At 67.2% G+C, this 56792-nt stretch carries 51 protein-coding genes and 3 pseudogenes (2 of these 54 cut by a window edge); 29 read left to right on the top strand and 25 right to left on the bottom strand.

The window, feature by feature from the left end:
• On the bottom strand, window positions 1-171 hold the 5' portion of the coding sequence (locus IEW07_RS12135) for a hypothetical protein (protein WP_188537590.1). The gene continues 357 nt to the left of window position 1, outside the view; only the first 171 of its 528 coding nucleotides appear in the window; its start codon is at window positions 169-171; its stop codon lies off the left edge, out of view.
• Window positions 172-519: 348 nt separating this feature from the next.
• Between IEW07_RS12135 and IEW07_RS12130 the strand changes: the two genes are divergently transcribed.
• From IEW07_RS12130 to IEW07_RS12115, 4 genes and pseudogenes are all read left to right on the top strand, one after another.
• Window positions 520-1110 (top strand): recombinase family protein, encoded by a 591-nt coding sequence (locus IEW07_RS12130; RefSeq protein ID WP_188537589.1) that lies wholly within the window; start codon window positions 520-522, stop codon window positions 1108-1110.
• Window positions 1111-1602: 492 nt separating this feature from the next.
• Window positions 1603-2565: a helix-turn-helix domain-containing protein gene (locus tag IEW07_RS12125; protein WP_229741815.1), complete on the top strand. Its 963-nt coding sequence runs from the start codon at window positions 1603-1605 to the stop codon at window positions 2563-2565.
• Between the two features lie 190 nt (window positions 2566-2755).
• A complete protein-coding gene (locus IEW07_RS12120) occupies window positions 2756-4615 on the top strand; it encodes an FAD-dependent oxidoreductase (protein WP_188537585.1) in 1860 nt (619 codons plus the stop codon).
• A gap of 414 nt (window positions 4616-5029) precedes the next feature.
• A pseudogene (locus IEW07_RS12115) lies at window positions 5030-5409 on the top strand (recombinase family protein); the annotation flags it as partial.
• 57 nt (window positions 5410-5466) lie between these two features.
• Here IEW07_RS12115 and IEW07_RS12110 read toward each other — a convergent pair.
• The 5 genes from IEW07_RS12110 to IEW07_RS12090 all read right to left on the bottom strand — a co-directional run bounded on the left by IEW07_RS12110 (window position 5467) and on the right by IEW07_RS12090 (window position 11033).
• Window positions 5467-6261: a tyrosine-protein phosphatase gene (locus IEW07_RS12110; RefSeq protein WP_188537583.1), complete on the bottom strand. Its 795-nt coding sequence runs from the start codon at window positions 6259-6261 to the stop codon at window positions 5467-5469.
• Window positions 6262-6490: 229 nt separating this feature from the next.
• Window positions 6491-7981, bottom strand: coding sequence for an aldehyde dehydrogenase family protein (locus tag IEW07_RS12105; RefSeq protein ID WP_188537581.1), 1491 nt, complete (start codon window positions 7979-7981; stop codon window positions 6491-6493).
• A gap of 145 nt (window positions 7982-8126) precedes the next feature.
• Window positions 8127-8639: a hypothetical protein gene (locus tag IEW07_RS12100; protein ID WP_188537579.1), complete on the bottom strand. Its 513-nt coding sequence runs from the start codon at window positions 8637-8639 to the stop codon at window positions 8127-8129.
• Window positions 8640-8643: 4 nt separating this feature from the next.
• Entirely contained in the window at window positions 8644-9765 is a 1122-nt protein-coding gene (locus tag IEW07_RS12095; RefSeq protein ID WP_188537577.1) for a phosphotransferase family protein, read from the bottom strand.
• Window positions 9766-9932: 167 nt separating this feature from the next.
• Window positions 9933-11033, bottom strand: a complete 1101-nt coding sequence (locus IEW07_RS12090) for an NAD(P)-dependent alcohol dehydrogenase (protein ID WP_188537575.1) — start codon at window positions 11031-11033, stop codon at window positions 9933-9935.
• A 1035-nt stretch (window positions 11034-12068) separates the two neighbouring features.
• On the opposite strand from IEW07_RS12090, the gene IEW07_RS12085 reads away from it, so the two are divergent.
• Window positions 12069-13124, top strand: coding sequence for an NAD(P)H-dependent flavin oxidoreductase (locus tag IEW07_RS12085; RefSeq protein ID WP_188537573.1), 1056 nt, complete (start codon window positions 12069-12071; stop codon window positions 13122-13124).
• A gap of 231 nt (window positions 13125-13355) precedes the next feature.
• Here IEW07_RS12085 and IEW07_RS12080 read toward each other — a convergent pair whose 3' ends face one another.
• Window positions 13356-14192, bottom strand: a complete 837-nt coding sequence (locus IEW07_RS12080) for a PaaI family thioesterase (protein WP_188537571.1) — start codon at window positions 14190-14192, stop codon at window positions 13356-13358.
• A gap of 161 nt (window positions 14193-14353) precedes the next feature.
• On the opposite strand from IEW07_RS12080, the gene IEW07_RS12075 reads away from it, so the two are divergent.
• Both IEW07_RS12075 and IEW07_RS12070 read left to right on the top strand, forming a co-directional pair.
• On the top strand, window positions 14354-15958 hold the full coding sequence (locus IEW07_RS12075) for an AMP-binding protein (RefSeq protein WP_188537569.1): 1605 nt from the start codon (window positions 14354-14356) through the stop codon (window positions 15956-15958).
• A gap of 55 nt (window positions 15959-16013) precedes the next feature.
• A complete protein-coding gene (locus IEW07_RS12070; RefSeq protein WP_188537568.1) occupies window positions 16014-17249 on the top strand; it encodes a cytochrome P450 in 1236 nt (411 codons plus the stop codon).
• Between the two features lie 89 nt (window positions 17250-17338).
• Here the strand turns inward: IEW07_RS12070 and IEW07_RS12065 are convergent, their stop codons facing one another.
• Window positions 17339-18202 carry a PaaX family transcriptional regulator gene (locus tag IEW07_RS12065; RefSeq protein ID WP_188537566.1) on the bottom strand — a complete coding sequence of 288 codons (864 nt, stop codon included), beginning with the start codon at window positions 18200-18202 and terminating at the stop codon, window positions 17339-17341.
• A 68-nt stretch (window positions 18203-18270) separates the two neighbouring features.
• Window positions 18271-19122, bottom strand: a complete 852-nt coding sequence (locus tag IEW07_RS12060) for an enoyl-CoA hydratase-related protein (protein WP_188537564.1) — start codon at window positions 19120-19122, stop codon at window positions 18271-18273.
• Between the two features lie 142 nt (window positions 19123-19264).
• On the opposite strand from IEW07_RS12060, the gene IEW07_RS12055 reads away from it, so the two are divergent.
• Window positions 19265-20695: an aldehyde dehydrogenase family protein gene (locus IEW07_RS12055; RefSeq protein ID WP_229741814.1), complete on the top strand. Its 1431-nt coding sequence runs from the start codon at window positions 19265-19267 to the stop codon at window positions 20693-20695.
• A gap of 268 nt (window positions 20696-20963) precedes the next feature.
• On the opposite strand, the gene IEW07_RS12050 is transcribed toward IEW07_RS12055, so the two are convergent.
• A complete protein-coding gene (locus IEW07_RS12050; RefSeq protein WP_188537562.1) occupies window positions 20964-22064 on the bottom strand; it encodes a Zn-dependent alcohol dehydrogenase in 1101 nt (366 codons plus the stop codon).
• A gap of 205 nt (window positions 22065-22269) precedes the next feature.
• Between IEW07_RS12050 and IEW07_RS12045 the strand changes: the two genes are divergently transcribed.
• Window positions 22270-23880, top strand: a complete 1611-nt coding sequence (locus IEW07_RS12045) for a class I adenylate-forming enzyme family protein (protein WP_188537560.1) — start codon at window positions 22270-22272, stop codon at window positions 23878-23880.
• Between the two features lie 162 nt (window positions 23881-24042).
• Here IEW07_RS12045 and IEW07_RS12040 read toward each other — a convergent pair whose 3' ends face one another.
• On the bottom strand, window positions 24043-25215 hold the full coding sequence (locus tag IEW07_RS12040) for a CaiB/BaiF CoA transferase family protein (RefSeq protein ID WP_188537558.1): 1173 nt from the start codon (window positions 25213-25215) through the stop codon (window positions 24043-24045).
• A 115-nt stretch (window positions 25216-25330) separates the two neighbouring features.
• Here IEW07_RS12040 and IEW07_RS12035 point away from each other — a divergent pair, with 115 nt between their 5' ends.
• The 6 genes and pseudogenes from IEW07_RS12035 to IEW07_RS21015 form a co-directional block, all read left to right on the top strand.
• Complete coding sequence (locus tag IEW07_RS12035; RefSeq protein WP_188537556.1) at window positions 25331-26188, top strand: enoyl-CoA hydratase/isomerase family protein; 858 nt, start codon at window positions 25331-25333, stop codon at window positions 26186-26188.
• Window positions 26189-26199: 11 nt separating this feature from the next.
• Entirely contained in the window at window positions 26200-26661 is a 462-nt protein-coding gene (locus IEW07_RS12030; RefSeq protein ID WP_188537554.1) for an acyl-CoA thioesterase, read from the top strand.
• Between the two features lie 890 nt (window positions 26662-27551).
• Window positions 27552-27827, top strand: a complete 276-nt coding sequence (locus IEW07_RS12025; RefSeq protein WP_188537552.1) for a helix-turn-helix domain-containing protein — start codon at window positions 27552-27554, stop codon at window positions 27825-27827.
• Between the two features lie 245 nt (window positions 27828-28072).
• Window positions 28073-28831, top strand: a complete 759-nt coding sequence (locus IEW07_RS12020) for a DUF4839 domain-containing protein (RefSeq protein ID WP_188537550.1) — start codon at window positions 28073-28075, stop codon at window positions 28829-28831.
• A gap of 499 nt (window positions 28832-29330) precedes the next feature.
• Window positions 29331-30080 carry a DUF6994 family protein gene (locus tag IEW07_RS12015; RefSeq protein WP_188537549.1) on the top strand — a complete coding sequence of 250 codons (750 nt, stop codon included), beginning with the start codon at window positions 29331-29333 and terminating at the stop codon, window positions 30078-30080.
• A 244-nt stretch (window positions 30081-30324) separates the two neighbouring features.
• Window positions 30325-30615, top strand: a pseudogene (locus tag IEW07_RS21015) (recombinase family protein); the annotation flags it as partial.
• 49 nt (window positions 30616-30664) lie between these two features.
• Here IEW07_RS21015 and IEW07_RS12010 read toward each other — a convergent pair.
• Both IEW07_RS12010 and IEW07_RS12005 read right to left on the bottom strand, forming a co-directional pair.
• Complete coding sequence (locus IEW07_RS12010) at window positions 30665-31078, bottom strand: hypothetical protein (RefSeq protein ID WP_188537547.1); 414 nt, start codon at window positions 31076-31078, stop codon at window positions 30665-30667.
• 81 nt (window positions 31079-31159) lie between these two features.
• A complete protein-coding gene (locus IEW07_RS12005) occupies window positions 31160-31720 on the bottom strand; it encodes a hypothetical protein (RefSeq protein WP_188537545.1) in 561 nt (186 codons plus the stop codon).
• 510 nt (window positions 31721-32230) lie between these two features.
• Between IEW07_RS12005 and IEW07_RS12000 the strand changes: the two genes are divergently transcribed.
• The 4 genes from IEW07_RS12000 to IEW07_RS11985 all read left to right on the top strand — a co-directional run bounded on the left by IEW07_RS12000 (window position 32231) and on the right by IEW07_RS11985 (window position 36751).
• Window positions 32231-32944, top strand: a complete 714-nt coding sequence (locus IEW07_RS12000; RefSeq protein WP_188537543.1) for a Pr6Pr family membrane protein — start codon at window positions 32231-32233, stop codon at window positions 32942-32944.
• A gap of 135 nt (window positions 32945-33079) precedes the next feature.
• A complete protein-coding gene (locus tag IEW07_RS11995; RefSeq protein WP_188537541.1) occupies window positions 33080-33451 on the top strand; it encodes a hypothetical protein in 372 nt (123 codons plus the stop codon).
• Window positions 33452-34052: 601 nt separating this feature from the next.
• Complete coding sequence (locus IEW07_RS11990; RefSeq protein WP_229741813.1) at window positions 34053-35177, top strand: low temperature requirement protein A; 1125 nt, start codon at window positions 34053-34055, stop codon at window positions 35175-35177.
• Window positions 35178-35413: 236 nt separating this feature from the next.
• Window positions 35414-36751, top strand: a complete 1338-nt coding sequence (locus IEW07_RS11985) for an ISL3 family transposase (RefSeq protein WP_188537537.1) — start codon at window positions 35414-35416, stop codon at window positions 36749-36751.
• Here IEW07_RS11985 and IEW07_RS11980 read toward each other — a convergent pair.
• Complete coding sequence (locus IEW07_RS11980; RefSeq protein ID WP_188537535.1) at window positions 36732-37601, bottom strand: helix-turn-helix domain-containing protein; 870 nt, start codon at window positions 37599-37601, stop codon at window positions 36732-36734. The two genes, IEW07_RS11985 and IEW07_RS11980, sit on opposite strands and share 20 nt — an antisense overlap.
• Window positions 37602-38159: 558 nt before the next feature.
• Between IEW07_RS11980 and IEW07_RS21755 the strand changes: the two genes are divergently transcribed.
• Window positions 38160-38342, top strand: coding sequence for a hypothetical protein (locus IEW07_RS21755; protein ID WP_188537534.1), 183 nt, complete (start codon window positions 38160-38162; stop codon window positions 38340-38342).
• Between the two features lie 487 nt (window positions 38343-38829).
• Window positions 38830-39465, top strand: a complete 636-nt coding sequence (locus IEW07_RS11970; protein ID WP_188537532.1) for a DUF1345 domain-containing protein — start codon at window positions 38830-38832, stop codon at window positions 39463-39465.
• A gap of 166 nt (window positions 39466-39631) precedes the next feature.
• On the opposite strand, the gene IEW07_RS11965 is transcribed toward IEW07_RS11970, so the two are convergent.
• Entirely contained in the window at window positions 39632-40612 is a 981-nt protein-coding gene (locus IEW07_RS11965; RefSeq protein WP_188537530.1) for a LysR family transcriptional regulator, read from the bottom strand.
• 214 nt (window positions 40613-40826) lie between these two features.
• On the opposite strand from IEW07_RS11965, the gene IEW07_RS11960 reads away from it, so the two are divergent.
• From IEW07_RS11960 to IEW07_RS11950, 3 genes are read left to right on the top strand one after another with little or no spacing between them, the layout of a single operon-like run.
• Entirely contained in the window at window positions 40827-41942 is a 1116-nt protein-coding gene (locus tag IEW07_RS11960) for a glutathione-independent formaldehyde dehydrogenase (protein ID WP_229741812.1), read from the top strand.
• A gap of 59 nt (window positions 41943-42001) precedes the next feature.
• Window positions 42002-43150, top strand: coding sequence for a zinc-dependent alcohol dehydrogenase (locus IEW07_RS11955; protein ID WP_188537526.1), 1149 nt, complete (start codon window positions 42002-42004; stop codon window positions 43148-43150).
• Between the two features lie 40 nt (window positions 43151-43190).
• On the top strand, window positions 43191-43805 hold the full coding sequence (locus tag IEW07_RS11950) for a hypothetical protein (protein ID WP_229741811.1): 615 nt from the start codon (window positions 43191-43193) through the stop codon (window positions 43803-43805).
• 107 nt (window positions 43806-43912) lie between these two features.
• Here IEW07_RS11950 and IEW07_RS21005 read toward each other — a convergent pair.
• The 8 genes and pseudogenes from IEW07_RS21005 to IEW07_RS11915 all read right to left on the bottom strand — a co-directional run.
• A pseudogene (locus IEW07_RS21005) lies at window positions 43913-44194 on the bottom strand (IS5/IS1182 family transposase); the annotation flags it as partial.
• A gap of 108 nt (window positions 44195-44302) precedes the next feature.
• Window positions 44303-45322, bottom strand: coding sequence for a sugar phosphate isomerase/epimerase family protein (locus IEW07_RS11945; protein ID WP_188537525.1), 1020 nt, complete (start codon window positions 45320-45322; stop codon window positions 44303-44305).
• Between the two features lie 13 nt (window positions 45323-45335).
• Complete coding sequence (locus IEW07_RS11940) at window positions 45336-46193, bottom strand: sugar phosphate isomerase/epimerase family protein (protein WP_188537523.1); 858 nt, start codon at window positions 46191-46193, stop codon at window positions 45336-45338.
• 41 nt (window positions 46194-46234) lie between these two features.
• On the bottom strand, window positions 46235-47266 hold the full coding sequence (locus IEW07_RS11935) for a zinc-binding dehydrogenase (RefSeq protein ID WP_188537521.1): 1032 nt from the start codon (window positions 47264-47266) through the stop codon (window positions 46235-46237).
• A gap of 56 nt (window positions 47267-47322) precedes the next feature.
• Window positions 47323-48180, bottom strand: coding sequence for a carbohydrate ABC transporter permease (locus tag IEW07_RS11930; protein ID WP_188537519.1), 858 nt, complete (start codon window positions 48178-48180; stop codon window positions 47323-47325).
• Between the two features lie 4 nt (window positions 48181-48184).
• A complete protein-coding gene (locus tag IEW07_RS11925; RefSeq protein WP_188537517.1) occupies window positions 48185-49000 on the bottom strand; it encodes a carbohydrate ABC transporter permease in 816 nt (271 codons plus the stop codon).
• 169 nt (window positions 49001-49169) lie between these two features.
• Window positions 49170-50474, bottom strand: a complete 1305-nt coding sequence (locus IEW07_RS11920; RefSeq protein WP_188537515.1) for an ABC transporter substrate-binding protein — start codon at window positions 50472-50474, stop codon at window positions 49170-49172.
• A gap of 144 nt (window positions 50475-50618) precedes the next feature.
• Entirely contained in the window at window positions 50619-51800 is a 1182-nt protein-coding gene (locus tag IEW07_RS11915; protein ID WP_188537513.1) for a Gfo/Idh/MocA family protein, read from the bottom strand.
• A gap of 244 nt (window positions 51801-52044) precedes the next feature.
• Between IEW07_RS11915 and IEW07_RS11910 the strand changes: the two genes are divergently transcribed.
• From IEW07_RS11910 to IEW07_RS11890, 5 genes are all read left to right on the top strand, one after another.
• Window positions 52045-53205, top strand: a complete 1161-nt coding sequence (locus IEW07_RS11910; RefSeq protein ID WP_229741818.1) for an ROK family protein — start codon at window positions 52045-52047, stop codon at window positions 53203-53205.
• 101 nt (window positions 53206-53306) lie between these two features.
• Window positions 53307-54452 carry an ABC transporter ATP-binding protein gene (locus IEW07_RS11905; RefSeq protein WP_188537511.1) on the top strand — a complete coding sequence of 382 codons (1146 nt, stop codon included), beginning with the start codon at window positions 53307-53309 and terminating at the stop codon, window positions 54450-54452.
• Window positions 54453-54639: 187 nt separating this feature from the next.
• Window positions 54640-54915 (top strand): transposase, encoded by a 276-nt coding sequence (locus tag IEW07_RS11900; protein WP_188537509.1) that lies wholly within the window; start codon window positions 54640-54642, stop codon window positions 54913-54915.
• Window positions 54916-54958: 43 nt separating this feature from the next.
• Window positions 54959-55300 carry an IS3 family transposase gene (locus IEW07_RS21750; RefSeq protein ID WP_188537507.1) on the top strand — a complete coding sequence of 114 codons (342 nt, stop codon included), beginning with the start codon at window positions 54959-54961 and terminating at the stop codon, window positions 55298-55300.
• A gap of 31 nt (window positions 55301-55331) precedes the next feature.
• Complete coding sequence (locus tag IEW07_RS11890) at window positions 55332-55499, top strand: DDE-type integrase/transposase/recombinase (protein WP_188537612.1); 168 nt, start codon at window positions 55332-55334, stop codon at window positions 55497-55499.
• A 9-nt stretch (window positions 55500-55508) separates the two neighbouring features.
• Here IEW07_RS11890 and IEW07_RS11885 read toward each other — a convergent pair whose 3' ends face one another.
• Window positions 55509-56516, bottom strand: a complete 1008-nt coding sequence (locus IEW07_RS11885) for a helix-turn-helix transcriptional regulator (RefSeq protein WP_188537505.1) — start codon at window positions 56514-56516, stop codon at window positions 55509-55511.
• A 54-nt stretch (window positions 56517-56570) separates the two neighbouring features.
• Window positions 56571-56792, bottom strand: the final stretch of a protein-coding gene (locus tag IEW07_RS11880) for an SDR family oxidoreductase (RefSeq protein WP_188537502.1). Its footprint extends 561 nt past the window's final position; only the last 222 of its 783 coding nucleotides appear in the window; its start codon lies beyond the right edge, outside the window — the gene reads right to left on this strand; it ends in the stop codon at window positions 56571-56573.

Raw genomic sequence — 56792 nt, 5'->3', positions numbered from 1 at the left:
ACGGTCGTAGAGCAACTCCACGGTCTCGGCGTTGCCGATGAGGTCGTGGGCGGCTTTGTTCAGCGAGATCACCCCGCGCTTCTGGATGGTCACGCTGGGCGCCTTCGCCAGCGGAGTCATTCTCTTGTCGAAGACCTCGAACCCCATGGTGCTCTCCTGCATCTTGACCATTGATAAATACTGACTTCTTACAATAGTCATAGATCTGTATGAGTACGTAAAGTTGGCAGGGTGTGGCCGTGGTGAGTGTTATTGGAGCTAATCCATGGTGCTTCTATCGCCCTGAACGTATTCATTGCAACGTCAGAGCCCGTATGCACCTTGAAGTCTCACAGGGGTGTGCCCGGCGAGCCCATGGAAATAGTTCGGTGTCTTTCAAGGCAGGGGATGCGAGACGTCTCACCGAAGTTTTTTGCGTCCGCAAGATTCCGCGGCACGGAGTGTCTCGTAGCTATGTGCTTTATCCATGTGCCTAGAATCGTGTACTGAACATTGGTTGTAAGACACATAGGGGTTGACGTGGGAAAGCTCATCGGATATGCACGGGTGTCGACGCGGCAGCAGGATGCCGATCGTCAAATGCATGACCTGCTCGGTACCGGTGTCCGACGCGATGATCTCTATGTTGACCATGGAGTGTCTGGAGCACGGGCTTCCCGTCCAGCCTTCGATAGGGCGGTGGCCGCCCTCGAGGATGGTGACACTCTGGTGATCACCACGCTGGACCGGTTGGGACGGTCGACGCAGAACATGCTGGCCTTCGCCGAGGCGCTGCGGGGAAGAGGTGCCGGTCTGAGGGTGCTGAACCTCGGTGGGGGAGATGTGGACACCGCCACCCCCATGGGGTCGATGGTGTTCACCGTCATGGCCGCCCTGGCCCAGATGGAGCTGGAGATCAAGCGGGAGCGGATCACCGACTCGGTGGCCAAGCGGAGGGCCGCCGGCAAGGACCTCGGTGGGCGGCGCCGGACCTTCACCGACTCTCAGATCCGCAACGCCCTCCGGCTGATCGAGGGAGGCGAGCCGGCGACCCAGATCGCCCGCGATCTGGGCATGTCTCGAGCCACCCTTTATCGGCGTATCCGGGAACTGCCCATATCAGCCACCTAATTTGCAGTGATACTGGATGGTCGCGGTGAGAGTCGCTCAAAAGTTCCCGAGGGCCGGTTCCATGGAACTGCTGACCCGTGGTTGAGGTAATTAAACGGCACCTGGGGTGGGATTATGGGTCATGGCAAGTCATCCTGTTGGTCCGCTGCTGTTGCGCGAAAGCGACCGAGAGGAGCTGATGCGCTCCGTTGCGTTCCGGGCCAGCGCGGCGAGGGCGGGTCGTGCTCCTGGCCCCTCGAGGTAGCTCCAGCATCGTGATCACGGAGAAGATGGGAACACCCGCAGGACGGTCATCGGCGGGACGGCCTGTTAGGGGTATGCGGGGATCGAGGCGCTGGTCGATTTCGACCGGTCGGACCGGCCAAGGAGGATCGATCACCGGGAGATCGTCGACACTACGTTGGGGCCCTTGCCCGCCTGTGACCACTGAGACCTGTTCGTATGACTTATCCAGGATCGGCACAATGCCGCTCTGGCACTGGGGGAGGTGCCGTGCTCGACCCTAGCGAGAGCCCGGACGCGCCCAAGGTGCTGAGGTTTTCCACGGCGCGCATTCCGGTGAGCCACCGGGTGGAGCACTGGGAGTCCCACAACGCCAAGGCGCTTATCGGCCTGGATATCCGCACCATCGAGAACACCCCGTTGGTGGCAGAGGAGGTCAACCTGCACTTCCCGGCGATGCGCTTCGCACGGGTCAAAGGCTCCTCGCAGGTGGTCGAGCGCTCCGAGCAGTTCATCGCCGAGCACCCCACCGGTGATGTCGCCATGTTCTTCGCCCTCGGCGGGGAGGCTTTTTTCTACCATCCCACCGGGATGATCCTGCTCAAGCCCGGGCAGGCCGTGCTCTACGACGCCGACCGGCCTTTCCTGCGCGGCTTCGCCGCCGGCCTCCGGGAGCTGGTGTTGACGATCCCGCGTGAGGAGTACATTCGGTTGTCTCACGGGGCGTCCTTGAAGGAGCCGGTGGTCTTCGAGTTCTCGTCTCCGACGGGGCTGGACCCGGCCGCGGCGGGCCTGGCTTCCTTGATCAATTCCGCGCTCGACCGGCGGGAGCTGGATCCGCAAAAGGTGGAGCAGGAAGCCTTCGCCCTCGTGGAACAGCTGCTTGCCCGGGCCCGGGGCGCAAGCTCCGCGTACCGGTTGGCTCGCGATGTGATCGAACGCCGCTTCAGCAGCCCGGGACTGTCCCGCGCGGAGGTCGCCAGCGCAGTGGGCGTCAGTGAGCGCCAGCTGACACGGCTGTTCGCCGCCCACGACGAGTCATTTGCCGAGCGATTGCTCGCCCACCGGCTCCAGGCCGCAGAGGCGTTGCTCGTCTCGAACACCGAGGCCGCCACACCAATCAGCGAAATCGCCGCCCGCTGCGGCTTCTCCTCCCAGGCGCACTTCTCCCGGGCATTCAAGGCCCATACGGGTGTGACTCCCTCCGAGCTGCGTAGGGCCGCCACCGCCTGAGTGATCCCGCAGTGTTAATGGCGTCGTCGGCCTCGGCGAGGGGCCAGGCGCCTCTCCTTTGATCCTGCGGGACCACGCCGTGACGCTGCGGGACAAGCCCTCGGAGCGGAGAGTGTGACGCGCAACACTTTGGGAAACACCCACCGAGCACCCATCAAGCGTCACCCGGTGCGCAACCCAGGAGGTTCCCATGCCTGCTCTCGATGACGGAATCAAGGCCACAGCCCGCCCCACGGGCCAGGTGGTCGAGACCGATGTGCTGATCGTCGGCTCCGGCCCGGCCGGCTCTTCGGCCGCGCTGTTCCTGTCCACCCACGGGATCCCGAACATCATGATCACCAAGTACCGGTGGACGGCCAACACCCCCCGGGCGCACATCACCAACCAACGCACCATGGAGGTGCTGCGCGACGCCGGGATCGAGGACCAGGTCCTGCGCGAGGCCTCCCCGCACGAGATGATGGGCGACACCGTCTACTGCGAGTCCGTGGCCGGCCGGGAGATCGGGCGCCGCCCCACCTGGGGCACCCGCCCGGACCGCCGCGCCGACTACGAGCTGGCTTCCCCCGCGATGCCGTGCGACATCCCGCAGACCATGCTCGAGCCGATCCTCGTGGAGAACGCCACCAAGCGCGGCACGCAGACCCAGTTCTCCACCGAGTACCTCTCCCATGTCCAGGACGAGGACGGGGTGAGCGTGCGTGTGCTCAACCGCCTTTCAGGCCACGAGTACACGATCCGCGCCAAGTACCTCATCGGCGCCGACGGGGCCCGCTCCAAGGTCGCCGCGGACATCGAGCTGCCCATGGAGGGCGAGATGGACATCGCCGGGTCCATGAACATCACCTTCAAGGCGGACCTGTCCCAGTACGTCGCCCACCGCCCCTCGATCCTCTACTGGGTCTTCCACCCCGGCTCCAACATCGGTGGCATCGGTGCCGGGCTGATCCGCATGGTCCGGCCCTGGAACGAGTGGCTGACCGTGTGGGGCTACGACATCAACGGTCCCGCTCCCGAGCTCGACGAAGAGGAAGCGGTCCGGATCGTGCGCAACCTCGTGGGCATCCCCGACCTGGAGGTCGAGATCACCGGATACTCCCTGTGGGGCAACAACGAGCAGTGGGCCACACACCTGCAGAAGGGCCGCGTGTTCTGCGCCGGGGACGCCATCCACAAGCACCCGCCGAGCCACGGGCTGGGCTCCAACACCTCCATCCAGGACGCCTACAACCTGGCGTGGAAGATCGCGGCCGTGCTCAAGTGGAACGCCGGGCCTGAGCTGCTGGAGACCTACTCGGCCGAGCGCGCCCCGATAGCCAAGCAGATCGTGAACCGCGCCAACCAGTCCTCCCGCGACTACACCCCGATCTTCGAGGCCCTCGGTGTGGCCGACGCGAAGGACGACGACGAGTTCACCGAGAAGCTGCAGTTGCGCTACGAGAACTCCCCCGAGGGCGCAGCCCGCCGTGAGCGGCTTCGAGACGCCTTGGACTTCAAGGACTACGAGTTCAACGCGCAGGGCACTGAGATCGGCCACTTCTACGCCTCAGATGCCACCGTGACCGACGGAGCGCAGCGCCCCGAGCCCACTCAGGACCCGATGCTGCACCACCAGAAGTCCACCTTCCCCGGCCTGCGCCTGCCGCACGCCTGGCTCGGTGACGAGAAGGAGAAGTTCTCCACCCACGACATCGCCAAGGGCACGCAGTTCACCCTGTTCACCGGGATCACCGGCCAGGCATGGGCCGACGCTGCGCAGACCGTGGCTGCTGAACTCGGCGTGGCGCTGGAGACCGTGGTCGTCGGTGATGGTTGCGCGGTCCAGGATCTCTACGGCGACTGGATGCGCCAACGCGAGGTCGAAGAGGACGGTGCGATCTTGGTCCGCCCGGACAAGCACATCGCGTGGCGGTCGATGTCGGTGCCCGAGGATCCCGAGCGGGAACTCGTGCGCGTACTGGGCCGGATCTTGGACCGCCCCGAGGTGTTCACCCCAGCCCCGGCCACCGCTGAGGAAGAACTCGGCGAACCGGCACCGGCCCACGCCTGACCAACTCCCGCGTCGAGGGGACCGCACTGCCCGGTCCCCTCGACGCGGGGTTCAATCAACGGTCCACACCCCCGTGCGGGCCGTGCCCCTCGCCGCATGAGACGCCACTGTCACTTATCCGTGCGGCAGTTCCCAGTAGTGGCGTCGCCCCCTCCCAAAGAGGTGCCGACGTCACTACTGTGCGCTCCCGTTACATAAGGCCCGGTTAGAGGCTTAAACCCACGGGACTTCTCACATCTGATGACCCCGTCTGTTCGATCTTGTGCTGATTCCGCGGTGCGGCGCGGCCCGCACGCTGTATCGAGGCGGGTTCCTGTTGTCCCGACTGAGATGGAAAAGGTCATCGCTGTGTCTGTGGCGTGTCGTGTTATTGCGCCACCACGACCCCAGCGAGTTGGTCCTCCAGGTCCGGAGGTGGGTCGGTCGACGCAGAACATGCTGGTCTTCGCCGAGGCGCTGTGCAGCAGGGGCACCGGGCTGCGCGTGCTGACCCTCGGTGGGGAGACGTGGACACCCACACCCCGATGCGCTTGATGGTCTTCACCGTGATGGCCGCTCTGGCGCAGATGGGCCTGGAGATCACACGGGAGCGGATCACCGATTCGGTGGCCAAGCGCCGGGCCGCCGGCAAAGACCTCGGCGGGCGACGCCCCACCTTTACCGACTCCCAGATCCGCAGCGCCCTCCGGCTCATCGAGGCGGAAGAGCCGGCGACCCAGGTGGCACGGGACCTGGGGATGTCCAGGGCCACTTTGTACCGCCGCATCCGAGAACTGCCCATGCCGAGCATCTGAGTCGGCGCTATTCCCTGATGTGGTGGCAGGAAGAGCGCCACCTCGGCGGATAAGGCGTCACTGTTGAATGAGCTTTTCCCGCAACCGGGTACTCAGCTGGTCGGTGAGTCCGGCGGCGCGCAGTACGGCGACCGCGCCGCCGTCATCCTCCAGTGCGGTGAGCATTCCGGCCATGGCTGCTGAGTGTGCGCCCATCATGGGGTGGCCGGCGAAGCGGTCCAGGATGTCGACCTCCGGGGTGGTGGCGTGTCCATGGCCGGCCAACCGGGCCATGACGGCCTCCATGTTGGTGTGGGTGAGCGCGTAGTCAGCGGTGATGGTCTCCGGGGTGGCGCCGAGGACGGATAGCACGGCAGCGGCGAGCACTCCGGTGCGGTCCTTGCCGGCGGCGCAGTGGAACAGCACGCCTCCCTCCGTCTCCGCCATGATCTCCAGCGCGGCAACCAGCCGCGAGGCTTGGGCACGGAATAGTCGGTCGTACCAGTCACCGACCTCTTCAGGGGTACTGATGGCCGCGAACAGTTGGGTGAGCGCGGCCGGGTCCCCGGTGTCCTTGGTGAGCGGCAGGTGGTGGTGAGCGATGCCCAGTTGCCGGGCCGGTCCGTGACCGGTGGACTGCAGTTCGCCGGGGGAACGCAGGTCGAGCACGGTTGTCAGGCCCAGTTCCACAAGTCCGGTGAGCTGGGAGGCGGGGGCGAGGGTGATGTCGTCGGAGCGCCAGAGCATGTGGCGGCGCACCGTGCCGCAGGCGACTGGCAGGTCGCCGAGATCGCGCAGGTTGGCCAGCGAGACCTCGGCCTGCTGCGCCGTGCTGGAGATAGGGGTCATGGCGGGGGCGAGGGCTTCGGTCATCGGTTCTGTTTCTTTCGGGTCAGTGCGCTTCTGTGGTCTCGGAGGGTTACCGGGACGGCGATGAAGGGCTCGAAGACTCCAAACCTCGGCCCAACGACGAATGGCAGCGTTGATGTGTTGGGGAGAGAAGAGGTCGGAAGTCGCGCCATAACGGGAAGGTGAACGGTCAGAGTCGAACGGACCGAGGGCCCCGCCATCGTGGTGCAGGACGGGGCCCTCTGGGGTGGGATCAGTTGCCGATGCGTGCTCGGACTTCGGCGATGGCCCCGGCGATGGCCTGGTCGATGCCTGCCTTGACCTGATCGGAGTCGAGGCCTGCACCGACCATGCCCGCTGAGATGCTGGCAGGAAGCTGCGAGGAGACGACCGGGCGGCGGTGGGTGAACTGATCGAATCCCGACTTTCCGTGGTAGGCGCCGGTTCCGGAGTTGCCCACGCCGCCGAAGGGGGTGCCCTTCCGGAACGCGTGGACGACACCGTCGTTGCGGGTTACGCCACCACTGGTGGTGAAGTGCAGGTAGCGCTGGAACTCCTTGCTGTCCTGGCCGTACCAGTACGTCCCCAGCGGTGACGGTCTGGTGCTGACGTAGTTGATGACTTCCTGGATGTCGTCGTAGAGATACACGGGAAGCACCGGGCCGAAGATCTCTTCTTCGGAGATGGTCGCCTCCGCGGGAACATCGAGCAGGATCGTCGGCGGGATCAACCGCTTCTCGCGAGAGGGCAGGGCAGCGGCTTCGGCGTCGTTGACCACCTGGATCTTGGTGGCTCCCTTGGCGGTGGCGTCGTCGATCAGCCCGATGATCCGGTCGTAGTTGCGGTCGTTGACGATCGAGACCGCCCCGGGATTGTCCAGGTAGTCGGGGAAGAGCGTGGTGAGTTCGTTCCGCAGTTTGGCGATGAACTCCTCGCCCTGTTCGCGTGCGACGAAGACGTAGTCAGGGCAGAGGCAGATCTGTCCGCTGTTCATCATTCGGGTGCCGGCGATGCGTTGGGCGGCCAGGTCCAGATCGGCGTCTCTGGCGACCACCACGGGGTTCTTGCCCCCGAGCTCGAGGGTCACGGGCACCAAGTTCTGTCCGGCTGCGGCGGCCACGACCTTCCCGATGGCCGGTGAGCCGGTGAAGATGATGTGGTCCAGCTGAAGGGTGGAGAAGGCCTTGGCGGTCTCCAGATCACCGACGATGACGACGAGCTCGTCCTCGGAGAAGTACTTCGCGACGGCTTCGGCGACCACCTGGCCGGTGCGGGCCTCGAGTTCGGGGAACTTGATCATGACCCGGTTGCCGGCTGCCAGAGCAGCCAGGGCCGGCTGGATGGTCAGGATGAGGGGGAAGTTCCAGGCTCCGATGACGCCGACCACCCCCAGGGGCTTCTGCTGGATGAACGCCGGCACCCCCGGGATGTCCTCCACGGAAACCGGCTTCATCCACTCCTCGAGATTCTCGCGCAGGTCCTTGGCATCATCGAGCCAGGCGAGCACCTCGAAGCTCTTCGTCAGGGCGGCCGGTCGTTGACCGTAGTCCGCGGCGAGAGCGGTGGCGATCTCGTCGGCTGACTCGAGGATGGCCAGGGTCAGCCGGTCGATCCGGTCCCGCCGCACCTCAGCGCTGGGCGGGCCCTCGTTCAGGAATGCCTGACGCTGAGCAGCGAGTAGGCGGTTGAGCTGATCGGGGCTGACGTGCTCGGCAGTGAGATCCTCGAGAATTTGATGAGTCACAGTGATACCGCTCCGTTCCTTCGATGTGGCCGGCCAGAAACGATGGGACTGCTGCAGGGAATCCCATGGTTGTCGGGGATGCTTCGGCCTTTGATGTGCTGTGTTGAACCGGCAGTGCCAGTTGGGCAGGAGTGTGGGCGCCTGGTCACCCGACGGTGAGAGCCTCACTGATGTGTCCCGGTTCCTGGGGAAAACCCGTGAGCCGGTACCAGGCGAGCTCCCTTTTGACCTGCCGTTGGCCGATGTCGCCGAGGAGCTGGCGGGCCCGGGCGGCACGGTCCGAGGTGGGATCTGCGGTGACTGCGGCATAGACGGCCTGAGTGGCCTCCTTGAGCCGCCGGTTCTGCTCGGCGAGTTCGCTCAGGTGGAGTTGAGCATCCTGGGGGTCAGGGCCTGGCTCGTCCAGGAGGGCCCGGGCATCGGTAATGCCCTCGACGTCCTCCGAGGAGAGGAGGCTGAGCAGCTGGCGGTACTCGAGGTTCTCGATGACCTGGTAGCGGTATTCGTGCTCATGGTTGTCGATGAGGAAATCGAGTGTTGCGGAGATCAGCAGTGCTTGTTCACGGGCGAAGCGGGCATCGGCGGGCAGCTCGGGAACGATGGTCTCGTTGAGCCTGACGCGCAGGGACTGCAGGTGCTGGGTGACGGTGGGGAACATGGATTTAGCCCTTCGCCAGGATGCGGTTGAGTTCGTTGCTGAAGAATCCGCCCAGCCCTGGGTAGATGTAGTTGTACATCACGTCCAGCTGGGTCATTCCGGCCTGTGCATTGCGGGGAGCGGTGCCGACCAGGGAGACGACGGACCAGTACAGGTTGTAGACGAGGTAGTAGTCCAGCCGCTGGCGGTCCACGGGAAGTCCCGAAGCCCGTTCGTAGTCCTTGATGAACGTCTCGGTGTCCACCAGGCCTGCATTGAGGAACGTGCCTGACTCGTTGCGCGAGCCCCAGGCGGGCAGCATGGCGTACGCCAAATCCGAGTGACGGTCGCCCAGATAAGACAGTTCCCAGTCGATCACGGCAGTGATCTGGCCGTTTTCTTCGTCGAACAGGAAATTGCCGTTGCGGTAGTCACCGTGCAAGAGGGAGACGTGGTCGACTTCCGGCCGGTTCTCCCACAGCCACTGCTGGGTCAGCACAATGGTGGGGTGGGGTTCGAGGGCATCTTCTTCCCATGCCCGGTCCCAGAAGGACAGGCGCCAGTCGATGGCGTCCGTCGTGTGTGGTCTGGGGATGTCGAAGCCGGTGAGGTCGGCCTGCGACCAGTCGTGGGAGTGCAGGCGCGCCAGATGATGAACGAACTGGGGCGCGAGCACGGGGGCCAGCCGCGGCCCGTAGACCGTGCCGAGGCCTGTGGCCAAGGGGACGGCGTCAGTAGGGGCCGCGACCCCCGGCGCCAGGGCGGAAATCAATGCTGGGGCCCCGAAATCGGCGGCATCGAGGGTCATCCAGTACGCCTCCGGCACCGGCAGGGCGTCTTGGGCGACCTTGAGCATGTGGAACTCACGCTCGATGTCGGTCTCGCAGCAGGCCCCCTTCGACTTGATCCGCAGCACCATGGATTCGGAGGACGGGCCACGGGTCAGGACGAACCTGAAGCACTCGTTGGCCCCGCCGCCTGACAGCTGTGCGACGTCGCCGACGGAGAACTCCCCGGAAAGGCGACGGGTCAGGAAGTCCTGGAGCCGCCCCTGGACTTCGGCGGTGGACAGGCCCGCAGTCTTCAACCCTCCCTCGGCGCGCCGGCGGAGGCGGGCATCGAGGATGGCCTCCAGGTTGCTCTCCATGCGATATCTCGCACGAAGGTCTGCGATTCTTTCTTCTACCGTGGGGCTTTGGATCCTCGGGGCTTGCTGATCGGTGGTGGCCGTCATTGCTCTTCCTAACTGTACTTAGAGCCAGTGCATGAAAAGAGGGAAAAATCAGCGGGGGGTCCTGGTGAGCGACGCGGGCGTCAGCGCATCTGGAGGACCGGCTTGATGGATCTGCCGGATTCGGCGTCGTCGGCAGCCCGGTTGATGTCTTTGAAGTCGTAGGAATTCACCAGGCGGTCGAACGGGAACAGCCCTCGGCGGTGCAGATCGATCAGCACAGGGATGAACTCGTCGGGCCGCGCGTCCCCTTCGGTCACTCCGACGATGGTGCGGCCTGTCATCAGTAGCTCGATCATGTCCACCGCGACATCGGTGCCTGCGGGGCCGAAACCGAGAATCGCGCAGGTACCGGTCGGGGCCAAGGAGCTGACGGCCTGGCGCACCACGCCGGTGACCGCCGTGGTGTCCACCGCGAAGTCGGCGCCGAGTCCGGTGATCCGCTGGATCTCGGCCACCACATCGGCGGTGGCTGCAGCGTCGATCGTGTGCGTGGCACCGAGCTCAGCAGCGAGCTCGAGCCGCTCCGCCACACGATCGACGGCAATGATGGTGGAGCAACCCACAACCTTGGCGGCCATCACCGCGGACAGCCCCACCGCTCCCACCCCGAAAACGACCAGGCTGGAACCTGCCGGCGGGCGCAACCGGTTCATGACGGTGCCTGCGCCGGTCTGGATGCCGCAGCCCAACGGGCCCACGATCGCCAGATCGACGTCATCGTCGACCTTCACGACGTTGCGCTCTGTGGCGATGGCGTGGGTGGCGAACGACGACTGGCTGAAGAACGCCCCGTTCAGCTCCCCTTCGGTGGACAGGGCGTTGGTGCCGTCGGGCCGCGCGCCTGAGGTGTTGCGCTGGACGAACTCCAAGCAGTAGGAAGGCTGTCCCCGCTGGCACAGGAGGCAGGTCCCGCACGAGGCAAAGGTCAGGACCACCTTGTCACCCGGCTTGACCTTGGTGACTCCCTCGCCCACCGCCTTGACGACGCCGGCGCCCTCGTGGCCCAGCACCAGGGGCAGCGGGATGGGCATCCACTGGTTGCGAACCCCGATGTCGGTGTGGCACATGCCAGAGGCATGGATCTCGACCAAGACTTCATCGGTGCGCGGGTCCTCCAGATGAACTTCTTCGAGGAGAAAAGGTTGTTCGGCCTCACGGACAACAGCAGCAGTGATACGCATATATCTGTCTCCTTCAAAAAGGGATACGGGCGGGAGCACGAGGGAACCAGTGCTGAGCGCGGTGATCCACCGGGGAACGGCAGCCCACATGCGGGTGGGTGGAGAAGGCAACGAGGCGGGAGGCGACCAGTAGGGCACCAACTGCTTCACCCTGGACGGGAAGCGCTGAGTCCAGGCCCTGCCCAGTGATGCCGCCACGTCGTAGGCCCTCCTCTGCGGCCGACGATCCGGTGTTATGCGCATCACACTAAGGTGCATCAGAGGGTTGGTCAACACTTATAGAAACTCAGTGTGCTAATTCGTAGAACGTTTGCTTTGTGATCGGTCCATGGATCGGCCAGGGAAGCGGAAGACTGCGCGTCACCACCTCGGGCCGCCCTCTGGCATTCGACCCGGATGCGCGGTGCTGAACGTCAATTCGTCGCGCGGTTCGTTGCAGATGCTCGGTGTGATGGTGTCTCTGTACGCCCGGAAGTGGCGGTAGGGCGTTGCGTCCTTCTGCCCCTCGAAGAGACAAGTGCCGCCTTGGGGAGTGGCTGCACCGATCAAGCTGGGAGGTCTGCCGCAGAACACGCTGACCCTTGTGACCCGGCCACCGAGAACAGGTATCGACCGGGGGTGGACCTGAGGCAGGGCAGGCGTGAGGGCCTTCACTCCGGCAGCTTTCGCCGTCATGTCCGCCCCGGTTCGAGTGGGGCTGAAGACGAGGCGCGAGAAGATCCACCGACTCGGCGACCAGGCGCCAGGATGCCGGCAAGGACCCACTCCGCCCGTCGGGTCCGTAATGCAATGCGCCTGACCGGGCCCAGGGGCTGGCCCCGAAAGGAAGCGGGGCCTCGCGGCGTCTGAGACTGCTCTCTGCTGCCGCATCCGCAGGCTTCCCGCGTCGGTGGGGTGTGGGCGGAGTGAGGGCCAGGGCCTCAGAATCCATGTTGTTCCGCTGGGCTGCCGCGGACAAACATTCTACTACTATGGATACTTGAACATCTTAATCGTAGATTGGATGAGTCCTCACGGCGCTACCTAGGAGCTTCCATGAACCCGCTCGAGAACCGCTACACCCGTCTGGTCGGGATCGATCACCCCATCGTCCAGGAGGGGCTCGGTCCCTTCCGTACCCCCAAGCTTGCAGCGGCGGTCTCCAATGCTGGGGGATTGGGGACGGTGTCCATGCCGGGCTTCCCCGACGATCTGGCCGACGGGGCCAAGCTGCTGCGTGAGCACCTGGAGGAGTGCGCCTCGTTGACGGACCGCCACTTCGCCGTGAACATCCCGGTGGGCGTCGACGGCACCGGGGAGATCCTGGGCTTCACCGACGTCTACATCCGCGCGGTCATCGAGGCGCGGAAGGCCGAGCCCGAGCTCGAGAAGCGGATCACGGTGATGACCACCTCGGCCGGCTTCTTCGGCCCCTATGGCCGAATGATCCAGGACGCCGGAATGATCCATCAGCACAAGGTCGGTTCCACCCGGCAGGCGGTCAAGGCGGCCGAGGCCGGTGCTGACGTGGTGATCGCGGCCGGCTTCGAGATGGGCGGGCACGCCCCCAGCAAGGCAGTGCACACCTACGTCCTGGTGCCCAGCATCACCGACGCGGTGGACATCCCGGTTCTGCTCACCGGAGGCGCCCGGAACGCGAAGGGCCTGGCTGCCGCCCTGGCCATGGGCGCGGACGGGGTGGCCATGGGGACCCGGTTCATCACCACCCACGACAACTCCGACTGGCACCCCGCCTACCTGCAGGCTCTCCTCGATGCCGAAGAAGGCGACGACGTCGCCTTCAACGGGGTGTACGGGCCCTGTCGCGGGCTGCGCAACGAGGCCTCCCAGCACCTCCTCGCCGAGTCCTGCGACCTGGGCGAGGCCGGGCGGATGAACCCCGTCGAGCAGATCCAGTGGAAGATCGACCGCATGCAAGCCGCCCAGACCGACGGTGACGTCGAGGGTGGTCTCGTGCTGACCGGTCAGGTCGCCGCCGAGATCCAAAGCCTGGTCAGCGTTGCCGAGTTCGTCCCCCAGATGGCCCAGGAAGCGGCGGACATCCTTTCCTCCCTGGCTGCCCGGTACGCAGGAGTGTCCCAGCCCGCCTGAGCAGGCAGGCCCCGCACGCCCAGGGCGGCATGAGAGGGAGGGCAACGTCCTCCTCCCTCTCATGCCTCCCGGTCGTTGCGGCATGAGGCCATGGGCGGCCGGACTGGGTCTTGGGGCGTGAAGGCTGCCGTGCCGAGGGGTGGCGTCTTCCCGGCACAACATGCACCACCCCGACAGAGCCGCCCGGACCGTGCTGCGAACCGGACGGCCCGGGCACCCCGACCTAAGGGACTACAGGTCGGTGGCGGATCGGTGGAGCGTGCACAGCGCTCGGGTGGCCACCTCACCGCCGGGATTGCGCAGCTGGACGTCGGCCAGCACCACGGAGCGCGAGGCGTGCAGGATCGTGACGTGGAGGGTCAGCGCCCCGTCGAGGTCTCCGGGGCGCAGGTAGGAGATCCGGATCGATGCGGTGTGAAAGGCCTCGCCGGGGTGCTCCGGGGAGAGCGCCCAGGCCTTGTGGGCGGCCATCTCTGAAGCGCACAGGGCCACCCCGCCGTGCAGGGTGCCGATGGGATTGCGCATGCCCGGGACGGGGATCAGGCGGAGGTCGACCCCATCGGCGCGTGCCTCCGTCACGCTCAGCAGGGAATCCAGGCCCGGCAGGGAGGAGGGGGTGTCGATCGGCTCGTCGGGCTCGTTGCGGCCGGCGGGGAAGCCGGGAACGAAGCGCAACCGCTGACTGACCGTGGCCACCAGCTCCCCGTCGTCGGTGGTGACCCGCCCGCTGGCGTGTCCCCAGCCGCCCGAGCGGTGGTCCAGGGAGGCGGCACACCGGATCCGCTGCGTGCCGGCGGTCAGCGGTGCATGGAAGTCGATGCTGATGGCCGAGGACACCGCCCAGTAGTCCCCGGCCCGGGCGGTCAGCACCGCGTAGCCCGTGACGTTGTCCACCAGGACCCCGATGCACCCCTGGTGCAGCCGCCCGTCCCCTCGGTCCGCCCACGCCCCGGGGCGCATCGCGCCCTGAGCGGTGGAGCCCAGGGTGGAGACGAATTCCATGCCGAAGGCCACCTCCGGGGTGCCGTGGAAGTAGGGGACCGGCTGGGTGGTGAGGGTCTGTTGCACGGGATGCTCCTGAGGCCAACGAATGAAGTTATACAGATCTAGCAATCAAGTCTCTTTTACTGTACTACTTAACGTGATGATGGTCACAAGCCCTTCCGGGGGCGGAGGCCCTCTGCTCCTGTTGCGGAGCGCCCTGATTCCACTTTCAGTCGGGAGACGACATGCCCACTACGCAGACAGCACTGACCACCTCCTACTGGCCCGAGCACGGCGAGGAGACGATCCGTGACATCACCCTCGGCGGGCTCCTGCGCGAGGCGGCGGCTACCGTGCCGGACCGCCTGGCCCTGGTGGACGGGGTCCCGGATCCAGCCCAGCGGCGGACCTGGACCTACGCCGAGTTCCTGCGCGAGGCCGAGAAGGTGGCCCACGCGCTGCTGACCGGCTTCGCCCCGGGCACGAAGGTCGCCATCTGGGCGCCCAACAGCGCGGACTGGGTGATCCTGCACGAAGGCATCAGCCTGGCCGGGATGATCACGGTCCCGATCAACCCGGCCTACCGTGCCCGGGAACTGCAGTACATCCTCAGCCAGTCCGGGGCCTCGGTGATCTTCTACGCCGATCAGTACCGGGGTGCGGACCTGGGTGAGATCGTGGAGGAGATCCGCCCCGAGCTGCCCCAGCTGCAGCTGGAGGTGCGCTCCTCCCAGTGGGAGGCCTTCCTGGAGGCCGCGGATCCGTCCACCGAGCTGCCCGAGGTGCACCCCACCGACCCCATCCAGATCCAGTACACCTCCGGAACCACCGGCTTCCCCAAGGGCGCGCTGCTGCACCACAAGGGCGTGGTCAACGAGGCACACCTGGTGGCGCTGCGCGCCGGCATGGCCGATGGCGACGTCAACGTCAACGCGATGCCCATGTACCACGTGGGCGGCGGAGCGGTGACCTCCCTGGGCGCGGTGGCCATGCACGGGACGTACGTGGTCATGAACTACGACCCGGGGCTGTTCCTGGAACTGGTCGAGGCCTACCGCGGCACCCACGCCCTGCTGGTCCCCACCATGCTCCTGGGTGTCCTGGACCACCCCGACCGGCCCACCCGGGACCTGAGCTCGTTCAAGACCATGATGTCCGGGGCCTCGGCGGTCTCCCCGGCCCTGGTCCGTCGCACCGCCCAGGAGATGGGGTGCGACTTCTCCATCCTCTTCGGCCAGTCCGAGATGCACGGGGTGATCTCCCAAACCCGGATCACCGATGACCCCGAGGACCAGTCCAAGACCGTGGGCCAGCCCCTGTCCCACCTGGAGGTCAAGGTCGCGGACCCGATCACCGGTGAGCCCGTGCCGATCGGGGTCCAGGGGGAGGTGTGCTGCCGCGGCTACCAGGTGATGCTCGAGTACTACAACATGCCCGAGCAGACCGCCCAGACCGTCGACGCGGAGGGCTGGCTGCACATGGGTGATCTCGGGGTGATGGACGAGCGCGGGTACCTGTCCATCAACGGCCGGCTCAAGGACATGATCATCCGCGGCGGCATGAACATCTACCCCCGCGAGATCGAAGCACTCATCGAGGAGCACCCGGCGGTGCGCGAGGCCGTCGTCGTCGGCGTGCCAGATCCGAAGTGGGGCGAGCAGGTCGGGGCGGTGCTCAAGCTGCACCCGGACGCGGAGGCGCCGGCTGCCGAGGACCTGCGCGCCTACTGCAAGGCCCAGCTGGCCGTCCACAAGGTGCCCGCCATCTGGAGCTTCGTGGAGGACTTTCCGGTCACCGCCTCCGGGAAGATCCAGAAGTTCAAGCTCCGCGAGCAGCTGGTCACCGAGTGAGCGCCACCGACCCGTTCATGCTCCGCACCCCGCGAACACCCACCAGGAGGACACCATGACCGAGCACACCCTGGCCGACCGCCTGTCGACCGAACGCGTCGACACCGCCGAGCCCAAGTGCCCCTTCGACGGCTACGACATCTTCTCCGAGGCCTTCGCCACCGACCCCCACGGCCAGTACCGGGCGATCCGGGAGTCCGAATGCCCCGTGGCCCACTCCGAGAAGTGGGGCAGCTCCTGGATGGCCACCACCTACGACGACATCCGGGTGCTGGCCCGCGACACCAAGCGGTTCACCCACAAGGCCACCGAGGTGGCCGGGCCCCTGGAGGTCAGCGGCAAGCTGTTCATGCCGCCGCTGACCTCGGACTCCCCCGAGCACAAGGACCACCGCTCGGTGCTCATGCCCTTCCTGACGCCCAACCGGGTGGAGGAGATGGAGCCGGCGATCCGTGCGGAGGCCAAGCGGCTGATCCAGGCGATCAAGGCCAAGGGCCACGGCGACGTCATCGAGGACTACGCCCAGCCGCTGACCCTGAAGGTGCTCACCTCCATCCTGGGGGTGGAGGAGGCAGAGCAGATCACCCACTGGGTGGTGCAGATGATCCGGGTCGGACCCAAGGATCAGAGCGTGCGCGCGGCCGCGGTGTCGGAGATCATCGCCTACATCGACCGGCTCCTGCAGGAGCGCGAGGCCGCCGGCAACCCCGGGGACGACCTGTTGAGCTACCTCAACCGCGCCGAGCTCGACGGCCGGCCGCTGAGCCGCAAGCACCGGATCGGCACCGGCTTCCTGGTGCTGCTGGCCGGGGCCGACACCACCTGGAGCGCGATCGGGGCCACGATGTGGCACCTGGCGACCCACGAGCAGGACCGGCAGCGGCTGCTCGAGGAGCCACAGCTGCTGCACACGGCCGTCGAGGAGTTCCTGCGCTTCTACGCCCCGGTCACGGTCGGGCACCTGACCACCGAGGAGATCGAGGTCCACGGCCGGCGGATCGAGGCCGGCCAGCGGGTCCTGCTGCCCTTCGCCTCCGCCAACCGTGACCCGGAGAAGTTCGAGGACCCGGAGGAGGTCAAGCTCGACCGGGAACGCAACAAGCACATGACCTTCGGGGCCGGGCTGCACAGCTGCCTGGGCTCCACCCTGGCTCGTTTGGAGATGCGGATCACCCTGGAGGAGTGGCTGGCGGAGCTGCCCCACTTCCGCCTGGCGGACGGGGCGGTCGTGGAGTGGACCACCGGGCAGGCCCGCGGTCCCGAGAAGGTGGAGTTCGTCGTCGAACCCTGAGGGCTGCCCGGGCGAGACCACGGCGTCCAGATGGAGAAGGGGCCCGGCCGGAGCGATCCGGTCGGGCCCCTGAGCCATGGGGTGGGGTCTCAGAGCTGGGACTGTTCCTCGAGCTGTCGCCAGGTCTCCTGGACGTCGGATTGCCACTGGTGGCGCAGCTCCTCGCAGCGGGCGGCCACGCGGCGGCCGATCCACCCCGGCAGCACGGCCTCGGGCAGCTGCGGGTCCTCGGCCGGGACCCGCTGCAGGGCCGCGGTCACCAGCAGGTGCTGGCGCAGCAGCTCAGCGTCCGTGGCCGGGGTGGTCTCGGGCAGCCACTCCAGGAACCGCTCGTACCGGACCCGCAGCTCCTCCAGGTCCCAGGCGCGGTGGATGACTTCTTCGGTGGACAGGCCCACGGTTCCCGGGTGCCCGATCAGTGACATCGTGTTGTCGGCCAAATCCAGCTCGGCGATCAGCCCCGCCACGTCGGCTGTCCGCCCGGGGTGGGGGCTGATCCACACCCCGGGGGCGGGATTGCCGAACCCGGCCCAGCCCAGTCCGGCGTAGAGCTTCTTGCGCGCCGCCCGGTGGGTGTGCGGAATGGTGATGAGCAGCAGCGCCCACTGCCCGTCCCAGTCGCCGAAGGGGTCGGCCAGGGAGCGGATGCGGGCGCTGCCCTCACGGAACATCTGATTGGCCCTCGGGGTCAGCCGCCACCGCACGGAACGGCCGTGGCGTTCCTGCTCGATCCACCCGGCGGCCGCAGCCCGGGCGATCGCCTGGCGGGCCGCCTGCTCGGCCACCCCGAGATGTCCCAGGGTCTCCACGATGGAGGCGGTCCAGGCGCCGTCGCGCCCGGCCTTCCAGACCATCTCGCCCAGCACCGTCCGCAGCAGGCTCCGGGCGCTGGGGGAGAACGACAGCGGCATGTGGGGAGCGGGGGTGTCCACGGCCTCCTGGATATCGGTCATCGGCCGGATCGCCTCCCCGCTGTAGGCGTCGTGCAGGCTCTCTGCGCCGATCCGGGGCCGGCCACCGCTCAGCCCACCTGGGAGGACACGGGGTTCTGGGCCGTCCCGAAGGTCGGCAGACGCCGTTCCATCATAGCCGCGACCCCTTCCCGGTAGTCGGGCAGCTGCATGTGGCGGCCGATCTCCTCCTTGCTGGCCTCCACCGCCACGCGGGGGCTGGGCTGCATCAGGTCGCCCCACAGCTGGCGCTTGGCGGTGGTCACCGCGGTGGGGGAGGTGGCCAGGAAGAGCCGGGCGTAGTCGTAGACCGCGTCCATGAACCCCTCCTGCGGCAGGACCTGGTTGAACAGCCCCGTGTGCTCCAGCTCCCGGGCCGTGGCGACCCGACCGGTGAGGACCAGGTCCGCGGCGTGGGTGACACCCATGAGCCGGGGCAGGATCCAGGACAGCCCGTACTCGGCCGGCAACCCGATCTTGGGGGCCACCGTGGTGATCTTGGCCTCGGCCACCGCGAAGCGCAGATCGCAGAAGGCGGCGATGGCCACCGCGATCCCCGCACACGCGCCGTTGACGGCGGCGATCATGGGCTTGCTCATCCCCAGCTGCCAGGCCATGTCGGCGTCGTAGGCCTCGTCGACCCCGTAACCGGGGGTGCGCGCTTGAACGGACAGGGCCGGGTCGTAGTGGTCGGTCTTCGTGTAGTGCGCCAGGGCCTTGAAGTCGGCCCCGCCGCAGAAGACCGGAGCCTCCCCGGTGACGACGATGACCCGGACCGCAGGATCGGCGTCGAGCTCGGCGCAGATCCACCGGTACTCATCGTGCATCCGCCCGGTCCAGGAGTTCGCCCGGCCCGGCCGGGCGAACCACACGGTGGCGATCCCGTTGTCGGCGACCTCGTACTTGGTGACCTTCAGTTCCATGACTGTTCCTCCGGTGGTTGCGGGCGGAGCGTCCTGCACCGTCATCGCTTGTTGTACAAATATAGCAAATGGAACATTAGTTCTGTAATGTGTGGAGGAACTGACGGCGCGCCGCACCCGCGGCCCGAACAGGCGGGATCCCATGACCTCCTCCACCACCCTCACCGGGACCTATCCGATGACCATCAACGGCCAGGCCATCTCCTCCACGGACAGCTTCGGGGTGATCAACCCGGCCACCGGCGCGGAGTTCGCCCGCGCCCCGCAGTGCACTCCCCAGCAGCTGGAGGAGGCGGTCCGGGCCGCCGAAGCCGCCCTGCCGGCCTGGGGTGCCGACGAGCAGCAGCGCATCACCGCCCTGCGCCGGCTCGCCGACGTCCTGGACGAGCACGTCCAGGAGATCGCCGCCGTGCTCACCGACGAGCAGGGCAAGCCGCTGGGGGCGGCCGCCTACGAGGTCTCCGAGACGGCCCGGTGGCTGCGGGCCTCCGCGGAGCTGCCGCTGCCGGAGGAGACCGTCGAGGCCGGCCCGGACGTCTCGGTGCGCGTCGTGCGGCGCCCGCTGGGCGTCGTGGCGGCGATCACCCCCTGGAACTTCCCCCTGCTGCTGCTGGGCTGGAAGGTGGGTCCGGCGCTGCGCGCCGGCAACACCGTGGTGGTCAAGCCCTCCCCGTACACCCCGCTGAGCACCCTGCTCGTGGGCGAGCTCGCCCAGCAGGTCCTGCCCCCCGGGGTGGTCAGCGTGGTCAGCGGTGGTGACGAGCTGGGGGCGCGGCTGAGCACCCACCCCGGCATCGCCAAGATCAGCTTCACCGGCTCGGTGGCCACCGGCAAGAAGGTGGCCGCCGCCGCGGCCGAGGACCTCAAGCGCTTCACCCTGGAGCTGGGCGGCAACGACGCGGCGATCATCCTCGAGGACGCCGAGCCCGAGCAGATCCTCAAGGGCGTCTTCTGGGGCGGGTTCATCAACTGCGGCCAGATCTGCGCCGGCATCAAGCGCGTCTACGTGCCCCGCTCCCGCCACGACGAGATCGCGCACCTGCTGGCCGAGCGTGCCCGGGTAGTGCGGATGGGCCCGGGCACGGCCGAGCGCACCCAGCTGGGACCCCTGCAGAACAAAGCCCAGTTCGACCGCGTTGCCGAGCTCGTGGAGGAAGCCCTCGCCGCCGGTGCCACCGCTGTCGCCGGCGGGGCCCCCTGGGACGGGGAGGGCTACTTCTTCGAGCCCACCGTGCTGACCAACGTCCACGAGGGCATGCGCATCGTCGACGAGGAGCAGTTCGGCCCCGTCATGCCGATCATGGCCTACGACACCGTGGACGAGGCGGTGGCCCGGGCCAACGACAGCACCTTCGGGCTGTCCGGGTCGGTGTGGGGTGCCGACATCGGCCGCGCCCAGGAAGTGGCCCAGCGGCTGCACACCGGCACGGCCTTCGTGAACGACCACTTGGCGCTCTCCCCGGACATCCCGTTCGGCGGAGCCAAGTGGAGCGGGATCGGCGTGGAGAACGGCCACTGGGGTCTGGAGGAGTTCACCAGGATCCAGGTGCTGCACACGCCAACCCGCAGCTGAGGGGACCCGTCAGGGCCTGCTCATGTGATGGGGAAGGGGAGGGTCGGGACGCCCTCCCCTTCTTCATGCCCTCCTCCGCTGAGCACCGATGTGCCGAGAGGTCCGGGTGCCCGCGGCCTCCCGGCCTCCTCCTGGCCTCAAACCAGGGCTCCATGGCACGGCATCGTGGCATGAGAAAGCGCATGAGAAAGCGCATGAGGAAGCGCACGAGGAGGGGCCGCGAGGACAATCCTCGCGACCCCTCCTCGTGCGCTTCGGGTGCTGCCGGCTACAGGACCATCACGGCCCGGGCGCCCTTCTGGTCCAGGCAGTAGTGGACGGCGTCGTTGACCTCGTCGAAGGCGAACTGCTCGGTGACCAGCTCGTCGAGCTTCAGCAGCCCGGCCTCGTAGAGGGAGACCAGCCGGGGCACGTCGCGCTTGACGTTGGCGGAGCCGTAGAGGGAGCCCTTCACGGTCTTCTCGGACATCACCATGCCGTTGAAGGCCGGGACGTTGAGGAAGACGTCGTCCCCGCCGGCCCCGACCAGCACAACCTCCCCGCCGCGCCGGGTCATCTTCACCGCGTCCCGGACGGTCTCCTGGCGTCCGACGACCTCCAGGGTCACGTCCGTGCCGCGCCCGCCGGTGAGCTGGCGGACCTGCTTGGGCAGGTTGTCCCCGGGCTGCAGGGTGTGGGTGGCACCCATGGTGCGGGCCAGCTCGAGCCGCTCCTCGTGCATGTCCACGGCGATGATCGTGGCCGCCCCGCTCATGCGTGCACCCTGGATCGCGTTCAGGCCCACCCCGCCGCAGCCGACGACGGCGACGGTGTCGCCGATGCCGATGCTGGCGGTGTTGGCCGCAGCACCCCAGCCGGTGAGCACCCCGCAGCCGATCAGGGCGGCAGAGGTCAGCGGGATGGTGTCGGGGATCTTGATGGCCGACCGGGCCGGCACCACGCACTCCTGGCTGAAGGTGCCCAGCCCGGCCATCTGGAAGACCCCGGCCCCGTCCATCGAGTAGCGGGTGGTGCCATCGAGCAGGGCGCCCTTGGCGAAGGCCACCCCGGCGGTCTCGCACAGCTGCGGCTGGCCCTTGAGGCAGTAGAAGCACTCCCCGCACTGGGCCAACCAGGTCAGCACGACCCGGTCCCCGGGGGCGAGGTCCTGAACCCCGTCCCCGACGGCGGTCACGGTCCCGGCGGCCTCGTGGCCGAGCACCGCCGGCAGCGGGTTGGGCAGGACCGCGGTGTAGACGGAGATGTCGGAGTGGCACACCCCGGTCGCACCGATCTTGACCCGCACCTCACCGGTGCGGGGCTCCTCGAGATCGATCTCCCGCAGGGTCAGGGGCTGGTTGGGGGTTTCGAGAACGGCGGACAGTGGCACGGGAACTCCTCGGACGAGCGGACTGGCTACACCCCCAATACTATACGTTTCTGACGACTTGAACATAGATAGTGTAGATTTAGGGCTGTTCGAGGTGCTCCGTCTCTGCTCGGCGGCTGCGGCGCCCCACCGCGAGAAAGGAACGCGACATGAGATCTCCTCTGAAGAACCGCTGGACGGCCACCCCTGTGGGCGGGGGCCGGTCATGAGCGAGGTGGCGGTGGCGACCGCGCCCGCCTGGGGGCGTGCGGTCGAGAAGACCACGGTCCACGGCCACCCCTGCCTCGCCTACGCCGAGCGGCCCGCCGCGGTGGCCGACTTCCTGCTCACCGCCCGCCGCTGGGCGGAGCGGGAACTGCTGGTCCAGGGCGACCGCCGCCTGACCTTCCGCGAGCACGAGGAGGCCGTGGCCCGGGTGGCCTGTGAGCTGGCCGAGCGTGGTGTCGGACCCGGCTCGCGGGTGGGCCTGCTGGCCTTCAACTCCGTGGAGTGGATGGTCAGCTTCTGGGCCGTGCACGCCCTGGGCGCGGTGGCCGTGCTCGGCAACGCCTGGTGGGCGGATACCGAGGCCCAGGAGGTGCTGGCCGACGCCGAACCCGACCTGGTGATCACCGACCGGCGCCTGGGCTTCCCGACCCTGGAGGTCGCCACGGTGCGCCGGGCCGTCGAAGACGTTCAGCGGCGCGTGGAGCTGCCGCAGTGGCCCCGTGACGAGGAGGCGCTGTCGATCATCATGTTCAGCTCCGGCACCACCGGAAAGCCCAAGGGAGTGGTGATGACCGCCCGGTCGGTGATCGCCAACATCCAGAACATCCTGGTCCTCACCGGCCGGCTGCCACAGGAGATCCCGGCGCAGAAGCCCGGGGGAGTCTCCATGCTCACGGTGCCGCTGTTCCACCTGGCCGGGGTGCAGGTGTGCCTGACCACGCTGCTCTCCGGCGGGCGACTGGTCTTCCTCGACGGGAAGTTCGACCCCGCCGAGGTGCTGCGGCTGATCGAGGCGGAGAAGGTCCGGTCCTGGGGATGCATCCCCACCATGGTCAGCCGGGTGCTGGAGCATCCGGACTTCGAGGCCTTCGACACCTCCTCGGTGTCCTCGATCCCCATGGGAGGAGCCCCGGCCTCGGCGGACTTGCGGCGCCAGATCTCCGAGCGGTTCCCGCGGGTCCGCAGCGGCGGCAGCAGCATGTACGGGCTCACCGAGGCCGGCGGGGTCGTGGCCGCCGGTGCGGGCAAGGACATCGCCGGGCGCCCCGGGTGCGTCGGCCGGGCCCTGCCCGTGGTGGAGCTGCGCATCGCCAACCCCCAGGCCGACGGCGCCGGTGAGATCCAGGTGCGCACCCCCACCATCACCGAGGGCTACCTCGGGGACGAGACACCCCTGACCGACGCCGAGGGCTGGGTCTCCAGCGGCGATCTGGGCCGGATCGACGCCGAGGGCTGGCTGTGCATCACCGGCCGGCTCAAAGACATCATCATCCGCGGCGGGGAGAACATCTCCAGCGCCCACGTCGAGGACGTCCTCCACGACCACCCCGACGTCGCCGAGGTCGCCGTCGTCGCCCTGCCCCACGCCGACCTCGGAGAGGAGGTCGGTGCCGCCGTGGTCCTGCGCCCCGGTGCGGAGCTCGCCCCGGCGTCCCTCCTGGCCGCCGTCCAAGGCCGGCTGGCGCGCTTCGAACACCCCTCCCGGTGGTGGCTCTATGAGGGCGAGCTCCCCACCAACGCCTCCGGCAAGATCGTGCGCCGGGAGGTGCAGCGGCAGTGGCTCGAGGCCGGCGGGACCACGATCTGGCCCGCACCCGCCACGGGCTGAGCCCGCTCCCCGCAGCGCCCGGTGGGGCACGGAGGGGGCCGCATGCCGTGATCGGTATGCGGCCCCCTTGTCATTGCCCTTTCTGGCTGGTTCCTCGGAGGAGCACGTCTGTGCTGGGCGGGTCGTTGCGGCCCGGGACCGTGGGCCCTGGGCCGCACCGACTCAAGTAGCGCGTGCCCTCAGCAGCTCCTCGCTGTGCTCCCCGGCCCGGGGTGGGCGGGGGGCCTCGCGGCGGCTGAGCTGGTCGAAGCGGATCGGGGAGTCCACCGAGGGGTGACCGTCCACGCTGATCCACGCCCCCATCGCGTGGGCCTGCGGGTCGTCCACGACCTCGGCCGGGGTCTGCACCGGAGCCCAGAAGACGTCGTGCTCATCGAGCACCGCCCCCCAGTGCTCCAGGGGTTGCCGGCGGAAGGCCTCGTCGAGGATCGCGATGACCTCCCCGCGGTTCTTCGACAGCGCCCTGGCCGAGGCGAACCGCTCGTCCTCCAGCAGGTCGCTGCGCCCGATGGCGGCCAGGACCTTGGGCAGCTGCCGGTCCGCCTGGACCCCGACCAGATAGAACCACCGCCCGTCACTGGTCGGATAGGAGTTGTACATCGGCGTGCCGCACTGCTCGCGCGGCTTCGGCGGGCGCGGATGGCCCCCCATGGCCTGCACCCCCAGCTCACCGGCCAGAGCCCACATGCCGGTGCGCAACAGGGAGGCCTCCACGAACCGGCCCCGCCCCGTGCTCTGACGCTCGTGCAGGGCCGCCAGGATCCCGGCCACCGCGGTCATGGCCGTGTAGGTGTCCCCCAGCCCCTGCAGCAGCGCCGCCGGGGGGGTGCCCTGGGTGGTGATCTCGTGGGCGATCCCGGTGCGCCCGAAGAAGGAGGCCAGGTCATAGCCCGCCTTGTCCTGATCAGGGCCACCCCACCCATAGGCGGTCAGGGAGCAGTAGACCAGGTGGGCGTGCCGGTCGGCGACCTGAGCCGGGGCCAGGCCCAGCCGCTCCAGCGCCCCGGGGCGCAGATTGGTGAGCAGCACGTCGGCCGAGCCCAGCAGCTCGTGCAGCCGGTCCTGGCCCTCCTCGGACTGCACGTCCAGCTCCACGGACTTCTTCCCGCGGTTGGCGGAGATGAACGCGCCGTTGGGGGCATCGGGATTCGCGCCCATCTTCCCCCAGATGTTGCGCATCGGCTCCCCGCCGTGGGGTTCGACCTTGATCACCTCGGCCCCCCAGTCGCTCATGATCCCGCCGGCGGCCGGACCGGCCATCCAGTGCGCCAGCTCGATGACCCGCACCCCGGCAAGGGGGCGGGGATGCTCAGTGGACGGTGTCGTGGTGCTCATGGGATCTCCTGGGACTCAACAACGTGATGTTTTACATTTAAGGGTACTGAATAGTCTTAAGTGTAGTATTTTAGAGCAAGTGGGGACAGTCCCCCGGTTCGGGAAGGGAGTGCGCATGAGCGACGAAGCCGTGTATCTGGAGAAGCGGGGCCCGGTGGGACACCTGGTGCTCAACCGCCCGGAGAAGCACAACGCCCTGCGCTTTTCGGACCTGGACGACCTGGTCGAGCTCCTGCACGAGGCCGAAGCCGACGACGACATCCGGGTGATCGTGCTGCGGGGCAACGGCAAGAGCTTCTGCTCCGGCCACGACTACAACGACGCGGTGCGCTCCTACGGGCTGGAGCCCCAGGCCGACGGGACCACACCGCGCCGGCCCAGCCAGCGTTCCCGGCTCACCCGCGACCGCCGCCTGGGGGAGGGTTACAAGGCCTTCCACTTCTCGCTCAAGCCCGTGATCGCCCAGGTGCACGGCACCTGCACGGGCGCCGGGATGTACCTGGCCGAGCTGGTCGATCTGGTCATCTGCGCCGACACGGCCCGGTTCAGCCACGCCGAGCAGCGCTTCGGGCTGGCCGGGAACACCTGGCACCTGAACACCCAAATCCTGCTCTACGGGCCCAAGCGTGCCCGGGAGATCCTGCTGCTGGGCGATGCCTTCGACGGGCTCGAGGCCGAGTCCCTGGGCCTGGCCAACCGGTGCGTGCCCGAAGCCGAGCTGGAGGCGGTCGTGGAGGACTGGGCCACCCGGGTGGCCCAGCACCCGCGCGATGCTCTGGTCACGGGCAAAGCCATGTGGCAGATGGCCCTGGAGAGCCTGGGCGGCTCCGAACAGTTCGCCCGCGGCTACGTGGGCCACACCCTGGGCACCAACCTGCGCTTCGAGGACGACGAGTTCAACTTCCTCAAGCAGCGCCAACAAGCCGGGACCCGTGAGGCCTTCCACCAGCGCGACACCTACTACGACCAGTGAGGACATCCCACGTGAGCCACGCACCCACCACGCCCCTGGACGAGATGCGGACCCCCACGGGAGCGTCCCGCCCGGTGACCCAGACGATCACCCGCACCCTGGAATGGATCGACACCGACGCCGGACGCCGCCACCACAACTCCGTGATCATGCGCTGGGTCGAGGCCTGCGAGATCGCGTGGTGGAAAGACCACGATCTATTGGAGGTCTTCACCCGCGCCCCGCGCGTCCAGCAGGTGGTGAACTACACCGCCCCGATCTACTTCGACCAGGACGTGGAGATCACCGTGGAGCTGACCAGGCTGGGACGGACCTCTATGACCTTCTCCTTCGAAGCCGCCATCCTCCCCGACACACTTCCGGAACCGCCCACCGTGGCCGCCCACGGCACCTTCACCGTGGTCAACCTCTCCCCGGACGGTCAGCGCGCCCACCCCTGGCCCGAGCACGTGCGCACAAATCTTCTCCGGTAAAGGACCCTCGGCGATGACGCTGAACCAGAGCTGCACGAGACCCACCGCCACCCATCAAGCAGAGCGACGGACGACCCCGACGCCCCAGAACAGCCGGTCACACGAACATCCGGGATGCCTCGATGCGCCCCTGGCCTCAGCGACGATGTCGGCAGCCTTACCGGTCCGCCCGGCGCCCCATGACGTGGACGGTCTCGTTGCCCGCTACCGCAGCATCCTCCTGGCGGGCTCCAGCGCACCATCCTGGGACGACCTGACCGACGATGAAAAACACCGGTGGCGACAGGCTTACCGAAGCGCACCCGCCCACTCCTATGCCAGGACGCTCCTGCACGCGGAAACGATCCACCCCGGCGATCCTGAACCCCACCGCACCCGTCGCTGGACAGACTTCACCGGACAGGTCTTCGAGTGGAGCCCCACCTGGCAACGCTGGGAGAGCGGCTCCTTCAGCTACTCCTGGGAACGGATCCCCTCTCGCAACTATCCCCTGGCACTGCTCCCGCCAGCCGAGCATCCACACCCGCTCCCGGCACCATCACCACGTGCAGCACCCCCGATGTGCCCGGCCAGCGGCCGAAACAACCCCACAGAACACGGCGCCCACCCCCTGACCGAACCGGGGCATCGAGCCCGGAAAGCGGCGTAAGAATCCAGAAGGTACGCAGTGACGCTGGTTGGCATAAGGCCCGCTAGAGGCAATCGATGTTGCAGTAACGGTTCCCTTACCGGGCGCTTCACACACGGGCGGTGCTGAATCTCGTGGGACTCTGTTGCCAAGGTGCCTTGACAGGGTGCCGTCGTAAGGACACGCTGACGTTATGGCGAGATACAGCGGCGGGCCGACCGTCCATAGGGCCATGAAGGGGCCTCGATCGACGGGATCGTCCATGTCGAGCCCACAGAGCTGGAAGGCAGAGGTCACCGCCACCCTGATGGCTATCCAGCAGGTCCGCCAGACGTGCGACCACACCGAACTCACGACTGTGAAGTACGCACGGAAGGCCGGCCTGTCCTGGGCAGAGATCGCCACCGCTCTTGGGGTTACGCGCCAAGCGGCATGGGAACGCTGGCACGAAATCGACGAGACCCTCCCCAAGAGCGACGCGTGGGGGCCCTTCTCACTGAACGACACGGTGCCCGAGCGCTTTCGCAGCCCCGGGTAAAGCACCATCGCAGGCACCTCTGATTCCACGCGATTCGACCTGAACACCGGTCTCCTTGTCCGTCGTGGTTGGTCTACGGGCACCTGCCGCATCCCTCCGGGTTGCCTACGAGCACGTCAGATCAAATTTCACCTGATCGTGCATTAACCCCTTGCAGCAGCAGTGGCGGTGCGGTGGCTGGTTGCCGAAGCCGATAGGCTCATCCAGCCTGGCGTGGTGCCAGCTGGGACGGAGATGGGCACTGCATGGCCGACGATGGCGTCAAGTACGAGACAAGAACCGTGCGGACCATACGCGGCGCTGAATCCCGGACGGTGTCGAAATGGGAGAAGGAAGGCTGGGAGGTCGTCTCCCAGTCGCGGGGAAAACTGCAGACGGAGATCACCCTTCGTCGGCCCAAGCCGAAGACGCCCTGGCGTCTCGCCGTGATCGGCGGTGGCACACTGGCGGTCCTGGTCATCGCTCTCATCGCGAACGGGATCATCCGCGAGCAAAGTCACGCCGAGCCAGCACAGACGCCTGCAGCCTCCGCCAGCGAGACCACCCCCACCGAACGCGAAAGACCTTCCCAGGAGCCGACGCCCACCGAGTCGGTCGAAGCCGGTGGCGTCGTGCTCACTCCTGACAGCAACGCGGACCTTGCGGCGATCCTCGGCCTCGGTGACTACTGCGACGGTTCCATCGCAGCCTTCGCCGAGAAGTACCGCGGTCAGACGATCGCATTCGACGGGAATATCGCAGCGATGAACAGCCATGACGGCGCCAGTACGCGGTACGACATTCTGATCGGCGTGGGCGACTACAGCGAGACCTCAGCATTCGGCCCGGCGTTTCAGTTCCGCGACGTGAACACCACGATTGATCTGCACTCCACCGACACCATGCCCGACACGATCGGCGTCGGCACCAACCTTGACATCACAGCCCAGGTCGACGAATACGAGCCCAACTCGTGCCTGTTCCTTCTCGAGCCGGTCGAGACGGCGTTCCGCTCGACGCGGTAAGGCTTGCGGCCCCTCCACGGGGTCAGCAATTCGCCCTATGGCCGCCACGTCTCAGCTCCTGGAGGCCACCTCCGACGACGTCGTCATTGCTGTCGCGGCGAGGAGCGACGAACCCGCCCCCGGAGCCTGCGTGCGGCTGAGCAAGCAGGCATCACGGTGCCGGACCAGATGGCCGTCACCCGGTGGGACGCCGCCGACGCCGCCGCTCCCGCCGGACTGACCCCCGTGCACCAAGACCTACGCGCCCAAGGGGCCGACCGCGCACGCATCGCACTCGAGCATCCTTCCTGTCCCGACCCTCCCAATTCCGCAATCCGGTGCTGGAGCAACGGGTGGGACTGCCGCCCGGGCATGAGCGGCCGGATCAGCTCCCAGTCTGGCGACCGTGGACGCAGTACTCGTTTCCTACGCGGCAGAGGAGGGCGGTTGCGCTGAGGCGAAGGCCGGTAGCGTGTCGAGGGCATCAAACCAACGTCGGTGCTCCTGCTAATTTCAGTTCATGGGAGAGCCTGGAGAGTTTGACGACGACTACAACTTCCGCGATGACACTCCGGCGGGTCAGGACCCCGACCGTCGCAGCCGCACACTCCGGCAATACCACCGGCTTCTGTGGAGCAAGCCGCTCCCTGACGGGCGGCCGTTCCAGCTTCACGCTGGGCGCGCTTTCTCACCGTATCTCGTGTATGAAGCAGACGGCACGAGCTTTGTTCTCGGCAGCGACGCCATCACGAGCTCCTACACCCGCTGGTCACGTCGGAAGTCGAAGTCCTTGGCCGACGCCATCACCGCGCTGGACGAGGACCAGCGCTCCCGCTACCTGAACCCGCCCTACACCATCGGCAGCGCGATGATCTGGCCCGTCAGGACGAAGGACCGGCCCACCATGAACACGGCACGAGGGCTCCGTCTGTCCATCGCTGACCGGATGGACCTCACCCTTGAGTGCATCCGGCGCCACTACGAAGGAGAGCCGGAGAGCCCCCTCGCCGATGTCATCACCGCCTACGCGGACTTCTTCGCACTCTTCGGCGGGTTCAGGGAGTTCGTGGACTTTTTCCACTTTCAAGACCTCGTGACGCCCGACTATGACGAGGTGCGGTTCTACCTGCCGTTCGACGACTTCACGCGTTCCGGGACGCCGACCACAACCGAGGAGTACGTGACGTATCGGGAAGCGACGCTGGAGTTCATTGAAGGACGGAAACGTCGAATGGCCGAGTGGGTCATGAAACACCATCCCCGAGATTGAAGTCCACCCGTAGCGCCGCAGCAACGGCATCTCGCCTCCATCCGAACGCTGAGTCAGAATGGCTAGAGCACTGCATACCACTCGGTGAGGAGCTGAAGGCTCCAAAGAATGCTAGCGAGTGGGTGTAAGAAAGTGTGACGTTATTAGCGCGAACCGTGACGGTTTAAGCGGCATCTGCGTAAGCATGGCATGTCGTGTTATGGCGCTACCACGACCCCAGCGAGTTGGTCGTCCAGGCCCGGATGTGGGTCAGCCGACGCAGAACAGGCTGGTCTTCGCCGAGGCGCTGCGGAGCAGGGGTGCGGGATTGCGGGGATGCGGTGCTGAACCTCGGCGGGGGAGTCGTAGACACGCCTACCCCGATGGGATCGATGGTCTTCACCGTCATGGCTGCCCGGGGCCAGATGGAGTTGGAAATCAAATGCGAGAGGATCACCGAGTCGGTGTCCAAACATCGGGCCGCCGGCAAGGATCCGGGTGGGCGCCGCCCACATTCACCGACTCCCAGATCCACAACGCCGTTCGACTCATTGAGGCGTTCGATCGGGGCCCCCTGCCGACTGACCTGTGACGGCCCCCGCGGGTCAGTCGGTGCGGGTGACGGTGGCGTCGGTGAGCACCAGTTCCTCGCCGCGGCCGACGAAGTACTCAGCGGTTTCCTGGTCGGTGACCTGTTGCAGGGCCTCCAGGTCGTTGACGGTGAAGACGTCGCGCTTCTCCACGGTGCCGGTGACCTCCACGTCGTCGCCGGGGGAGAGGTCCTCGGGGAGCTGGTCGGCGATGATGACGGTGTCCTCTTCCCCGATGGTGATGATCCCGTGGGCGAGGACCTCCTGGACCTCGTTGGTCAGGGTCATGGTGTCTCCGATGAGCTCCTCGGTGGGGATGGTGGACTGGTCGGCTTGGGTCAGCTCGGTCTCCGAGGTGCATCCGGCCACGGTGCCTGCTGTCAGCAGGGCGGCGGCACTGATGGTGAGTGTGCGGGTCGTGATGTCCATGGTGATCCTCTGTTTCCGTGGGTAGGTGTTCGTGCAGGCGTCGGCGACCGCGCCGACCCCAGCGGCGTGGCCTCAACCGGGTCAGGAGGCGGGGGCCGTGGTCTGCAGTGCTGTGGCCTGGGGGGTTGAGGTGTCCACGGAGGTGGCCTCGAGAAAGGGCTGGCCGTCGTAGGAGGCGAGCACCTCCGGCCCCGGCGGGTCTCCGAGGTTCTCCTCGGTGTCGGGGACGTTGTAGGCCTCATGAACGGTGCCGGTGACCTCGACCGCATCACCGGGGCGCAGCTCAGGGGGGGTGTCGTCGAACTCCACCACCAGCAACGGGGCAACCGCCCCGCCCTCACCAGTGTTTTCGGCGGTGTCCTCGAGGGCGGTGAGGGTGAAGGCCACGGGGTTGACGACGGTCCCCACCTGGGCGTGGAGCGTCACCTCCTGCTCGGCGTAGTGCTCGAGGTCCGCGGCGAAGGCCTGGTCGTAGGCCCCGGCGTAAGGCCCGGTGGGCAGAGTCTCTGGATCCAGCAGCTGCTCCGCGGGCGCACCCGGGGACGGGTCGGCGGACCCGCAGGCGGAGAGCCCGAAGGCGGCCACCGCCACTGCGGCGGCGGCGGCCCGGCGGGGCCGGCGGTCGTGGTGGGACATCATCATCGTTCCTGGTCGGTGGTCGGTGGTCGGTGGTCGGTGGTCGCTGGTCGCAGGTCGGGGTGGCTGGAGGCGGGGGTGCCACCTGCCGGGTGCGGCGGGAACGGGTCCGGGCCCGTTCCCTGTCTTCACGCTAAGACCCTGCGCCGGGCGGGGAGGAAGAATCCAGGGGATGCCCAGCGAGCAGGCCGGGGGCGTGCATAGGACCGGTACGCAATCGATAGAAACCCGCCCGCTGGGTGCTTCGAGGACCGGACCTGGTGAGTGCCTCGCCTTTCTGGTGGCCGATAGGTGGAGCGGCGGCACGGTGCGGGCCCTGCGTTGTGGCCATGGGCAGGCACTCGGGGTCGTGGCACCGGACGTCGGGGGCGTTCTGGTTCGTCCCCGCCGTGTGCCTGGTGGCCGCAGCGGTGCTGTCCCAGGCGATAGTGGCCATCGACCGGGCGCTGCCCGGCATGTGCATAGGCCTTCCACGGTGGACGGGGCGCCATCGGTCGGGGCGAGGACAGGGACACCGTGCGGTTCGTCGTCCTCGTCCTCCGCGCCGCGGCCCTGGTCGTCGCCCTCTGGGCGCTGCTCGCCCGGGCGGACTGCGCCCTGGTCACGGGCACCTGCCCGGCGTTCAACCTGTTCAGCTACTTCACCGTCCACAGCACCCTCCTGCTGATCGTGGCGGTGCTGCTCGCCCTGCTGTCCACGGCGGTCCGCGGGGCCGAGCCGGTGTGGCTGACGGCCTTCCGGGCACTGGCCACCACGTACACGGTGGTCTCCGGGGCGGTCTTCGCCGTGCTGCTGGCCAACGCCGAGCTGTTCGGCCACCTGTTCCTGGTACCGCTGTCCTCGAAGGTCATGCACTTCGTGCTGCCCGTCTACGCGGTCGCCGACTTCCTCCTGGGCCCGTACCGGCACCGGCTGCGGTGGTCCACCGTGTGGCTGGCGATGGTCTTCCCCGCGCTGTGGGCCCTCTACACCCTGGCCCGGGGGCGGCCAGCAGGCTGCCCCGCCTCCCGGAGATCCTCCAGAGCCCGCACCAGCCGAACACCAGCACCGGGTCCGAAGGGATGTGCTGCCGCAGAGAGAGGTCCGCGCGGCACCACCTTCCCCGGGGGTGTGGAACGCCTCTGTTCTCCCGGGCACCCGGCCACGACACCGGCGGCCCGTCCCGTGTTGGAGGACGAGCCTGTTTTTCCGGATCCGGGGACAGGGGGACCGTCCTGGGCAATACTGTGAGGATCCGCCCACCGGCCCCTTTGCCGGAGAAACACGCAGATCACACGGTCTCCAGGGCAAGGATCTTCCAGCGGCCGAGGGCCTTGGCTACTCCGGTGCCGCCACGACCGGCCAGCCCCCAGAGAGGAGGGCAACATGCGCAGACCCAACGTGCCGGCCTATGTCCTCGTGGGATTGCTGACGGTGGGCGCGATCGGTGTGGGCAACCTGATCCAGCTCGGCTATGCCGCTGCCGGTGTCCTGATGGCCGTGGTCGCGCTCACGGTCCTGGTCATCGGCCAGCAGTCGATCGCACAGGACCACACCGGCGCCACACCAACAGGAGCGGACAAAGCGGTGCTCACTGCCATGACGCTCTTCCTGGGCGTGGGCGTACTCAGCGTCCTTCTCACCGGGGTGTTCCGGATCCTCGAGGGCGCAGCACTGCGAGGAGCGTCCTGGCTGGTCCTGGGCGGTCTCCTGGCCGCTGCCGGCGTCACGTTCCTCCGCGGCCACTGGCCCCGCTGACGCCCATTCCCACCGCCCTGCCGCTGGCCTCGTCGGCAACAGGAGCCCGCCCGGGGTCCGCTCCTGGTGGAGAGCAGGCTGGAGGCGAACACTACGAGCGGGCTCAGCGACGTTGGGAAGAAGTCTGCGTCTACGTGGCGACGTGCGTGCTCCCTACAATTCTTGCGGTGAAGTGCCCCCCTATCGGCCGGACAATTTGGATCTGGCGCTGTCCGCGCCGGCCGCTCCATCTGGCCACCGGTCAGGTAGCGTCACGCTATGACCCCCCGACCGACGGAGCAGCCATGGCCTTCACGGCCGGCCACATCGGCTTCAACGACACGGCCATCATGTTCGCCGCGGAGTTAGTGCGGCACCGTTGCCACGCGGCGCAGGGCAGAGTACAAAACCGACTGCGAGATCTGCCGCTGCCTCAAGCACTACCTCGCCCGACGCCTCTGCCGTCACCTCAATGTCGTCGCAGCGGAATGGGGGATATGGATGCTTCATAAAGGCCCCTTGACTTCTCTGCTGATCGTCGTCAGTCTTTTCGACAACAGGAGGGGGTGTCCGTCCGCTCCTAGCCCAGTGGAGGATACGGATGCTCCGTGCTAGGTCGCTGATGCGTTCCGTAACCTCCGGAGGCCAGGTTACGCGCCTTGAGCTGTTCTTCGATCTGGTTTTTGTTTTCGCACTATTTCAGCTGTCCCATCATTTGGTGGAGCATCCTTCATGGGTGGGGGCTGGCCAGACATTTGTGCTTCTTCTCGCGGTTTATAAGGTGTGGGTGTACACGACCTGGGCGGCTACATTGCTGGACACTTCGCGGCTTGAGGTGCAGTGGATGTTGCTGATCGTTATGCTTGTCACACTGTTCATGAACGCCTCAATCGGCTCAGCATTTGGCGCCTTCGGCTGGCTCTTTGCTGCGAGCTATCTCTTGGTCCAGCTGGGTCGAGGTGCGTGGATACTCACTGTCGGACTTGACCGGATCACCCACAACCATTTCGTGCGCACGCTGATCTGGGGATGGATGAGCGCGCCGTTTTGGATTACCGGCGTCTTCTTCGATCCGGGGCCGCGTTTGATGTTCTGGGGTGCCGCTGCCGCGATCGATCTGGGCGGCCATATGCTGGCGCACCGGTTGCCGGGCCAAAAAACCGAAGGAAGTCGGGTCCCGCTCCCGGGAGAAAGGATTTTTGAGCGGTTCGGGTTGTTCTACCTGATCGCGCTCGGCGAGACGATCCTTTCCACCGGCCTGGCGATCGCGGGCAATTTGGGGGACTCCCTGATATTTGTGACCGGGACCGTAAGTTTGGCCGGAAGTGTCGCGATCTGGTGGTGCTACTTCCATGGCCTCGAACAGGACATCCTGAAAAAGCTTGCTTCTGTTAATGATCAATTTCGGCCCGGTATTTTGGCGGGCAACACCTTGGTTATGTTACTGGCAGGTCTGATCCTGGTGGCGGTTGGTGATCAACTCGTAATCAGCGATCCGGTCGCCCGCCCCGATCTGGCCACCGTTCTCATTCTTTTTGGTGGGCCAGCTCTTTTCCTTGCTGGCCGGGGCATTTTTATTCGACGGGCATTGGGCCAACGCCAACCATCTAATCTTGCCGGCATCGGAGCCTTGGTGGTCCTGGCAAACGTGAGCTTTCTCCTCCCGGCCTTCGTTGCCGCCATCGGGGCCGCTCTCCCCCTCGTTGGCGTAGCATTTTTCGACTCTGTGAACCGCCGCCGAACGTAACGGGGGCTGCGTGGTATGTCGTAGGTTTTTCAGCGTCGAAGGGTGCTGGAGGGGTCCTCGCCGTGCTGGAGCCGGTAGTCGACGGTGAACTTCCCCAGGTCGGGGAATCCCCTGCGGTGAGCGACGCTTCGCACAGTTGTTCCGATTGTGGGCTCTTCCCAGAGGAGTGTGGGTAAGCGGTAGCGCCGGGTGCGTGTCACGGGGGTTGGGTAGAGGCCGAGGCCTCCAGGATGGGGGTGCTTACTCCAACCGTCCTCGAAGGCCTCGACGTGTCCCATGCTAGTTGCGCGCCGGCGTGCGCGCTTTTCGACCTGCCCGACGTCCACGTACTCACAGTGGAGCGTCACCGCTCCTCGTTCACCCTTCTGGTCGAGACCGCGTCGTCGCTGGCGGGCTGCCCATCCTGCGGGGTGCTCGCCGTCGGCCACGGCCGGGTGCCGGTGCTGCTGCATGATCTGCCCTGCGCCGGGGTGCCCGTGCGCGTGGTGTGGCGCAAGCGCCGCTACCGCTGCCACGAGACGGCGTGCGAGGTGACGACCTTCAGCGAGGTCCACGAACTGGCCGCCCCGCGCGCGAAGCTCACCACCCGGGCGATCGCCTGGGCCGTGTCCCAACTGCGCGCCCACGACATCGCCGTTTCGGCACTGGCCGAGATGCTCGGCGTCGCCTGGAACACCGTGTGGGGCGCCGTCGCCCCGGTCATCCAGGCTCAGCTGGCCGCCGAGGAGCGGCTGGCCGGGGTGAACGCCCTGGGAGTCGACGAGCACGTCTGGTCCCACGTGGGTCCGCCGGGCACCGGGCTGGTCACCGGGATCGTCGATCACTCCCGCGACGAGCACGGCCGGCCCCGGGCGAGGTTGCTGGATCTGGTCAAGGGCCGCACCGGCGCGGCCTACGGCGACTGGCTGGCTGACCAGGGGAAGGCATTTACGGACGGGATCCGCACGGCGACCCTGGATCCGTTCCATGGCTACGCCAACGCCATTCGCGACGAACTCCCGGAGGCGATCACCGTCCTGGATGCCTTCCACGTGGTCAAGCTCGGCGGTCAGGTCGTCGACGAGGTCCGCCGCCGCGTGCAGCAGGAGACGCTGGGCCACCGGGGGAGGGCCGGGGATCCGCTCTACGGCATCCGCCGGACCCTGCAGATCGGCGTGGAACACCTGACCGAGAAGCAGATTCGCAGGTTGAACGCGAAGCTGGCGGTCGGGGACCCGCACCACGAGGTGACGCTGGCCTGGCACTGCTACCAGAAGCTGCGCGCGATCTACCACGCCCGCCCCGAGGCCGGCCGGCGGCTGGTCGCCGAGATCCTCGCCGCCTTCCCGGCCTGCCCGATCCCGGAGGTCGCCCGACTCGGACGAACCCTGCGAAGGTGGCGGGCGGCGATCCTGGCCTACTTCGACACCGCCGGGGCATCGAACGGGCCCACGGAGGCGATCAACGGCGTCATCGAGACGATGCGCCGGATCGCACGCGGCTTCCGGAACTTCGAGAATTACCGCCTACGTGCCCTGCTCGCAGCAGGTGGTCATCGGCCCTGGCGCAAAACCCCTACCCACACTCAACTGTGAAGGCCCCGATTGTGGGGTCCGTCTCCAGCAGCTCGGTGTGGGCGGCGTCCAGACGGATGGTGCGCAGGTAGGCGGTGGGGGTGATGCCCAGATGCCTGCGGAAGGCTGCCACCAGGCTTCGCGGGGAGACCCGTGCTGCCGCGGCGATTGCGACCACCCCGAAGTTTTCTTGTCGGTGCTCCTCGATGAAGGTCACCGCCCGGCGGACCGCCCCGGGTAGCTCTCGGGTGGTGCGGGAGTCGGCGGTGCGGTCGAGGAAGGTGCTGGGGAAACAGTGCAGCAGGGCCGAGACGGTGGAGCGGAAGGCCTGGGTGCGGACCAGCGGGAAGCCCATTGCCTCCTCGTTGATCAGCACCTGCTGCTGGAGGTGCACCACGGTGTCCGACCAGAAGTCGGCGGCGGCACCGTTGACCGGGGCGGAGCCGGTGAAACGCAGCTGGAAACCCTCGTCGTCGAGCAGCTGACGGGCGTAGTCCTGCACCGGTGAGACCTCCAGGACCACGGAGGTGACATCGAAGCTGTCCCAGCGACCTTCGAAGAACTGCCCGGGGAACAGGAAGGGTTGCCGGTCCGGACGCACCTCGGTGCGCCCGTGGCCCAGGGGCATGCGGCCGGCGTGAAGCTGGCCGATCTTGAGCCAGCCGGGATTGTCCACCCGCACCGGGGCCGGGGCCCCGGCCCAGCGGATGCGTCGGGTCGAAAGAGCTCCCAAGGTCGTCCAGGACGCGTCCACCATGAAGTCCCGCCCCGGTGAGGACCCAATCTGGACCTCACCGTAGATCTGGGACAGGGCCTCGGTGGCCTCGTTGGGATCCCGGGTGGCGAAGGAGGACCGGACAACAGTAGTCATTTCAAAATCCTAAGTTCTTGGGTGTCCCGGAAAGAAGGGCATGTTGCGGTGTCGGTCCGCCACGGACGGTCCCGGTGCACCGTTCGTTGCCTGGCCTCGGCGCTGTCGAGCCGGGATCCCGCGCCGTCCCGGGGCCCTCTGATTTGCGGAGTCGTCGACATCCCCGTGGAAGTCGTGCCCCGGTGTCTCCCGGTGCTCTCCCCAGCTATGCCCAGCGATGCTTTGGGGCGGAACGGGTCCGGGCTTTGTCTGGGGCCCGGACCCGTTCCTGAAGGCGCGGCGGCACCTCCGTGGAGATGATCCTGGGAAACCCACCAGCACAGCACAACTTACGTCGTGGCATCAGTGCGCTTTCGGGGCATGGCTGCGCTTTCGGGGCATCGGTACTGTGTCCGGTGCGTCAGCCCCTGGAGAGGTACGGGTGATCGTGGCCGCCGGTGCGCATAGCGGCCCCTGGACGGGGGTAGTGCTCAGGCGCCGGGTCCGCGGCCGGGCTGTACCCATTGCGGATGCAGGAGGGGGTGGCGACCGACTGTTCGCGGGGGTGGGTGTCGGAGGATGACCGCGTACCTGCGCCGGTTCGGGCTGAGGGTCGCGCCCTGCAGGGTGGATCGGCTGATGCGGGTCCTTGAGCTGATCGGAGCAATACGGGGTGGGCGGGTGCCGGATTCGATGCTGATCTGCTGGCGGGTGGGCTGGTGGAGCCGCACTTTCCACAGCCAGGTGCTCCCGAAGGGGTGATCCATCATCCCGACGAGGGGCAGCAATATCGGGCCCTGCGGTTCACCGAGCACCTGGGCCCCGGGCTGGGCGTCCTGGATCGGCGCGGTGGGGGATGCCTACGGCATCGGCATCGTGGAGTGCATCATCGGTTTATGCCAGACCGAGTGCATCCGCCCGGGCGCCTTCGTGAACGTGCTGTTGAAGACCACCGGTGATATCGACTACGCAACCATCCCCTGGCGGACTGGTATGGAAACCGGCGCCTGCACTCCTGCCTCGGCAACGTCGCCTCACCGAGGTTGAGAACACTCACCACGCTCAAAGCGTTGCACCCCGCACGGCGGCGCAGCCAGTATGAAGACGACAGCAAAGCCGAGACGGTTCCCCCAATGCATGTGACTCTGGCAGCTCCGAGAATGACCCGGATCGGTGCAGATGTGCCCCATGGGACTTGGACGGGCAGGTTGGAGCCGCCTGCATCACCCCACGAGGTTTGGAGCTCGTCATGAAATCGCACATCAACCGCAAGGCTCTCGTCTCGACGCTGGTGGGGGTTGCGGTGGCGGTCGTGGCCGCATTGTGGGGCGCTGAGCCCGAGATCATCGGGTTGCTCGCCTGGATCGTCGCCGGACTCACGTTTCTGGTGTGGGCGTGGGCCCGGAACTGGAGAGCCGACACGCACACCACGCGCACGATTGCCCGGGACGAGGGAAAGGCCCGGACCGTGGTGGATGCCCTGGTCTTGGGAGCCACCGTCGTGAGTCTGGTCGCCGTCGTGCTCGCGCTGATGCGGTCGCAGCAAACCGACGCGGTCGGTGTCCTGTCGGCGATCTTGGCGCTGGCCGCCGTGGTGGTGTCGTGGGCGCTGATCAACACGGTCTACGCGTTCAAGCTGGCGAGATTGTATTACCACGATCAGCAGCACGAGTTCGATTTCGACCAGCCGGAGGAGCCGACCTACAGCGACTTCGCTTTCGTGTCCTTCACAGTGGGGATGGCCTACTCCTTCGAGGACGCCAATCTGTCCTCGACCGCGATGCGTCGCATGGCTTTGGGCCATGCCTTGCTGGCGTACGCCTTCGGGACGTTCGTCATTGCTGTGGCCATCAATCTGGTGACCAGCCTCGGGCAGTCCGGATAGGCCGGGCGATCGACGTCGTGCACTTCGGGTACGCACCAGCCCGTCCCTCAGGGGCACCCCTTTTGGCCCCGCAACCCGAATCTTAAGGTCCGTCGCGGTCGGCCGCCTCTTCGACGCAACCGGTGGCAACCTCCGCCAAGGCCGGGCACCTGCCTGGACATCCCGCCTATGTAAGCGTGGTGTTCGTGGAGGGTGCGGTGGGGACAAAGCCACCTGGATGTTTGGCGCCCTTGGCCGCGGGGGTCGCAGTTGGTTCCCGCACCTCGGTGTCGGCGAGCAGCTCGACGAGGTCCTGGAGGGCGGGGTGGGCGGGGTCGTGCCAGATCAGTTCGAGGGGAGCCAGCAGGGGCGGGGCGAGGGGACGGACGACGATCCCGGGGACCGCTAGGTGCTCGGCCACAGCCGGGGCGATCGGTGCCACCCCGTGACCTGCGGCGACCGTGCGGAGGAGGGCTTCGGGGGCGTTGATGAGGTTCGGTGGGGTGAGCACCTGGTCGGGACGGGACAGGCCGGCGGGGAGCAGGTGGGTGATGAGGTGGTCCCAGATACCGGTGAAGAGCTCGCGGGGGATCATCACGACCGTCTCATTGGCGAGGTCGGTGACCGGGACTGCTTCTGCGGCAGCGAGCCGGTGGTCGTCCGGCAGGGCCAGGTGCAGCGGCACGTGGCGCAGGGTGATCCCCGGGAGGTCCTGGTCCTGTGCGGAGCGGACCCACACGATGGCGGCGTCGATGTGTTCGTCCCGGACCGCGCGGATCGCGTCGCTGTCGGTGGTGGTCGCAGCGGTGACCTCCAGGTCGGAGGCCGGCCCGGACAGGCGGGCCAGGGGCCCTTCCAGGATGTGCTCCACGCCCGGGGCGACGCGCAGGGTGAGGTGGCGGTGGCGGCCGTTGGCGCAGCGGACCTCGGTGCGGGCGCGGTCGGCGCGAGCCAGCAGGATGTGGGCGTGCTCGAGCAGTATCTCCCCGGCGGGGGTGAGGACCACGTTGCGCGGGCTGCGCTCGAACAGCGTGACGTGCAGGTCCCGTTCCAAAACCTTGATCTGCTGGGACAGCGACGGGGCGGCGATGCGCAGCCTGCGGGCGGCCCGCCCAAAGTGCCGTTCCTCGGCCACCGCCACGAAGTACCGCAGTTGTCGCAGCTCCATGGTCGGCCACATTAGTCCCTGGCTCACGTGCCGGAGGCATTGTGTCCTGGCGGTGACCTGCGGTGACGGGCAGGATCGGGTTATGCGTTGACGGGTTGCCTCGATGGGTCGCCGAAAGGGGCGAAGGGGGCTGCGGGGTCGGCGTCATCTACGTTGCAGCATCGATCCGAGGAGGCTCACCGTGAAGGCAGTGGTGTACAAGGGACCCAACGACGTGGCCGTCGAGGAGGTGCCGGATGCCAAAATCGAGCACCCCGCCGACGTGCTGGTGCGGATCACCGCGACGAATATCTGCGGCTCGGACCTGCACATGTACGAGGGCCGCACCAGCTTCGAACCCGGACGCACCTTCGGGCACGAGAATCTCGGGGAAGTCGTCGAGACCGGCCCGGCGGTGAGCAAGGTGAAGGTGGGCGAACGCGTCGTGCTGCCGTTCAACATCGCCTGCGGATTCTGCAAGAACTGCGAACGCGGCTTCACCAACTACTGCCTGACCATGCAGCCTGAACCCCAGCTCGCCGGGGCGGCCTACGGGTTCGCGGACATGGGGCCGTACCAGGGCGGGCAGGCCGAGTACCTGCGCGTGCCCTACGGGGACTTCAACTGCCTTCGTCTGGGTGAGGACTCCGTGGAGAAAGAGCTCGACTACGTCATGGTCGCCGATATTTTCCCCACCGGCTGGCATGCCACCGAGCTGGCCGGGGTGTACCCGGGGGACTCCGTGGTCATCTATGGTGCCGGTCCGGTGGGACTCATGGCGGCGTATTCGGCCATCATCAAAGGTGCTGGCAAGGTCATGGTCGTGGACCGCCACAGCGACCGCCTGAAGCTGGCGGAACAAATCGGTGCCATCCCGGTGGATGACTCCGCCGTGGACCCGGTCGAGTTCGTCAAGGACCAGACCATGGGATTCGGGGCCGATCGGGGCTGCGAATGCGTCGGCTACCAGGCCCACGACCCGGGCGGGACCGAACACCCCAACCTGACCCTGAACCGGCTGGTGGACTCCGTCCGGTTCACCGGTGGCCTCGGGGTGGTCGGTGTGTTCCTGCCCCAGGACCCCGGTGCCCCCGACACACTCGCCCAGCAGGGCCAGGTGGCCTTCGACTACGGCAACTACTGGTTCAAGGGACAGACGATGGGCTCGGGTCAGTGCCCGGTGAAGAAATACAACCGGGCCCTGCGCGACCTCATCGCCGGGGACAAGGCCAGCCCGTCCTTCATCGTCTCCCACGAACTGACGCTGGATCAGGCCCCCGAGGGCTACCGGAACTTCGACAACCGCGAAGACGGCTGGACCAAAGTCGTCCTCCACCCCACCGGAATCTGAACAAGCCCGGACAGGAGAATTTCGATGCCCAAACCAGCAATCTCCCAGAGGCGGCCCTGATGAAGGCGATGGTGTACCGGGGGCCGTACAAGATCCGTGTGGAGGAAAAGGACCTCCCACGGATCGAGCACCCGAACGACGCGATCGTGCGGGTGACGAGGGCGGCGATCTGCGGGTCGGACCTGCACCTGTACCACGGGATGATGCCCGACACCCGGGTGGGGATGACCTTCGGGCACGAGTTCGTCGGTGTGGTCCACGAGGTCGGGTCCTCCGTGGAGCGGCTGAAGCCCGGGGACCGGGTGATGGTGCCGTTCAACGTCTACTGCGGCTCGTGCTGGTTCTGCGCCCGGGGCCTGTACTCCAACTGCCACAACGTCAACCCCAACGCCACCGCGGTGGGCGGGATCTACGGCTACTCCCACACCTGCGGGGGCTACGACGGCGGGCAGGCCGAGTACGTGCGGGTGCCGTTCGCCGACGTCGGACCCTCGATCATCCCGGAGTGGATGGAGGAGGAGGACGCGGTGCTGTGCACCGACGCCCTGGCCACCGGCTACTTCGGGGCCCAGCTCGGGGACATCGCCGAGGGCGACACAGTGGTGGTGCTGGGGGCCGGGCCGGTGGGCCTGTTCGCGGCGAAGTCGGCGTGGCTGATGGGCGCGGGACGGGTGATCGTGGTCGACCACCTGGAGTACCGGCTGGCCAAGGCGCGCGAGTTCGCCCACGCCGAGACGGTCAACTTCGCGGAGTACGACGACATCGTCGTGGAGCTGAAGAGGACCACCGACCACCTGGGGGCGGATGTGGTCATCGACGCAGTGGGTGCCGAGGCCGACGGGAACTTCACCCAGCACGTGACCGGCTCGAAGCTGAAGCTGCAGGGCGGGTCGCCCATCGCGCTGAACTGGGCGATCGACTCGGTGCGCAAGGGCGGGACCATCTCGGTGATGGGCGCGTACGGCCCGCTCTTCAGCGCCGTGAAGTTCGGCGACGCCATGAACAAGGGCTTGACGCTGCGGATGAACCAGTGCCCGGTGAAGCGGCAGTGGCCGCGGTTGTTCGAGCACATCCGCAACGGCTACCTCAAGCCCAGCGACATCGTCACCCACCGGATCCCGCTGGAGCACATCGCCGAGGGCTACCACATGTTCTCGGCCAAGCTCGACGGCTGCATCAAGACCCTCGTGGTGCCCGGCGCCGCCTGAGCTGCCGGGACCCCAGCACCGACCGACCGAGGAGGAAGCCATGACGCCCATCCCCGACGACCCCGGCGACGTCTCCCAGCACGCCCCCTACGTCCCCGGTGAACCGCGGCGGCGCGTCGACCGCGAGGCGCTGCGCGCCCGGATCCCCGGCTGGGGCGCGGACCTCGATCCCGCCGACCGCCCGGCCGTGCCGAGGCTGCGCTACGACCCGGCCGCGTCCGGGGCGCACTGGGAGTTCCCGGACCGTCAGCCCGAGCGGTGGCCGCGCGAGCGGTCGATCGAGCACGCGGGGCTCACCCCGGTGTTCGGCACCTCCTGCCCGCCCAAGGGCCTGTCCGGGGTGCTGCGCAGGCAGGCCTATAAGAAGTACAGCGAGGCCCGCGCCGCCCACTGGCTGATCCTCATCGCCGCCGACCGGGTGGACGCGTGGGAGAGCCACCTCGCCTCGTTCCTCACCCTGCGCCCGGACAACCCGATCACCGAGACCGGGGTGCTGTCCGAACCGGCCCGGCACGGGCTCTCCTCCCGGTTCGGGACCAAGCGCGCCGACCTCTCCCACCAGTGGCTGGACCCCGTCGTCGTCGCCGGCCCCTGGGTCCTGACCGCCGGGGCCGGCGTCGCCGCGATCCGCGCAGTGCTGAGGCGCCGCTCCTGACGGTGCCGCCTGGGAGTCCTGGGAGATTGCACCAGGGTCGCCGTCCGATGGCCTGATCGAGAGGTTCAACTAACAGTTGCTTGTGATGGGGGAGTTCCCCCTGGGGCCCGGAGAAGGGTCGTCCCATGCTGGTGCGCCCGGTTGATGGTCGAGTTCTCCGAAACGGTCCAGTCGATCTGCCGCGCAGCGTCGGCCTCAGCCAGAAGCCCGGCATGGATTCGATCCCAGGTCCCATCGGAGGGGAGCCGGCGGTGCCGCCTCGATAGCGTCTGCCAAGGCCCAAACTCCGTCGGCAAGTCCCGCCGCCCGTCGGAACAGGGCAACCACACCTCGATCCGCCACCACCGGTCACCACTCAAAACAGATGTATGCGACGCCCCTGCAGCAATCCCACCGGAAGGCCCCCGACTGCGGGGACGCCCTGGGCTGGGCGGCCGTTGTGGTCCGGGATGATCTCTCCTTCCGTGCTGCATGGGGGTGTCTGGTGCCGGCCGGGGTCAGTTTTGGTGGCTGAAGGCGGCGTCGAAGGATGCCTCGGGGGTTTTCCAGAGCAGCGATCGGACGTATTGGGCGGCCTCGGGGGCGCCGTGGGTGCGGTCCATGCCGGCGTCTTCCCACTCGATGGAGATCGGCCCGGTGTAGCCGATGGCGCGCAGGGTCCGGAAGGCGTCCTCCCAGGGCACGTCCCCGTGCCCGGTGGAGACGAAGTCCCAGCCCCGGCACGGGTCGCCCCAGGGCAGGTGCGAGCCCAGGATCCCGGCTCGCCCGGCCGGTGGGCGCAGGCGGGTGTCCTTGCAGTCAACGTGGTAGATCCGGTCGGCGAAGTCGACGATGAATCCGACCGGGTCGATGCCCTGCCACATCATGTGGCTGGGGTCCCAGTTGAACCCGAACGCCGCCCGATGCTCGATCGCCTCCAGGGCCCGGACGCTGGTCCAGTAGTCGTAGGCGATCTCGGAGGGGTGGACCTCGTGGGCGAAGCGCACCCCTTCGCCGTCGAAGACGTCGAGGATCGGGTTCCACCGGGTGGCGAAGTCCTCGTAGCCGGCCTCGATCACCGAGGCCGGGACCGGGGGGAACATGGCCACATACTGCCAGATGGAGGAGCCGGTGAACCCGACGACGGTGTTGACCCCGAGCTTGCGGGCGACCTTCGCGGTGAGCTTGAGCTCTTCGGCCGCGCGGGCCCGCACGCCCTCGGCAGCCCCGTCGCCCCAGACACGGGAGCCGACGATGGCCTGGTGGCGGAAGTCGATGGGGTCATCGCACACCGCCTGGCCGGTGAGGTGGTTGGAGATGGCCCAGACCCCCAGCCCGTACTTCTCGAGGATCTCGGTGCGGGAGCCGAGGTAGGCCTCGTCCTCGGCGGCCCGCCACACGTCCAGGTGGTCGCCGGAGCAGGCGATCTCCAGACCGTCGTAGCCCCATTCGGCGGCCAGCCGGGCGACCTCCTCGAAGGGTAGGTCGGCCCACTGGCCGGTGAACAAGGTGACGGGATGGCTGTTCCGCTCCTTCATGGCTCCTCCTTCCTTACTGGTTGAGTTCGTTGAAGGTGCTGCGGATGTATTGATCGGAGGAACGCAGTTCGGCGCCGATCTTCTCCAGGGACCAGCCGTGGGTGCCGTGGCACTTGAGACTGGCGGCCCCGGTGTAGCCGGAGCGCTTGAGCTGGTGGAGCAGGAAGCGATGGTCCAGGGTTCCCTCCGGGGAGGGCAGCTGCTTCTCGCCGGGGCCGAAGTTCAGCCCGTCCACCCCGTGGCGGTAGGCCCGGTCCACATCCCAGATGTAGTAGTAATACAGGCGCTTACGCTCGGTGAGGAAGGCGATGATCTCACTGATGGTCTCCTGCATCACCCACAGGTGCGGCGGGGCCAGGCAAACACCCAGGTAGGGGTCGTCGATGTCGCGGATCAAGCGCTTGATCTGGGTGAAGGTGTCCACGCCTTCGTCCCAGCGCTTGTCCTCGTTGCCCCCGGACTCGAAGTCCTCGGAGAAGGGGACGGTGAGGTGGTTCTCCACAGCGATCCGCACCCCGGCCTTCGCCCCGGCCTCGACGATGGGCGGCAGGAAGGTGCTGACGAAGTCGGGGTAATTGGCTTCGCAGTCGAAGATGACGGTGTCGATGCCCAGATCGGCGGCGAACTGGACGCGTTCGAGGATCTCGTCCTGGTTCTTGCCGTACACGGTCAGCCCGCAGGGCTTCATGCCGTACTTGTCCAGCACCCTGAGGATCTCCCGCGGGTCGTCCCCAGGATTGACATGGTGGGCCAATGGGGCGGCGGAGGACCACAGGTTGACTTCGGTGAAGCCGATCTCGGCGAGGTCCCGCACGGCGTCCTCGAAGGCGATGTCGTGGTAGGGCAGGATTTCTGCGGTGTAGCGGAACACGAGTTTGTCCTTTGCTGAGTAGCGACGACGGTGGATGTCAGTTAGGCCCAGACGAAGACGGCTTTTTCCGTCTCACGCCGGTCGAAGGCGTGGAAGGCCTCAGCAGCGTCCTCAATGGAGAATTCATGGCTGATGAGGGCTTCGACGTCGATGTTCTTCTCCTCGACGAAGCGCAGGATCTCCTGCCAGTCGCCCAGGGGGAAGTACCAGCCGCCCACCACGGTCAGCAGTTTCCGAATGATCTGGTCGCTGGGTTTGATCTCCGTGGCGCGGGACTCGCCCACGAAGGCCACAGCCCCCCTCTTCGCGGCGGCGTCCAGCGCAGTGTTCTGGCCGGCGGGATTACCGGAGCAGTCGATGGCGATCTCCACCCCGCGGCCGCCAGTCATTGCGCCGATGGCCTCCACCGCGTCGGTGTCCTTGCTGTTGACCGTTTCATCGGCGCCCAGGGACCGGGCCTGCTCGAGGCGGCTGTCCAGGACGTCCACGGCGATGACCCGGGCGCCGAAGGCCTTGGCGACGAGCACCGCGGCCGAGCCCATGGGCCCCAGCCCGATGACGGCCACCGTCTTGTTGCCACTCACACCCAGTTGCTTCTGCACGTGGTACTGGCTGCCGATCATGTCGGTCAGAACCGCCCCGGCCTTGAAGCTGAGGTGGTCCGGCAGGGGCAGGGCATTGCGGGCGGCGATCGTGAAGTACTCCGCGTCGCCTCCGGGGAAGTCGAAGCCGAAGCACTTCCAGTCCGCACACAGCATGGTGTAGCCCTGGCCGCAGAACTCGCAGTGCCCGCACCCGACGGCCAGGTGGGCGGCCACACGGTCACCGACAGCCACACCTGTCACGGCGCTGCCGATCTCGACGACGACCCCGGCTGCCTCGTGGCCGGGCACGACCTCGCCGGTCTCCGCTTCTTCCCCGCCGACGATGGGATTGCCGTAGTAGAGGCTCATGTCGCTGCGGCAGATGGCCGATGCCATGGTCTTCACGAGCACCTCGTGCGGGCCCGGCTGGGGGCGGTCGCGGTCGGTGACGAGGACTTCCTTGTCTCCGGGCAGGACGACGGAACGCATGCGGGGCTCCAGGGGTTGGGTGGTGTTCTGGGCTGTGAGTCGGGAGGGCGCGGGCCTCATTTGACGGCTCCAAAGGTCAGGCCGGAGACCATCTTCCGGCGAAGGACGATGGTGAGGATCAGGATGGGAGTGACGATCAGCGTGGCTGCGGCGGTAATGCTGCCCCAATCGGTGCCGTACATGCCCGTGAACTCCTGGAGTCCGACCGGTGCGGTCTTGGCCTCGCTGCGGGTCAAAGACAGGGCGAAGAGGAACTCGTTCCAGGTCAGCACGATGGTCAGCACCGCAACAGTTGCCACGGCGGGGACCAGCAGCGGCCAGATCACTTGGCGCAGGGTCACCCAGTGGTTGGCCCCGTCCACCATGGCTGCTTCCTGGATCTCGAAGGGGATCTGCACGATCGTGCTGCGCAGGATCCAGATCGCGATGGGCAGGTTGAACGCGGCGTAGGGGACGATGAGCACCGGGTAGGTGTCCATCAGCTCCAGCTTGCCGGCGAAGACGAAGATAGGAATGACGGCCACGATGGGCGGGAACATGTAGGTGGACAGGATCCAGGCCGAGATCTTCTTGCGCGGTGCGAAGGAGCGCATGGACAAGGCGTAGGCCGCCGGCACGGCCAGGACGACGGTCAGGGCTGTGGAGCCCAGGCTGACGATGGCGCTGTTGGCCAGCAGCTGCCCGAAGCTCTGGGAACTTCCGCTGCCCCCGGCCAGGACCGTGGCGAAGTTCTCCAGGGTGGGTGTGAAGAACCACTGCGGCGGGGTCGTGTTGACGATGCCGGCGGGCTTGATCGCGGTGACGAACATGAACAGCAGGGGAATCAGGCTCAGCAGGAGCCAGGCCCACATGAAACCCCGGCCGATGACCGTGCCGGCGCCGGGGCGCTGCGCGATGGAAGAAGTGGTGGACATGGGGTTACATCTCCTCGGGATCGGCGCGGCGACCGATGACGCGTTCGATGGCGGGCACCAGGAGCAGCAGAACGATCAGCAGCAGGACGCCCAGGGCGCAGGCCAGACCGATGTTGAAACTCTGCAGTCCGATGCGGTGGATGGCGAGGTTGATCATTTCCGTCGAGTTGCCCGGACCGCCGTTGGTGACGATCTTGAACGAGTCGAAGGTCTTGAAGGCCTGGATGGTCCGCAACACCAGCGCAATGGCCAGGAACGGGACCAGGCCCGGGAGGGTGATGTACCGCAGGATCTGCCACTTGTTCGCCCCATCCACCATCGCCGCTTCCTTGGGCTCTGCCGGCAGGGACTGAACGCCGGCCATCAGGATCAGGGCCACGAAAGGAGTCCACTGCCACAGGTCCAGGGCGAAGAGCACGGCCCAGGCCCCCACCGGGTTGCCCAGGAGATCAAGGTTGGCGGGGAAGCCCAACACCTGAAGGTAGTGGGTGACCCAGCCGTAGTTGGGGTTGACCAGCTGCCGGAAGATCATCGCGCCCACGGCCGGGGTCACGGCGAAGGGCAGGAGCATCAGTGCCGAGGCCACTTTGTTCGCCCGGGTCTGTTGGGCCAGGGGAAGGGCCAGGGCCAGCCCCAAGACCATCTCCAGTGCCACGGCACCGGCCACGAACAGCAGCGTCCACAGGAACGCTTGCTGGGTGGCCGGGTCGGTAAGCGCGGTCTCGTAATTTTGCAGGCCCACGAACCGGCCCGACCCGCCCAGAACACTGGCGTTGCGGAAGCTGGTGTAGAAGATGTAGATCGCCGGGCCGATCGTCATGATCAGCAAGACGACGAGGGCCGGGGCCAGGTAGAGCCAGGGAACGTGTCCGGTCCGCGACCGCGACGGCCGGGCGGGCCGTCCCGGCGAAGGCACCCGGGAGGTGCCCTCAGGCACCTGTTGCGAAGGACGTTGAATGGTTGACATGACTATTCCTTAATTCCCGGATTCAGTTGCCCGGAACGTCATACCCTGCCTGCTCCAGCAACGAGGTGACCCGGTCGGCCGCCTCGGACAGGGCAGCCTCGGGAGCAGCGTCGCCAGAGGCTGCCTTGTTGACCGCCACGGCGATCTCGTGGCTGATCTCGGTGTAGTTGGTCACACGCGGACGACCGACGCCGACCTCCAGGGACTCGCCCAGCGTCTCGTAGAACGCGGCCTCGGCCGGATCTGCGCCCTCGGAGGAAATGGCGTCGTAGACCGAGGTGCGGCTGGGGTGCAGCTGGTCCTCGGTCATGGCCTGCTGGGTCTCCGAGGAGGTCAGCCAGGAGATGGCCTGGTAGGCCCACTCCTTGTTGTTGGAATTGGCGTTGATGCCCAGCATCCAGGTGCCGAAGTGCGGTCCGGCGGCCTCGGCCTGGGGCACGGGTGCGTAGGCGATCTCCCCGCCCTCGACGGTGTCGCTCAGTTCCAGGGCGTGGAAGTTGGTGGTCATCGCGGTCAGGCCATTGTCGAAGGAGGTGGCGGTTTCCTCCCACGAGGCGGAGGTGCTGCCCGGGGGGACGGCCCCGCTGTCGATGAGCTCCCGGTATGTCTCCAGAGCCTCGACGCCTTCGGGGGAGTCGAAGGCCATCTCCAGCTTGTCGTTGACCAGGTGGCCGTCACCGCCGTAGCTGGCCAGCATCGTCTTGAAGTCCGTAGTGGCCCATTCGCCCACACCGGCCATGACCGTGGTGCCGTACAGGTTCTTGTCCGGCTGGGTGAAGAACTTGGCGACCTCCACGTACTCGTCCCAGGTCTCGGGAACCGTCAGCTCCCGTCCGTGCTCGGCCCGGAACGCCTCCTTCTGCTCCGGGTCCTCGAACAGGTCCTTGCGATAGGCCATCACCGACACGTTGGACTGGATCGGCAGACCGTAGACGTCGAAGTTCTCGGCGGTGATGGCTTCGATATCAGCCGGCTCGTTCGGGTTGGGGAACTGCTTCAGGGTGTCGCCGGCGTCGTAGACCGCGGTGTCGAAGAAGACCTTGGGAATGAAGTCGGAGATCGCTCCCTGAGGTTGTTCGTTGAGCTCCTCGGAGGTCAGGTACTCGCTCAGGGGCTCCAGGTTGCCCACCAGCGCCGGCGCCCACGGAGTGTCCACCGCGATGATGTCGTAGTGCTCACTGGAGGAGGCGAACTCCGAGAACACCCGCTGCTGCAGCGCGTCGTAGGGCTGGGTGTCGATCTCGAGCTGAACGCCGAACTTCTCCTCGAACGCCGGGACCTGCGCCTGCAGGGCGGCCGCGTTGGCCTCGGCGGTCGTGTACAGCACGCGGAGGGTTTCCGGTTTGGCCCCGGGGTCACCCCCGGCCTCGGGACCACCGCAGGCGGTGGCGACGAGAGACAAGGCAAAGAGCGGGCCGGTCACCTTCAGAACGCGGGCGCGGGATGAATTCTTCATAGTGAGGATGTCTCCTTAGTCGGACGTGGTCAGCGGCTGCTGGGCGGTCAGCGGATGGCTCCGCCCCGGAGTGTCCGGGGGGAGGAAGAGGTCGGGAACCGAGACCCACGCCCCGTCGCGGGCGGAAGTCAGGACGGCGGCGGTCAGCGCGGCCGCGCGCAGACCGTCGGCGAAATCCGGCAGCCCGTCAGGAACGTCCCCCGCCACGGCGGCGTAGGTGTCGGCCACGAAGCCGTTGAAGGCGTCCTGATATCCCTGGGGGTGACCGGCCGGAACCAGGGCGAGCCGGGCCGCATCGGCGTGCAGGCCCTCGGGGGAACGGGTGATGATCTGCGAGGCGGCCTTCCCGCCCACCCACAAGGTCTCCGGGGCCTCCTGATCGAAGAACAGGCTCTGGGCCCGCCCATTGATCTCGAAGGACAGCCGGTTCTTCCGCCCCGGGGCTACCTGGCTGATCATGAACGTGCCCAACAACCCGTTCGCGGTGCGAAAGAGCAACGCGGCCACGTCTTCGGTCGTGATGCACTTGGTGTTCTTGCGGTCGGCAAAAATGGTCCGCGTCTGGGCGCACAGTCCGCTAATGCGCTCTCCCGCGACGAACTCGACCAGATCGCACAGGTGCGACCCGATGTCGGCAAAAGCACGGGAGGCACCCCCCACTTCAGCGTCGACCCTCCAGTTGTCGTCGGAGGTGTTCAGCAACCAGTCCTGCAGGTAGGAGCCCTGGACAGTGATCAGCGGACCCAGATCGCCGGCGCCGACCCGCGCACGGGCTTCCCTCACCATGGGATGGAACCGGTAGACGAAGGGCACGGTGGCAATCCGCTTCCGCTCCGCCGCCAGCCGGAGCAGGGAGGCAGCGGTCTCGGGATCGGTGGCCAGCGGTTTCTCGCACACCACATGCTTGTCCGCCTCCAGCGCCGCCATGGTGATGGCGGCATGGGAGGCATTGGGCGTGCACACGTGTACGAGATCCACCGAGCCGTCCACCAGCAGCTCTTCGACACTGGCGTACGCAGACGGGATATCGAACCGTTGCGCCGCCCGTTCGGCACTGGCCCGGGTCGAGGAGGCCACTCCCACGACTTCCGCACCGGCCGCTCGGGCGGCACGGCAGTGGACCTCGGCCATGAAGCCTCCGCCTACGATGCCAACCCGCAGCCGCGGTCGTCGAAGCAGTGTGTTTTGAATCACCATGCCGTTAGTGTGACACGAAGCAGGCACCTTTTGTCAATGAGTGCACAAAAGAGGGTTGATCCATGTCGTAACGAGGTCTACGCTCATGTCATCAGCCCTGACCGGAAAGATGGTCGGGCCTGGAGGCGGAACCTCTCGTTGCATGACGGGCGGCCGGAGGGAACGAAGGGTGAGTACGGTGACACTGAACGAGACTCAGGCGTCACGCCCAGTACGGGCGCAGGCCACGGACGTAGGCAAAGTGCTGTCCGCCTTCGGCACCAGCGAGCTGTTCCAGCTCCTACGGGACGGGCAACCGAGGACCCGCGCCGAGCTGGCGGCGAGCACAGGGTTTGCGCGCGCCACGATTTCCTCCCGGATCGATGAGCTGCTCAAGATCGGAATGGTCCTCCCGGTGGCCGAGGCCGCCTCCACCGGAGGCCGGCCCTCGGCGCGAGTGGCCTTCAATCCCGCGGCCCGAGTGGTGGCCGCAGCGGACTTTGGGGCCACCCATGCCACCATCGGGATCACTGATCTGTCCGGGCGGATTCTGGCCAAGGAGTACGAGAGCCTGGAGATCGCCAACGGCCCCGAGGCGGTGCTGGACCGGCTGATGGAGGTGGTTGCCGCCCTGCTGCGGCGCCTCGAGCGGGACGCGAGTGAGCTCATCGCCGTCGGCATCGGACTGCCTGGCCCCGTGGAGTTCTCCACCGGGCGACCGACGAATCCACCGATCATGCCTGGCTGGGACGGGTTCGACGTGCCCGCATACGTGCGTCGCACCTACGACGTGCCCGTGCTGGTCGACAACGACGTCAACATCATGGCATTGGGGGAACGAGCCGCCTCCTGGCCCGACGAGCAGAATCTCATCTTCCTCAAGGTGGCCACCGGGATCGGCGCAGGCATCATCAGCGGTGGGCAGCTCCAACGCGGGGCCGACGGAGCCGCCGGCGACATCGGCCACATCCCTGTCTCCCGCGGGGCAGGAGTGCTCTGCCGCTGCGGCAACACGGGATGCCTAGAGGCGGTGGCCGCCGCCCCTGCCGTTGCCGCCGTCCTACGTGAGCACGAGGCCGAGGTGACCACCAGCGCCGATATCGTCCACCTGGCCCGCGGCGGGGATCTGGCCGCCCTGCAGGCCGTGCGTCAGGCCGGTCGCGACATCGGTGAGGTCCTCACGCTCTACGTCACCATCATGAACCCGGCGCTGATCATCATCGGGGGCTCCTTGGCCCAGGCCGGAGAACACCTCCTCGCTGGCATCCGCGAGGTCGTCTACTCCCGTTCCACGCCGCTGACCACTCAACATCTGTCGATCGTCCAGTCCCGAACGGGCCCTGACGCCGGCGTCATCGGCGCAGGAATCATGGCCATCAATCATGTCTTGGCCCCGGACCATCTGGAGGCCCTGGCCTCCGCCTAGCGGAGATCCCTCGGCAGACGTCCACCCATGCTCATAACTGAATAGTCATTCCATTCACTACGGATCGTCCGGCACGTACCTGCCGGTGAAGGAAGCTCATCATGGCAACGATTACCTTTGACAACGCCACCCGCGTCTACCCCGGAGCCGACAAGCCCGCGGTCGATGCCGTGAACCTGGAGATCGCCGACGGGGAGTTCCTCGTCCTGGTCGGCCCGTCCGGGTGCGGGAAGTCCACCACCCTGCGGATGCTCGCCGGGCTGGAAGAAGTCACCAGTGGACGGATCCTGATCGGCGACCGCGACGTCACCCACATGCCGCCCAAGGACCGGGACATCGCCATGGTCTTCCAGAACTATGCTCTCTACCCGCACATGACGGTGGCCGAGAACATGGGGTTTGCCCTGAAGATCGCCAAGGTCGACGCCGAGGAGAGACGGCGGCGGGTGGAGGAGGCGGCGAAGATCCTGGACCTGACCGACTACCTGGACCGCAAGCCCAAGGCCCTGTCCGGGGGCCAGCGTCAGCGCGTGGCCATGGGGAGGGCGATCGTGCGGTCTCCGCAGGTGTTCCTGATGGACGAGCCGCTCTCGAACCTGGACGCGAAGCTCCGTGTGCAGACCCGCACCCAGATCGCCTCTCTCACCCGTCGCCTGGGGGTGACCACCGTGTATGTGACCCACGACCAGGTGGAGGCGATGACCATGGGCGACCGGGTGGCCGTTCTCAAGGACGGGCACCTGATGCAGGTCGACACCCCCCGGGCCCTCTACGACCGCCCGGCCACGGAGTTCGTCGCCGGGTTCATCGGCTCCCCGGCAATGAACCTCTTCCGCGTCCCCGTGCGGGCCGGGGCCGCAAACTTCGGAACCCTGCAGATCGAACTTACTCGCGAGCAGCAGGGCGCCCTGTTCGGCGACACAGTCTCCATCGGGATCCGCCCCGAGGACCTCCACCCGGCCCCCGAGGGACAGGGGCTGCCCATCGTCGCCGACGTGGTCGAAGAGCTCGGGGCCGACGCCTTCGTCTACGGCCACCTCGCCGAAGTTACCGCGGCCAACACGGTGGTGCTGGTGGACGCCACGGAGGGGATCGAGGAGTCCCAGGAAGGCCTCGGGGCCCACGAGATCGTGGTCCGGGTCGAGGGTCGCACCCCGCCCAAGGCAGGGTCCACTCTCTGGGTGGCACCGAACCGGCAGCACCTGCACCTGTTCGATGCCACCACCGGTATCCGCCTGCCTGACTGACCGGGGCGACCATTCACAACCACGCCAACCAGCACCTGCCACAGGCTCCGGCTGGCCAGCTGCCGAAAGCAAACCGAGCTTGGCCCTGCCCCACCTCTGAAGGTGGGGCAGGCACCGGAATGCCGTGAAGTGACCCCTATCCGCCGGACTCCTTCGAACTTGGCAGAAGCCAGGGAAGGAGGCTTTGATGGGTCGAGTGAGCAAGTACCCGCCGGAGTTGCGCGACCAGGCCGTCGCGCTGGTGCTGGACGGCAATCGCAGTGCCCGGGAGATAGCCCGGGAACTGGGCATCAACCACGAGACGCTGCGGAACTGGGTGACGAAGGCCCGCCGGGATCGTGCTGCCGGCCCAGCTGCCTTGAGCAGCGATGAACGGCTCGAGCTGGCCCGGTTGCGGCGGAAGGTCGCCGAGCTCGAGGTGGAGAAGGAGATCCTTCAACAAGCCGCGGTCTTCAACGCCTGAGGACAGTCGATGAGCTCCCGGGCGAAACTGATGGAGTTCATCGATGCTTCAGAAGACCGCCTATGGGGTCCGTCGGCTGTGCCGAGTGCTGGGCGTCTCGAAGACGGCCTACTACGAGCACCGAGGACGCGACGGTGGCGCCTCGACGAGTGACTGGTCTGACGCGCATGATGCCCAGACAGCCCGGGCGGCCTGGGCCGAGCACCCCCGCGTCTACGGTGCTCGCCGGCTCACGGCGGAGCTGCGCCACCGCGGGCACCGGTGGAATCGCAAGAAGGTGGCTGACGCTGATGCGTGTGGCCGGCGTCGAGGGCGCCCATCGGCGCCACCGCGGCAAGTACGGCAGGCGGTCCCTCTCGACAGCCACCGCCCCGGACCTCGTTGAGCGGCAGTTCACCGCCTAAAAGCCGAACAAGCTGTGGGTCGCTGACATCACGTATCTGCGGAGCTGGGAAGGGTTCCTGTACCTCGCGGTGGTGATCGACGCGTGCTCGCGGAAGGTCGTGGGATGGGCGATGGCCGACCACCTCCGCACCGAACTCGTGCTGGATGCGGTCAGGAGGGACTGCCGCACGGATAGGTGACGTTGTCACCTATCCGTGCGGCAGTCCCTCCTGTTTTCCCGCTGGCGGTGTGGCCGGGGTCTTGTGGTGAGCTTGTCGCGATCCCGGTGCCAGGGAGGTTTCATGTGCGGCTGAGTCGGGGCCGGGCCTGGGCGCTTCCAGAACTGTGGGAGTGGTGGGCGGTGCCGGTTGGTCCGGTGCGGGGGTGTCGTCGTGGATCCAAGCGGCGAGGGTGCGCAGTTTGGCCTCGGAATGCGAACCGGGTTCGGTGGTGTAGATGAACAGGGTCTGATCTGGTTCCCCAGTGACCTCGAGGGCTTCGTAGCGGATGTCGAGGTGGCCCACGAGCGGGTGGTTGAGCCGTTTGGTGCCGTCGCGGCGTTCGACCACGCGGTGGTCGGCCCACCAGGTGCGGAATTCTTCGCTGTGGACGGCCAGCTCCCCGACGAGCTGGGCCAGCAACGGGTCATCGGGGTGGCGGCCGGCGTCCAGGCGCAGGGTGCCGACCATGGAGGAGGCGATCTTCTCCCAGTCCACGTATCGGGACCGGGCCTCCTCGTCGAGGAAGGCCCAGCGGATCAGGCTGCGTTCCCGTGCCGGTTTGGCTGGGAAGTCGGTGAGCAGGAATGCGGCCAGCGGGTTCATGGCCAGCACTTCGGTGCGCCGCCCCCGGATGAAAGCGGGGTGGGCGGTGAAGGAGGCCAGCAGATGGTGCAGGGAGGGCCGGACGCGCTGGACGCCTGTCTCCGGCCTGCTACGGTGCGGGGCGGCCACTGCTCGGGCGAGGTCGAACAGGTGCCGGGTGGCCAGATCGTCCAGTTGCAGGGCCTGGGCCAGGGCGCCCAGCACGGCCTCGGAGGGGCGCTTGTGGCGGCCCTGTTCCAGGCGGGTGTAGTAATCGGTGCTCATCCCGGCCAGGGCGGCGACCTCCTCCCTGCGCAGTCCCGGCACGCGGCGCCTGGGCCCGCCGTCCCCGGCCGGGGAGGCCAGGGCCCGGCGGGCCTTGAGGAACTCACCGAGTTCAGTACCGGGGGTCATCTCTGGGCTCCTTTCACCACATGACCCATGATGCCCCCACTGGAGGGGAGGACATCAGATGGTGCGGTGCATCTTGTGAATCGCGGCCTGGGCCAGTGGCTTGATGACCAGCTGGTCGATGTTCACGTGGTGGGGTCGGGTCAGGGTCCAGGTGATGGCATCGGCCACATCATCGGCGGTCAGCGGGCCGGGCACGCCGGCGTAGACGGCGTCGGCAGCGGCCTGGTCACCGCCGAGACGACGCAGGGAGAACTCCTCGGTGTGCACCAGCCCGGG

Origin of the sequence: Kocuria dechangensis (assembly GCF_014636775.1) — a bacterium.
GTDB classification, from domain to species: Bacteria; Actinomycetota; Actinomycetes; order Actinomycetales; family Micrococcaceae; genus Kocuria; species Kocuria dechangensis.
The sequence above is the reverse complement of the archived record's forward strand: the minus strand, read 5'-3'. Positions and strand labels throughout refer to the sequence as shown.

Excerpts from the sequence above, each read along its gene's own strand:
- IEW07_RS12095 (WP_188537577.1), bottom strand. The coding sequence starts at position 9,765 with ATGGAGAGCAACCTGGAGGCCATCCTCGATGCCCGCCTCCGCCGGCGC.
- IEW07_RS12100 (WP_188537579.1), bottom strand. The coding sequence starts at position 8,639 with ATGTTCCCCACCGTCACCCAGCACCTGCAGTCCCTGCGCGTCAGGCTC.
- IEW07_RS12065 (WP_188537566.1), bottom strand. The coding sequence starts at position 18,202 with ATGACCGATATCCAGGAGGCCGTGGACACCCCCGCTCCCCACATGCCG.
- IEW07_RS12040 (WP_188537558.1), bottom strand. The coding sequence starts at position 25,215 with ATGAGCACCACGACACCGTCCACTGAGCATCCCCGCCCCCTTGCCGGG.
- IEW07_RS12070 (WP_188537568.1), top strand. The coding sequence starts at position 16,014 with ATGACCGAGCACACCCTGGCCGACCGCCTGTCGACCGAACGCGTCGAC.
- IEW07_RS12055 (WP_229741814.1), top strand. The coding sequence starts at position 19,265 with ATGACCTCCTCCACCACCCTCACCGGGACCTATCCGATGACCATCAAC.
- IEW07_RS12010 (WP_188537547.1), bottom strand. The coding sequence starts at position 31,078 with ATGGACATCACGACCCGCACACTCACCATCAGTGCCGCCGCCCTGCTG.
- IEW07_RS11980 (WP_188537535.1), bottom strand. The coding sequence starts at position 37,601 with ATGACTACTGTTGTCCGGTCCTCCTTCGCCACCCGGGATCCCAACGAG.
- IEW07_RS12075 (WP_188537569.1), top strand. The coding sequence starts at position 14,354 with ATGCCCACTACGCAGACAGCACTGACCACCTCCTACTGGCCCGAGCAC.
- IEW07_RS12085 (WP_188537573.1), top strand. The coding sequence starts at position 12,069 with ATGAACCCGCTCGAGAACCGCTACACCCGTCTGGTCGGGATCGATCAC.
- IEW07_RS11900 (WP_188537509.1), top strand. The coding sequence starts at position 54,640 with ATGGGTCGAGTGAGCAAGTACCCGCCGGAGTTGCGCGACCAGGCCGTC.
- IEW07_RS12005 (WP_188537545.1), bottom strand. The coding sequence starts at position 31,720 with ATGATGATGTCCCACCACGACCGCCGGCCCCGCCGGGCCGCCGCCGCC.
- IEW07_RS11950 (WP_229741811.1), top strand. The coding sequence starts at position 43,191 with ATGACGCCCATCCCCGACGACCCCGGCGACGTCTCCCAGCACGCCCCC.
- IEW07_RS12015 (WP_188537549.1), top strand. The coding sequence starts at position 29,331 with ATGGGAGAGCCTGGAGAGTTTGACGACGACTACAACTTCCGCGATGAC.
- IEW07_RS11885 (WP_188537505.1), bottom strand. The coding sequence starts at position 56,516 with ATGACCCCCGGTACTGAACTCGGTGAGTTCCTCAAGGCCCGCCGGGCC.
- IEW07_RS12060 (WP_188537564.1), bottom strand. The coding sequence starts at position 19,122 with ATGGAACTGAAGGTCACCAAGTACGAGGTCGCCGACAACGGGATCGCC.
- IEW07_RS12025 (WP_188537552.1), top strand. The coding sequence starts at position 27,552 with ATGTCGAGCCCACAGAGCTGGAAGGCAGAGGTCACCGCCACCCTGATG.
- IEW07_RS12035 (WP_188537556.1), top strand. The coding sequence starts at position 25,331 with ATGAGCGACGAAGCCGTGTATCTGGAGAAGCGGGGCCCGGTGGGACAC.
- IEW07_RS11935 (WP_188537521.1), bottom strand. The coding sequence starts at position 47,266 with ATGCGTTCCGTCGTCCTGCCCGGAGACAAGGAAGTCCTCGTCACCGAC.
- IEW07_RS11915 (WP_188537513.1), bottom strand. The coding sequence starts at position 51,800 with ATGGTGATTCAAAACACACTGCTTCGACGACCGCGGCTGCGGGTTGGC.
- IEW07_RS12045 (WP_188537560.1), top strand. The coding sequence starts at position 22,270 with ATGAGCGAGGTGGCGGTGGCGACCGCGCCCGCCTGGGGGCGTGCGGTC.
- IEW07_RS11905 (WP_188537511.1), top strand. The coding sequence starts at position 53,307 with ATGGCAACGATTACCTTTGACAACGCCACCCGCGTCTACCCCGGAGCC.
- IEW07_RS12110 (WP_188537583.1), bottom strand. The coding sequence starts at position 6,261 with ATGACCGAAGCCCTCGCCCCCGCCATGACCCCTATCTCCAGCACGGCG.
- IEW07_RS11925 (WP_188537517.1), bottom strand. The coding sequence starts at position 49,000 with ATGACGATCGGCCCGGCGATCTACATCTTCTACACCAGCTTCCGCAAC.
- IEW07_RS12090 (WP_188537575.1), bottom strand. The coding sequence starts at position 11,033 with ATGCGTATCACTGCTGCTGTTGTCCGTGAGGCCGAACAACCTTTTCTC.
- IEW07_RS21750 (WP_188537507.1), top strand. The coding sequence starts at position 54,959 with ATGCTTCAGAAGACCGCCTATGGGGTCCGTCGGCTGTGCCGAGTGCTG.
- IEW07_RS21755 (WP_188537534.1), top strand. The coding sequence starts at position 38,160 with ATGACCGCGTACCTGCGCCGGTTCGGGCTGAGGGTCGCGCCCTGCAGG.
- IEW07_RS11995 (WP_188537541.1), top strand. The coding sequence starts at position 33,080 with ATGCGCAGACCCAACGTGCCGGCCTATGTCCTCGTGGGATTGCTGACG.
- IEW07_RS11945 (WP_188537525.1), bottom strand. The coding sequence starts at position 45,322 with ATGAAGGAGCGGAACAGCCATCCCGTCACCTTGTTCACCGGCCAGTGG.
- IEW07_RS12120 (WP_188537585.1), top strand. The coding sequence starts at position 2,756 with ATGCCTGCTCTCGATGACGGAATCAAGGCCACAGCCCGCCCCACGGGC.
- IEW07_RS12020 (WP_188537550.1), top strand. The coding sequence starts at position 28,073 with ATGGCCGACGATGGCGTCAAGTACGAGACAAGAACCGTGCGGACCATA.
- IEW07_RS11970 (WP_188537532.1), top strand. The coding sequence starts at position 38,830 with ATGAAATCGCACATCAACCGCAAGGCTCTCGTCTCGACGCTGGTGGGG.
- IEW07_RS11955 (WP_188537526.1), top strand. The coding sequence starts at position 42,002 with ATGAAGGCGATGGTGTACCGGGGGCCGTACAAGATCCGTGTGGAGGAA.
- IEW07_RS11930 (WP_188537519.1), bottom strand. The coding sequence starts at position 48,180 with ATGTCCACCACTTCTTCCATCGCGCAGCGCCCCGGCGCCGGCACGGTC.
- IEW07_RS11990 (WP_229741813.1), top strand. The coding sequence starts at position 34,053 with ATGCGTTCCGTAACCTCCGGAGGCCAGGTTACGCGCCTTGAGCTGTTC.
- IEW07_RS11965 (WP_188537530.1), bottom strand. The coding sequence starts at position 40,612 with ATGGAGCTGCGACAACTGCGGTACTTCGTGGCGGTGGCCGAGGAACGG.